Consider the following 49,775-nt stretch of genomic DNA (forward strand, 5'->3'; position numbering starts at 1 on the left):
CAGCCGGCGCGTATCGCTGACCATGCTGCCTGAACGCCGGATGGGCTATAACGGCAGCCGACTGTTTAATATCTTTGAGATGAATATCCCGGAGGGATACGTTCGCTACCATATTGCCGAACGTCTGCGTCGCTACGCGGGAAACGTCTCGGATATGTTGTTTCTGGCACTGCAGCAGGATACCGGTATCGGCGCGCTGTCTTACGTTAGCGATATCGATTTACCTCGTCCTTCACCGGAGAAACTGGATGATCTGCTGAAGTGGGATCACCGGGAGAGCGCGTTTGAATACCTACTTAACAAATACTTGCTGCAGACCACCATCTCCGGTGTGCAGCCAAAAGTGATGATCAGCACCGAGGGCAGGGGGACAGTACTCTATCCTAATCTGATCGCCAAAACCGGTGATGAAGAGTATCCACGGCTGGCTGAAAACGAATTCATCTGCATGTCTCTGGCTAAAGCATGCGGGTTACCGGTGGCTGATTTTTGGCTTTCCGATAACAAAGAGCTGTTTATTACCGAGCGCTTCGATATTGCCGGCAACCGGCGTTTTGCGATGGAAGATTTTTGTGTCCTGGCCGGTAAGACATCCGATCATAAATACAGCGGATCCTATGAAACCGGCGCGAAAATCGTCAGCCTGTTTACGCGCGATCAGTCACAGGTAGAACGCTACTGGCGCTACGTACTGTTCAGCTGCATGATAGGCAACGGAGACGCGCATCTGAAGAATTTCTCCCTACTGTATGACGCTGAGGGAGAACCGACGCCAACATTATCTCCGTTGTACGATGTGGTTAATACCCATATTTATCCCACTACTGACAAACAACTGGCGCTGAAACTGAATAAAAGTAAAACGTTTCCCGATCGGGATGGGCTAATCAAATTTGGCCGCGATCTGAAAATCATTAAACCCGCCAGCGTGCTGGAGGAGTTTGCCGATCTGATCAGCGATCAGCTGGCTAATCCGGCGCTCTTCGCTGACTATCCGCAAATCCATCAGGCCATCAGCGATGCTTTAACCAGAAGCGTTGCGACTAATAATGTGTTTGTAAATACCGACGTTAAACGCCCCAAAAAACGCAAAACCGATTCTTTGTTGTGATTTTTCTCGTGCCTCCGGGTGCATTCCGCGGCATGGGATGGATAGTGCCAAAATATCAGACTAGCTACCCCAGCGACTTCTCAGGTAACTGACCGCTTGCTGGGTCTGCGGCTGATTAAGATAGTTCTCCCTGAACAGAATAGTGCCGTTAATTTGCGGCATCGACTCGTTCAAATCGAGCTGCTTTTTCAGCTCCGGCACGCCACCATTGATCGTCCAGTCTGGTTCATTCTTTGAAGGTTCACCCACTTTGTATAGTGCCACGCCAATATAGAGGCGGGTGTTTGTCGGTTTCACCACATTCGCCCACCATTTTGCCAGCACATCATAACGGGCAGCATCACGGGAGAAAGGCCAGTACAGCTGCGGGGCAATATAATCCAGCAACCCCTGTTGCACCCAGCGACGGGTATCGGCATAAGCTTCATCATATGCCGCCGCGCCGCGCGTATCGGAGCCTGCCGGATCGTGCGACAGATTGCGCCACACGCCAGCAGGACTGACGCCAAATTCAACGTTGGGTTTCAGCTGTTTAATGGTGCGTGACACCTGTTCAATCAGCTGCTGAGTGTTGTGCCGCCGCCAGTCGGCTTTTGACGCAAATCCCTGGCCATATTGCATAAAGGTCTGGCTGTCGTTGAGGCTGGAGCCGGGTGACTCGGTATAGAAGTAGTCATCGAACTGCACACCGTCCACCGGGTAACGCGCAACGACTTCGGCAACGATACTGGTGATCCAGTCCCGCGCCTCCGGAATGCCGGGGTCGAGCACAAAGCGATCGCCGGCGGTGCGGATCCAGTCACGACGCAACACAAATACGCTGGCCGGATGCAACGATAATGTGCGGTTCAGTTCGGCAACGGTTGTGGGTTTGGTGTTGACCGAGACCCGGTAGGGATTAAACCAGGCATGGACTTTCATGCCACGCTTGTGCGCTTCATCCAGCATAAACTGCAGCGGATCGTAGCCAGGATCCTCGCCAATATTGCCCGTCAGCATATCTGACCATGGCAAAATTTTTGATGGCCAGAGAGCGGTACCATCAGGTTTTACCTGGAAGAAGACGGTATTGATACCGAGACTTTTCAGTTTATCCAGCTTGTCGCTCAGCGCTTTTTGCTGCTGGTTAATGCGCATGGCAGTACTGCTGGCATTGACTGATGTCACCGGCGGCCAGTCGAGACGGGAGACGGTCGCCAGCCAGACACCGCGCACCAGTTCCGGCGCTTTTTGCTGAGAAGGCGCCGGCAGGGGCTGTTTAGCCACCGCAGGGAGCGGGGTGATCAGCGACCGCGGCGGCGCAGAGGAGCAACTGGCAAGTAAAAGAGCAGTGGCAAGCAGTACGCCTGGCTTTTTAACGTTAGCTACAGGGAGAAAGCTATGTGAACCGGCGATGATATGCTCCAGTGTTTTCTGGTAGTCGCTGCAAAAGAAACATTCTCGTATTATTCGAATTTAAGTCAATACTTTAGACAGTGCGGCAGGAAATGGCGTTGATTAAGCGCCGGATTCCCGGCAAGTTAAATATTAACGGTAAAGTGATCGGTAACAGGGAGCATGGCGATGCAGGATCGATTTTACTGGATTAATCAACCGCAGCAGTGGAGTCAGAACGCGGGGGAATTGAAGGTGGTGACAGACACCGGAACCGATTTCTGGCTGAAGACCTGGTACGGTTTTGAGCGATTTTCCGGACATGCATTTGTCACCGATGTTGTCGGTGATTTTACTTTTCAGGTTCGTGTGCGCGCGGGTTTCTCTGCGCTGTATGATCAGGCCGGAATTTTTTATCTGGCTGATGAACAGCACTGGCTGAAAGCCGGGATAGAGTTTAATGATGGCGCACCTGCGATCGGCAGCGTGCTCACTCTGGGTCAGTCAGACTGGGCCACGGGTATCTTTTCCGGAGATCCTGCTGATTTCTGGCTTCGCTTGAGTCGCAAGGGAGACGCACTGCGTTTGCAGTATTCAGCAGACGGTCTGACGTGGCCACTGCTAAGGCTCTGCCATTTTCCTGCTGATCAGCGCGGTGCCGTGGGAGTGATGTGTTGTACGCCTGAACGCAGTGGTCTCGAAGTCTGCTTTTCAGATGTTAAATTGCAGCCGCTGTTGGAAAAGAGTTTGCATGATCTGAGCTGATCAGGAGAGCAGCAGAAGATTTTGCCGACAAAGGGATAAAGACCCGGAAAGCGATAATGGTACCGCCCAATATGAATGCTTAAAGAGTAGGGCAATCCCCTTTTTTTTGCCGCTGCAGCGTGAATTCTGGCCCACTGGGATACTGTCAAAATCACAGAATTCACGTAGCGCGATCATTTTGTTTTTATCCTTATTATTCATGTAGATAGATAAATGGAGGCATTTTGACTGATTCAGCACAGCTGTTGTCGTTAATTCAGGCGCTGGAAACCGGTCTGCATCAATATGCGATACGCAGTGATGCCGGGATGGTTAATCAGTTACTGCATAAGGATTTTCTCGAGACTGGCTGCTCGGGTCAGATTTACAACCGGGAGCAAAGTCTGTCGGTGCTGGCGGCAGAAACTTTTCAGTCAGAAATACAGGCCAGCGATTTTGCCTTAGCATTGCTTGCTGATGGCGTTGTATTACTGACGTACAAAAGTTTTCAGCAGGACGCCGCAGGGATAATCAGCAAGCGAGCATTGCGCTCATCAATCTGGATGATGTCGGAAGATGCTAACTGGCAGATGCGTTTCCATCAGGGAACACCGGCAGCAGACTAAATGAAGAAGAGGGGTTACCCTCACTGTAATTGCCAGGAGCGGACGTAGCTAACTAGTCTGAGCTACCACTACAGACAGTGAGTCCAACGGCCCGGATATACCCCTCATATGAATGCATAATTAACTCCTGAAGGTCTGGGAATTTGTCCGCCCCCATTCGGATGTAATACATAATTCGAAAATTCATCTCTGTTAAGCGTAAAACAGCAGTGTAAAACCCGCCGAGAACATGATAGACAGCATCGTGGCCATCAACCCTGGAAGAATAAATGGATGATCGATAATTCGGATGCCTAAACGGGTTGAACCCGTATCATCCAGTGCCACTGCCGCCAGCAACGTCGGGTAGTTCGGCAGAATAAACAGGGACGCAGTCGCGGGAAAACAGGCGACCAGCGTGTCGGGAGTAATTCCTATCCCCAGAGCCAGCGGGAAGAGTATTTTTGTTGATGCGGCCTGCGAATAAAGAAAGCACGATACCAGCATAATAATCAGCGCTAACAACAGCGGCGAGTCTGACAGATAGTCGGACACCTTGTTTTGCATCCAGACTTGATTACTGTCCATAAATGTTGAACCTAGCCAGGCCACACCGAGTATACAGATGCAGGAGGTCATGCCGGTTTTAAAGATGGATGTCGCTGGAATATTATGTACGTTGACACGACAAAAAATAACGATCATCAGCGCGACCGCCATCATGACGGAAATACGGACCTGCCCGCTATTCAACACCGGGTGCGCAATCAACCCCGCTCTTGGGCTGCTGATCATGGCGTATAACAGCACCGCGACCAGGCCTACGATAAAAATCAGCACTGAGCGTTTGGCTCCAGGGGGAATACTACCAACCATGGTCTGCGTAGAGACGCTGGGAGCGTCCGCGCTCAGTTGGTCGGTTTGGCGGATGTTATCCCAGACCAGATAAAAGAGAGATGTACACAGCAGAGCTAAAAAAGTGGCGGGTATCATCACAGAGATAAGCTCCAGATACCCCCATCCCTGATGGCTTTTTTCGAGTATCCCGGCGAAAAAAATCACCGCGGCGGAAATGGGCGAGGCAACAATGCCCAGCAGCGAGGCGACAACCGAAATAGCCAACGCTCGGGTAGGGCGAAGCCGGTTCTCCTTTGCGACCCCCACAATAATCGGCATACAGGCAAATGACACTTGCCCCGTGCTGGCCATCATCGTCAACAACCAGGTGGAAAGCGGCGCCGTGATAACCAGTAAACGCGGCGCCCGCCGCAACACGCGCTCGGTTAACATCACCAGATAGTCGATCCCGCCAGCCTCCTGCATTGCTGCAATGGCGACGATCACCACCATAATAAAGACGATGACCAGCATCGGGAGGTCGCCGGGCGTAGCCCCGATGGTGCAAAGCACGATGACCCCGGCGCCACCCGCAAACCCCACGCCAATACCTCCGACCCGCATCCCCAGATAGAGAAAAAACAGAACAACAATAAATTGCAGCAATATCACGTGAGGCCTCCTCCGCAGGGCATGCGGTTTCCACTAGTCAGGATACGTTGGTGTAGACGGGGTTTGCTGAATATGGGTTATCGTCGACCTCAGCAATAACAGGATTTACCAGGCTACCAATCTGCGATATCTCGACCTCCACCACATCCCCCGGCCACAGGAAAAGAGGCGGATGACGTTTTTTCCCGACGCCGCCTGGCGAGCCGGTCAGAATGACATCACCAGGTGACAGGGCGCTAAATGTACTGATGTAGGCGATCAGTATATCTATCGAGTGGATCATGCTGTGGGTATTGTCGTGTTGCACCTCGCGACCGTTGAGTCGGGTGATGATCTCCAGGTTCTGCGGATCGGAGATCTCATCTGGAGTGACCAGCCAGGGGCCGAACCCACCGGTTGCGGGCCAGTTTTTTCCTGCGGTAAACCAGGTGTGCTGCCAGTCCCTGACCGAACCATCCATATAGCAACTGTATCCGGCGATATAGCCACGCGCCTGGTCCGCGGGAATATGCGAACCGTGCCGGCCAATCACCAGCGCCAGCTCCCCTTCATAGTCGAACTCGTTACTACGGGAGGGCTTGATTAGCCCGCAGCGGTGCCCGGTCTGGGAGTCGGCAAAACGAATGAAGAGCGTCGGGTCGGGATCCTGCTCGTTAAATTCAGCTCTTTTTTCCTGATAGTTCATCCCGGCGCAGATGATTTTATTTGGTCGGGTGATCACCGGTAAAAAGTCTATCTGATCGAGCGAATAGTCCGCCTTCTTCCCCAGTAGCATCCCCTGATTCAGTTGCTGCAGATGGGGCAGGAACGACCGTAGGTCGGGGCACTCCGGGAAGAAAGGGTATAAATCAATAATCCCATCGGGGGCGATCAGACCGTACTTTTCGTGACCATCAACGGAAAAACTCAGTAGTTTCATCGTTCACCTTACCTGAGGTTAGATTGTTTATTTTATGCGGGCCATCTGGCCGGTATGTGTACTGCCGCTATCATCTCTAGGGAGACAGTTCCTCCAGAATGGCTCCTCGGGTTTCGATACCGAAAAGCATCGTGATGACCCCACCGGTAAGGGCGACCGCCGCAAATAAAAAGAAAACGTATTCCACCCCTGGTCCGGCAACAATTAGTCCGACCAGCAGGGTGCCGAGGGTGGATCCTGCCCGCAACCAGGCGCTGCCAAATCCGGTACCAATGGCGCGCAGGCGAGTGGGATACAGTTCGGCGGAGTAGAGGTAGAGCGAAAAAGTGACGGTCTGCATAATGGCGTATGACAGACTGGTGAAAACCAGCACCACAATAGCACTGGACGCACCACTTTCTCCCAGGATCAACAGCGAGAGGGCTGAGAGGAAAAATGCTGTGCTGTACCAGCGTTTACGTCCGGTACGGTCAATCAACAACGCGCAGGCAAACGACGCCGCGACGCCGGCGGACGAGGTTATCCAGCCATAGGCCAGACTGAGCGGGATAGATAAGTGAAATGCGCTACGGTACAGGGTCGGCAGCCAGGTAATCATGCCGTTATTAACAAGATAAGCGCTGACCCATAATCCCCAGAGCATCAGAGTGCGTTTCAGATAGATACCGGAAAAGAGCTCGTGCCATCCCATCGAGGTATCGACTGGTGCCGCAAAGGTCTTCACCACCGGAGCTTCCAGGGTACCACCGCGACGGATCACTTCATCCTCCAGGCTACGGATAATTTGGTCTGCATCGGCTATTCGATTTTGACTGATTAGCCAGCGCGGCGATTCAGGCATCAGCCAACGAAGTGGGGCCGCGATCATCGGCGGGATCAGGCCCACCCAGAACATGGCTTTCCAGCCATATTCTGGCACCAGAAAGTAGCCAATGATCCCGGCGAACATTAGACCGATCGGGAAAATCACTTCATACAGTAAAAAGAAGCGGCCACGTTTTTTGGAACCGATAAATTCATTGATATAGGCGCTGGCGACCGGGACTTCCGCACCGATGCCAATCCCCTGAAGGAAGCGAATAATCAGCAGCGACCAGCCATTCCAGGCCAGCAGGCAGGCAGCACTCATCGTGACAAACATGACAATCGTTATTTTCAGAACGCTCAGGCGTCCTGTTTTCTCTGCCAGCGACCCAAAAAAAATAGCGCCAACAAGCTGGCCTGCGTAGCTGGCGGCGATAATGAGACCCACAAAAAGGGGAGAGAGATGCCATTGGCTGATGAGTTCTGGCATCGCGAAGGCAATCGCCAGCACCGTGTAGGAGTCAAAAAAAGTGGAAATACCGGTAACAAGACGAATAAAAACTAATTTTCGGGTAACAGGAATGCGTTCTATACGGGCAACCAGTTCGGCAGCACCTGTCGCAGTATCGGCGGCAGATCGACTGGCATTCAGGACCAATGTTGACATGGTATACCTTCCTGGATGACCGGGGCAAAGGTGTATAACCGTCGACCCGGATATACAGAGTTGTCGTCTTATGTATTGTTTTAGAAAAGCGGGTCACGCTCATCAGTTTAAGGCGTGGCGGTCTACCGTGTGCAGACAGTAGACCCGTGGTGGTCGGTCCGGATGAGAGAGCAGCATTCACGCTGGAAGGGTGATAACTGAATGCTGCTTTTTCAACGCGTTTCCGGCAATTAGCCTACTCTCGGCAGTTCTGATGCGCGGATAGCAGCATGGATCTCTTCTTCTGCACCCTGTTCCAGTGGGAGCAGTGGCGAACGCACGGTGGCGTGTTCCAGAATCCCACGAGCAACAAGTGCGTGTTTTAAGGCAACGGTGCCTTCCATATGTGAGCCACGGTGGTAAACGCTTTTGGTCACCGGCAGCAGACGATCGTGGACCGCACGTGCTTTCTTATAATCACCGGCTTTCCCTGCATTGATCATTTCGATCAGCGCTTCTGGCGCGATATTTCCGTAACCAACCAGGAAGCCGTCAACATCGAACGCAGTATGCAGCAGGTATTCATCGTGGCAGGTGAGAATCTGCAGATCCGGGCGTTCTCGGCGGATCACAGGAATTTCTGTATCCCAGCGGCGCATGTTGCGGACGCCATTTTTCATCGCGAACACTCCAGGTTGTGCGGAGATATCAAGCAGGGTTTTCAGGTTATAGGTCGCTTTAGTGACGTCCGGATACTGGAACAGGATCAGTGGAAGACCACTCTCTTCGTACACTACACGATAGCGGTCCTGCGGCGCGCCATCCTGATAGCCAAAACGCAGCCAGCCGTGGGATGGGTAGAGCAGACCCGCAGACGCCCCGGCGGCAACGGCACGTTTCGCTTCCAGCGCGGCGACTTCAGTCCCTTCGCCAGTGATACCTGCGATGATTGGCAGTTTACCATCCACGGATTTAACAAATGCGCGGATAACCGCTGCCTGTTCATCCTGAGTCAGGAAGGTACCTTCACCGGCGTGACCCAGCACGACCAGACCTTTGACGCCGTCGATGCTACCCAGCCAGCTGCCCAGGCGCTGAATGGCATCAAAATCGATGCTGCCATCACGATTGAACGGGGTAACCGGTGCTGGAGTCAAACCTCTGAGATCGATATTAATCATGACTATCTCCTTGATGAACATAATTTTTGTGTTTGAGTGATGAGTACTTGAAACGCGTTTGAAATCGTTTCTGCAATCGTTTTCACGTGTTTGAATTTGAACCCCAAAAATCTTTACGTCAATTGTCCGTTGGTTATAAATGCGGCGTGGGTCACAAAATAAAAGGATAAACTCGGGGGCTGAGAAGGCGATCGCAGATTTCAATTCTCAGATTACAGGTTATGGGCAGCTGCATCACAGGGCGTGATGCAGCCAGGTTGTAAGCCGGTTACTTATTTAATGATACTGTTGATTTTCTTGGGATAAGTGTCGGTGCTACCGCACGCAAACGCTGGCGGTTTTCATCGTTAATCAGCATATCGACGGCATTGCTGGCGATATGTTCTAGCGGGGTTCGTACCGACGTCAGTGCCACCGGTAAACGACTCACCAGCGGGATATCATTGTAGCCTACCAGCGACAACTCCTGGCCAATAGTGATACCTCGATGGTGCGCGGCGGCCACCACGCCAATGGCTATTTCGTCATTGACGGCAAAAATGGCACTAGGAGGAGGCGTGGTGCTGAGTATCTGCTCTCCAGCTTCTTCACCCGACTGGATGTTAAAATCGGATGAGTAGCACCATTGCGGCTGGATCTCCAGACCTACCTCGCGCATGGCTTTTTCAAAACCTTTTCTTCGGTTGAGGGCGTTGGAGGCGAAATCAGGCCCTCCAATGAGGCCGATATTTTTATGACCTAAATCAATCAGATGACGGGTCGCCAGATATCCTCCCAGCTCGTCGTCCCCAACGGAAGATAAGCTGATACCGTCGGTTCGCAGCACCAGCACGTGGGGAATATCCCGTTCCCGCAGCGTTTGGGGCAGGGGATCGTCCAGCCGACAGGTCGACAAAATGAGGCCATCGACGCGGCGGTCCAGCAGAGATTCTACGGATTCACGCTCCTGGTCAGGGTCATCTCCACAGGTCGCCACGACCGCAAAATAGCCACGGCGAGCGGCAGCACGGGCGATTTCTTCGAAGAGCATCGCAGTGACCGCATCGGTCAGCCGTGGGACCAGAACCCCAATAGTGCCGGTTCCTCCGCGACGTAAACTGGAGGCGACATAATCCCGCCGGTATCCCAGTTCACGCGCAACCTGGCGAACTTTTTCGGCAGAGGCGCTTCTCGAAGGCGGAAGTCTTTCATCCAGTATACGTGAGACGGTCGACACGCTGACGCCAGCCGCACTGGCAACATCCCGCATGGTTATCAGTCTTTTTTCTGAGTGATCCTGCTCTTCACTGTCCTGGTCCATATCTGACTCCGGAGATTAAATTTGCCCGAAAGGCTCCGCCTTAAACTGGCCACGAGAGAATGAGTAACTTTATAAAATGTTACGGCAATTTTCGATACTGACAAAGAAATGGTTACGTATTCTGCTTTCTCTGTGCAGGGATATCGGGTACGTAATGGTGAATCTGATGACCGCATGCCAATGCCAGGATTGTTTTTTTTCACATTCATATTGGACTTTTGGAGTGCTATCACACTTTTTTTGTCTCATCTGTCGGGAATGTGAACTGGATATCAATTGTTCATTTTGTTGAATTGACATCTCCTCTTAATCCGCTGACGATTATTACACGTGAAAACGATTGCAGAAACGTTTTCATTTATTTTTTTGTGGTGTACAAATTCCCTACAATAACTGCAAGTGAATACCTGCCTGTCTGTGTAACATGGGCATCATTCGTTGTCTTGCATGTATGCCCCGGTAAATCAATCAACAGGGTATCACTATGTCAACTCAGGTTTTTGCTTCTGATAATATTATTACCAGTCACTCTGAGACTAAATCGGCAGAGTTACTGGCCAGACTTGAGCGGTTACCTATCACGCGACGGCTTTTGGCCATCCGTGTGATAGTCGGATTATCAACGTTCTTTGATGCTTACACGATTATTGCTATTGCCTTTGCGTTACCTCAACTCACCCAGGAGTGGGGGCTTACCCCGACGTTTGTTGGCCTTATTATTGCCGCAAGCTATGTCGGACAATTATGCGGGGCGCTTTTTTTTGGCTCACTGGCGGAAAAAATTGGTCGTATTGGCGTGCTACGTATCACCATTATCATGTTTGTGGTGATGGATGCCGCCTGCCTCTTTGCCTGGAACGGCTGGTCAATTCTGGTGATCCGTTTCCTGCAGGGGCTCGGCATTGGAGCTGAAGTCCCGGTCGCCAGCGCTTATATCAATGAGTTTGTCGGGGCAAAAAAACGCGGCCGATTTTTCCTGTTGTATGAAGTTATTTTTCCCATCGGTATGATGTTTGCCGGTCTGGTCGGCTTTTTTCTGGTGCCGATTTATGGCTGGAAAGTCATGTTCCTGATTGGGCTGATCCCCTCTGCTTTAACGGTGCCTCTGCGTTGGCTGATGCCGGAATCACCGCGATGGTTAACGGCCAAAGGTCGTCAGGCGCAGGCCGAGAAAGTTGTCGCTATGTTTGAAGATGAGGCAATTCGTCGCGGCATGGAATTGCCGGAGCCGTTCATTAAACCGGTTGCAGCACAGGCATCGTCAGAGACCGGCGTCAAAGCGCTGTTCTCCGGGATGTATAAGTCGCGGACATTTATGCTATGGGGACTGTGGTTAACGGTCTATACCGTTAATAACGGGATGATTACCTGGTTCCCGACGATGTATAAAACTTTATTCCATCTTCCCCTGGAAACCAGCTTAGCCTACGGCTGGATTACCTCCTCCTGCGGGGTTATTGCGTCGGTGGTGTGTGCCTTCCTGATTGATAAAGTTGGCCGTAAACGCTGGTATTCATGGGCGTTTATGTTAGCGATCATTCCGTTAATTATGCTCTGTGTATTGGGGGCTAAATCGGCCATCGAAATATTGATTCTTGGCAGCATGACCTACGCCATTTTGCAGACGGTCGCCTTTTCGTTGTACCTCTATTCTGCCGAATTGTATCCGACACGTTTGCGAGCTATCGGGACAGCATTCTCCAGCGCCTGGTTGCGCGCCGGTTCCTCGATAGGGCCTCTGCTGGTTGGCTTTATTGTCTCTGGCTTCGGTATACGGTTTGTGTTTATCGCTTTCGCCGTGATTGCCCTAACGGGTGGGCTGGTGACGCTGCTGTTTGCGGTGGAGACTAAAGGTAAATCACTCGAGGAGCTGTCACCGTAGCGTAAGCCCGTATAATTTTGTCAGTCCCGAAGAATAAAGAACCTATCACTACCGTGTTATCAGTCAGCGTACTCATCCACAGATATTTTTGTGGATGAGCCGTCGGCTGCCTACATTCTGAGAAAAAGGTCGAGAAATGATATATTTAAAATTACAATATTATTGTTTTTTTTGTTTCTTATGCTTTTCTGCTTCATTATTTGCCAGTGATTCACCTTTCTCCGCGACCGGTCAACATATGACCGGCGACTGGGGGGGATATCGTGGCGACCTCAAAAATAAAGGCTATGACTTTACGTTAGAATATGGCTCGATGCTGGCCTCAAATATTTCCGGCGGATATAACCGAAATAAAACGGTGCGTTATAGCGACCAATATATTATTGGTGTCGATATGGATCTGCAGAAAATAGCCGGTATAGCCAATGGTCAATTTAAAATGTCGGTCGTCGATCGTAACGGTAGTGATTTAACCAAGGACCGGATTCAGGACCCGCGAGCGCCAGTGATGGGGTCAACGGTCAACAGTAACTATGGTCGTGGCCAGACCTGGCATGCCGCGCAGTTCTGGTATCGCCAGTCGTGGTTCGATAACGCGTTGGATCTTAAAGCCGGCCTGATACCGGTGGGGGAGGATTTTGACAATAACGGCTGTTATTTTCAGAACCTGTCACTGTGTGGATCGCTTGCGGGCCACGGGAATAGCGCGTGGTATAACACCCCTATAGGGCAATGGGGGCTGCGGGTTCGTTACAATATGAGCGCGCAAACGTACCTCCAGACCGGGGCCTTTATGTACAACCCCAACTACGCCACCCGTAGCGGCAGCTTCCAGTTAGATAAAACCGGGCGCACCGGCAATATGTATCTGGTGGAATTGGGATATACCCCGCGGCTGGGTATCGAGCAACTTCCGGGAGCGTTCAAGGTGGGGGCTTGGTATAACACGGCAGATGCCAACGATGTACTGAAAGACAGTCATGGCGATGATTATGTACTTAGCAAACGTGCACCTGCAGTTCGTGACGGTCGCTATGGTGGTTGGGTCTCTTTACAGCAGCAGGTGACCCGAGAGCAGGGCAGCACAAATCGGGGATTATCGTTATTCTGGCACCTGGCAATGAACGATAAAGCGACGGCGACCATGGACTATCAGACGCAGATTGGCGCCGTGTATAAAGGCCTCTTTGACAGCCGTCCTCAGGACTATATCGGTCTTGGGCTCAGCAAAATGCATGCGAACGATCGGGTGGCGGAGCGAGCCCGCTTGCAGAACGAGCTCAAAGGGGCGGAGGATTATGACGATCCGATTTGGACGCCGGTTCGCGGCGCCGAGTACGCGGCGGAACTGCACTACAGCATCGCAGTAACGCCCTGGTTTACCTTACGGCCTAATGTGCAGTTCCTCAGCGGGCCGGGTGGTGTTAAAGAAGTCAAAGACGCGTGGGTTGTGGGCACGCAGATTACCCTCAAATTATAACGTTGAGGGCAAGCGAACAACCATGGCGACCGACGTCGTCATGGTTGTTAAGTCTGTGCCTGACTAACTAACACTGGCGTAATCAGGCTAAAACTGAAGGGAAACCGGTGCCGGGTAACAGTAAATGGATGGAGGACTAAATTTAACATAATATACATTATGCGCACCAAGATATGGTGCCAATTTGATAATGTCACTTTTTAGCGAGTTAATAATGTCACCCGGATACGGCGTTTTCGCCACCTTTTCTGGGAGATCTCTGCTGAAGCTGGTGACCATGTCGAACAAAGAACTTGACCGCCTTCCCGTCATTCAGGCTGTCATCGAAAAACGTCTGCGTCGCCGTGATGCGGCCTCTCAGCTTGATCTTACCGTGCGTCAGGTTCAGCGGCTGATGAACCGCTACCGCGATCTGGTGCAGCCGCTCTTACCAACGCACGACGCGGTAAGCCGGCACGCATCGTATTGACGAGGCTCTGCGTTACCACGTACTGACGCTGCTACGCGAAAATTACGTCGGTTTCGGGCACACTTTGCCGCAGAAAGACTACAGGAGCATCACGGGATTAAGATCTCCACTGAGACGCTGCGATTCTGACGGATCGCATCATGACTGAAACGCAGCCATAGTATGCCTTCCAGAGTCTGCCTAAAAGGCGGGAGCAGATTCAAGCACAGCTCAGGGCAATCAATTCGGTTCTGGCTGAGCCGGCGCTCTTCAAATCCAGCCTGAAAAAATGAGCTCACTGCCCTTTTCTCTTCATCAGAAATCAGCAGAAAGTGACATTTAAAACCAGGAAATCAGGGTGACATTATCAATAAGGAAAGACAAAGATGTGTACAGACCCAATTTCCTGCATATCTATAAACCGTTCGCCTTCAAAAGAGAATTTTACTGTGGCGGTAAAAAACCACCTGATTCAGACTTCTATTTTTTCTTCTTACCAATAAATATAAAAGAAAAAAATCCTGCCAGGAATAAAACCCCAACAATTTTCATTGCATATTCTTCCGGGAAGACGTTGACTACAACCAAAGACAAAATAATAACCATAGTAAGAGGGATAAGGGGTAAGAAAAATTCACAAATCGCCTTAAACACCCATTTAAAAAAATTCTTCATTAGTGCATTAACCCGTAAAGTTTTTTTGCTATCTCAAGCTTTGCGGCTAAGTATCTATTACTGATTTCCATTTTATACACTGTCCCTATTAGATTATGCACGAATGATACAACATCCCACTAAACAGCAACATGATAACTGGTCAGAATATTACCTGAATATCGGTGGATCATAAGCGCCGGAGGATCATTTACCGGCGGAACATGATCTGAACCGAACCACACTGGATTTGCCGGGCAGACCGATCCGCAAATGTAGGCGGGTACACCGGCAAAATTCCCCGCTACCGGCCTGTGGACGTGTCCACAGGCTATTGCAAGTGGCTTATCAGGTATGCACATAATCAGTTCCGCCAGCTCTCCGGCGCCATAAAACAGGGTGTCGTCCAGTGAGGGAATGCCTGATTCAACTACATGATGATGCAGAAATAAAAGTGATGCCGGCATACTGCCGTTCTGGAGTTGTTTTTTCAGCCATGCAAGATGGCTCATTATATTTTCCGAAACAGCGCTGTCGATGGTTGAATCCAGGCCTATCAGGCGCAGGTTGCCGGTATCATAGACAAAATGTAGCGATTCACCGGGAGCGTCATCAGCCCATCTTTGTGCTCCCCATATCGAACGCATCAGGTAGCGGGCATCAAAGTTTCCCGGCAGCACCAGCGATGGCCATGGTTTTTGACTCAGCCGCTCAGAAATCAGCTGATACCCTTCATACCACTGATCGTCAATAAGATCGCCGGTGAGCACAAGAACATCAGGATTAATATGTTCAAGCCACGCAAGCACCCTGTCAAACCGCCGCAAATTGTCGTTATCATGAGAAGCATGAATATCTGTGACCTGTGCTATCAACATTATTACCTCTCCCGCTGATAAAAAATCACCCAATACTTTGCGCCAGCCAGACGGTATGTCCCTGACAGTCGGGATCTTCAGCCACCATTCTGACAACGCTGAACCCATGCTGATGCAAAAGTTGCCGATATTCTTCCGGCGCCAGGCTGGCATGATAAAGGGCTTCCCCCTGAAATGATCCTATCGCCTCGCCGCTGTCAGGACCGCTGGTGAACATCAACGCCGCGTGGCTACTGGCGTGCTGTCGAAATATCGTAAACATCTGGCATTGATCTTCAGGCGTCAGAAAGAAAAAACTGTCCCAGACAATTATTCCGTCAAACTGTTCTGACAGCGCCAATTCTCGCATATCTGCCTGCAGCCAATGATGCTGAGGAAAGCGTTGCCGGCAGCGGTCAAGCATGGGTTTTGAGCTATCCACCCCGGTGACCTGGTATCCCTGCCGGATAAAATAATCAGCTATTGGCACCCCGTTTCCGCAGCCGATATCGAGGATCCGTCCATTGACAGGCACCAGCTTCAGAAAGCTGTCCAGCCAGGGTTGTTCATACAGATTGGTCGACCTTTGCTGCGCAAAAGCCCCGGCATGACGTTCATAGATACCAATGATGTTTTTTGCCAGCGGATTGGCCATCAAATCGTCCTCAGTTGTTTAGCGATTACTGGTGTCCAGCCGGATAAAATCAACTAATGCCCGCATTGCCGCTGACATAAACGTATTGCGCGGGTAATACAGATGAAAGCCGGATACCGGTTTGCGCCAGCCGGCTCGCCACCAGACCACTGCTGTCGGCGAGTTCACCGATGTGAATGACAAGATCAATGCCCTCTTCAATCAGGTCAACAAACCGTTCGCTGAACGTCACTGTCAGCGCCAGCTTCGGATAATTGTGGGTGATTTGCAGCAAAATGGGAAGGATACGCTGCCTGCCGAACGCCGCGGGTAAAATCCACCCGGAGCCTTCCTGCAGGCTGACAGATATGAGAAATCAGCTCGGCTTCTGCCTGCTCAAGAATATCCATTGCATTCTGTCAGCTGGCCAGGAAATGCTCACCATCCGGGGTCAGGCTTAAACGACGAGTGGATCGCTGAAACAGTTTTAGTCCAAGCCGTCCCTCAAGGCGACCGACGCTTTTCCCCACGGCGGATTTAGTCAGGCCTGGTCGCTCTGCTGCCGCAGTAAAGTTGCCGTGCTGCGCGGTAGTGACAAAGGCAGCGATACCGCCGGGATGATCTGTTTTACGCATACTGCGTTTTCCATAATGTGCATCAGACCCAGCCTGGGTGCCGGATTGAAAGATAACCTCCTGCGGGCGCGGTCAGTGCCAGACTGACCTTTCGCATCCCACCGGCGACAGGAAGGGAAGCCAATACTGGTCAGGATACTCTTAACTGCCCTACGAGATTGTAGAATCTATGTCCGCATAGATCGGAGCGAAACCCGATTTATCATGCAATAAAAAACCATCATAGTGGTTCCCGAATTTACTGTTCTGCCGTGAAACGCAAAATCGTCAGGTTAAGGGAAGGTTTATAAAAACACAGCGCTACCTTCCCCTCTTTGTATCAACTATCTGAATAGACAGCCTATTGGAGAATGTTATGACATCAGCTAAAGGTTTTAAACACGTCGGCTTTATTACCCGTAAGAAAGGTCAAAGCTTTGAGGCGTTTGTTAAACACTGGGATGAGATACACAGCGCAATCGCCCTGCGTCTGCCTGGTTTACTGGGATATGTGCTGAATCCTGTCGACCGTGAAAAATACCCCGATTCACCAGTTGATGGTTTTTCAGAGCTCTGGTTCGATTCCATAGAAGATGCTGTCGCCGCCTTTAGTTCACCGACGGGAAAAGAGGCATTTGCAGACGTAGCGAATTTTGCCGAACATGTTGCCGTTACTTACATAACAGAAATTAAAAAGCGTTAAAAAACCTCAGATATAAGCCAGCAAAACTGCTGGCCTGAACAGCAATCATTCATTTCCATAGTCGTTTTGCCGCCGACTCGGCATCGCTTTTAGAACAATCATTGTTACAGTGTCACCTAAAAAGGTATCACAGTACTACCAGCACTGATGCACCCACGGTGCGATTTTTTGCTGATAAATATCCCTGATGGCCGCCATTGTTTCGTTATTTAAAGGCGCAATAGTGCCGGCCCGTGCATTTGCTTCTGCCTGGAACTGATTTTTCGCTCCGGGGATCACCACGCTCACCGCTTCCGCCATTAAAATCCAGCGCAGCGCAAACATGGCCATGGTGATATCAGCGGTGACGTAGCGGCGGATATCTTCCACCGCATCGAGTGCGATCGCATACGGAACGCCCGAGAAGGTTTCTCCCTTATCAAAGGCTTCGCCATTGCGGTTAAATGAGCGGTGATCATCCGCGGCAAATTGCGTCTCTGCATTCATTTTGCCGCTGAGTAAGCCTGATGCCAGCGGCACCCGGGCGATAATCCCGATATTACGCCTGCCTGCCTCACGGAAAAAAAGCTCTGCCGGACGCTGCCGGAAAATGTTGTAAATCAGCTGCACTGAAGAGACATTCGGATACTCAATAGCTTTAAGCCCCTCCTCAACCTTTTCCACTGAAACGCCATAGCTGTGAATTTTTCCTGCGGTCAGCATTTCGTCCATCACCGCAAAAACATCCGGCGTGTAGTAAATTTCGGTTGGCGGACAGTGCAGTTGCACCAGATCCAGGGTTTCACACTGCAGGTTATCGCGTGAACGATCAACGAATTCATTAAGGTTTCGGGCGGTATAGCCTTCCGCCACATGTGGTGACAATCTTCTGCCAATTTTAGTCGCTATATAAGGGCGCTCTCCGTCACGTTCTTTCAGCACCGCCGCAATAATTTTTTCAGAACGACCATCACCATAAACGTCTGCGGTATCGATAAAAGTCATACCGGCGTCCAGAGCGGCATGGACGGCGCTTTTTGCATCCTGCAGGCTGACTTCGCCCCAGGTGCCACCGATAGCCCATGCACCAAAGCCAATCTCTGAAACAGAGCGGCCTGTGCGGCCAAACACGCGCGTTCTCATCCTGTTACTCCTCTTTTAATGACTGATTATTGTCGGGTCAGATTTGCATCTGTAGGGAATACGACGTCATACCTTCATACTGCGGTTTAACCGCATTCGAGCATAACGTTTTACCGCCCAAAGAAGCTCGTGAAAAATCACTGTGATGATAATAAGCGGGCATCCAGGCTTAGGAGAGAGGTATCGATTTTGTCGCGGGAGGATTGCGCGGCAAGGCCTGCGCCAGTTTTTTGCAATGCGGTCTGGCAGCGTCCGGGCCACGGCAAAAGCAATACAGGAACTAAACCGTAGCCCGGAAAGGAATTTTTATCACTCTGGTTTCATTTTATCTATCACAATCACAAAACGCTTAATGCCGGATTCAATATCAGACAAACCCGCCGCTACCTCAGAAACGCTCGCCTTCCCATGTAACGCGATTCTGGTAACGCTACTTAATTGAGAATGAATTGATTCGATTAATAAGGTATTTTGCCTGACCACTTCAGAAATTTTTTCCGTGGAGTTACCGGTGATGGCGGCAAGTTTCCGCACTTCTTCCGCCACCACCGCAAACCCCCGACCTGCTTCGCCCGCTCTTGCCGCTTCAATGGCGGCATTTAACGCCAGAATATTGGTCTGATCGGCGATTCTTTTTATCAGGTTAACAATTTCATTAATGTTTTTTGACTGCAGTATAAGCTCCTGACCGAGGCCGGAGGTCTCCATAATCTGGTTTGCTATGTTATGCGAGGTATCAACCGCCTCATTGAGCACCACTTTGGCTTTATCGGTAATCTCTGAGGTGGTTGTCGATATATCTGCCGCCATATCAACAACATCTTGTGCCATTTTTATTCTGTCAGTAATATAGGTTGCAAACTTAATAACCTTGATAACCTTCCCTTCCTCATCAATAATCGGGTTGTAGGTGGCTTCCAGCCAAAGTTCATTTCCTTGTTTTCCGATGCGTTTAAATCGGCCAGATTTAAACTGGCCCTTTGCTAACTCGCTCCAGAAAGCAGAACTTAATTTGCTGAAAGCGTCATCACAAAATATTTTATGATGTTTCCCGGTGATATCACTGAGTTGATAGCCGACCACGTTTAAAAAGTTTTTGTTAGCATTAATAATTACACCGTTCGGAGAAAATTCAATAACGGCGAGGGATTTATCTAAAGCACTCAGTATGGCATCTTTACCATTCAAAATTTCTTTTATCGTAGTGATATCTTTGGCGACTTTCATCACCTTAGTGATTTTTCCTTTTTTATTGACCACCGGAAAGTAAGACGCTTCCAGGTATATCTTATCACCATTTTTATTGTAACGGGTGAACGTGCCTGATTTAGAATTCCCTGATGATAACGCCTGCCAGAAACCTGAATACTCGCTTGTTTGAGTCTGTTTTTCTGAACAGAAAATCTTATGATGTTTGCCAACAATTTCATTCAGACTGTAACCAATAGCAGATAAAAACAGATCATTGGCGTGAAGCACTACTCCTTCCGGCGAGAAATAAATCACTGCGGTATTATTAATTATTGCATCAAGCTCATTTTTACATGAGTTCTCTAAAAATTGTTTTTTTAGACAATTCATCATGTTACAAAACCCCTGTGTAGAAAAGTCACGTAATAAGCTGACTTAAAGAAAACGCCTGAACAGCTCTCCCGGATAAAGCACGGTACTCTAGTTAACCGTTTATCGGCCATTTCAGGACGTTTCTTTAGCACCGGTTTTGCGTTATGTGTCAGCGCTCACATAGTGCATCAGAGGGAACGAGAAGTTTTAAACCACGGGAAATAAACCAGGGAAGGTATCACGACGTTACCCGCGCGCGTAACAAATGCTGCGATTTAAACAGGACTAAAAGGCACAGAGATGCTCTCCCTGTGCCAGTTGTTGCTGATTACAGTGCCAGGTCGACGACTACGCGCCCTTCAATTTTCCCGGCGAGCATCCGGGCTAAAATATCATTAATATTGCTGAGCGGCTCAACGGAGATATTTGCCGCCACTTTATGGCGTCCGGCAAAATCGAGCGCTTCCTGCAGATCCTTACGCGTACCAACAATCGAACCGCGCACGGTAATGCCGTTCAGCACCATATCAAAGATGGAAAGGTCGAATTTGCCCGGCGGCAGACCATTCAGCACCATGGTGCCGCCACGACGCATGGTACCAATCGCCTGTTCAAAGGCTTTTGGCGACACTGCGGTTACCAGCACGCCATGAGCGCCGCCAAAAGTTTCATGGAACACTTTTGCCGGGTCGACATTTCTGGCGTTCGCCACCACGCTGGCTCCCAGACGTTTGGCGAAGGCCAGTTTTTCATCATCGATGTCGACCGCCGCAACATTCAGCCCCATCGCCACTGCATACTGAATCGCCAGATGACCGAGCCCGCCAATGCCGGAAACCACCACCCAGTCACCCGCTTTGGTATGGGTCATTTTCAGCCCTTTATACACCGTCACGCCGGCGCAAAGGATCGGCGCAATTTCGTTATATTCAACATTATCCGGCAGGATCCCGACATAGTTGGCATCTGCCAGGCAGTATTCGGCGAAGCTGCCGTTAACCGAGTAACCGGAGTTTTTTTGCGAATGGCACAGGGTTTCCCAGCGGTCCAGACAGTGTTCGCAGTGGCCACAGGCGGAATGCAGCCAGGGAACGCCGACGCGGTCCCCCTCCTTTATATGCTTTACGCCTTCACCTACCGCGACGACGTAACCGACACCTTCATGGCCGGGAATAAACGGCAGTTGCGGTTTTACTGGCCAGTCGCCTTCAGCCGCGTGCAAATCAGTGTGGCAGACGCCGGTCGCCACAATTTTCACTAACAGCTGACCGGTTCCCACCTGCGGGATCGGCACCTGTTCAATCACTAAGGGTTCACCAAAAGCTTTGACTACAGCGGCTTTCATCGTTTTCATCTTGCGTCTCCTCAAAGTGAAATGGGCTCAGAACAGCCCCAACGGCGCCGTGTCATAGCTGACCAGCAGGTTCTTCGTTTGTTGATACTGGTTTAATGCCATTTTGTGCGTTTCACGCCCGACGCCAGACTGCTTATAACCGCCAAATGCCGCATGCGCCGGATAGATATGGTAGCAGTTGGTCCAGACACGACCCGCTTTGATGCCACGCCCCATGCGATAAGCCAGATGACTGTCACGCGTCCAGACACCCGCGCCCAGACCAAACTGGGTCTGATTGGCAATCGCCAGCGCTTCAGCCTCATCTTTAAAGGTGGTGACGCCGATTACCGGTCCAAAAATCTCTTCCTGGAAGCAGCGCATCTGGTTATCACCCTTGATCAGCGTTGGCTGGATGTAGAAACCATTATCCAGCGCTGGCGTAATCGCGGCGCGGGCGCCCCCGGTCAGGATCTGCCCCCCTTCCTGACGGGCAATATCGATATAGGCGAGGATTTTGTCGAACTGCTGACGGGAGGCCTGGGCGCCGATCATGGTATCGGTATCCAGCGGATCGCCACGGCGAATAGTGGCGACTTTTGCCATTACCCGTTCCATAAAGGGGGCGTAAATAGATTCATGGATCAGTGCGCGTGAAGGACAGGTACAGACCTCGCCCTGGTTAAAGAAGCCGAGCACCAGCCCTTCAACCGCTTTCTCAATAAATTCCGGCTCGGCGTCCATCACATCAGCAAAATAGATATTGGGCGACTTACCGCCCAGCTCGACGGTGCAGGGAATAATGCTCTCGGCGGCACAGGCCATAATATGGCGGCCAACCGGTGTGGAGCCGGTGAATGCAATCTTGTCGATACGTTTACTGGTCGCCAGCGCCTCTCCGGCTTCACGGCCAAAGCCCTGCACCACATTGAGAACCCCCGCCGGGAAGATATCACCGATCAGCTCCAGCAATAGCGTGATCCCCAGTGGCGTCTGCTCTGCCGGTTTCAGTACCACACAGTTACCTGCCGCCAGCGCAGGCGCCAGTTTCCATGCCGCCATCAGCAGTGGAAAGTTCCAGGGGATAATCTGCCCGACCACCCCCAGCGGTTCATGGAAATGATAGGCCACGGTTTTCTCATCGATCTCTGCCGCTCCCCCCTCCTGTGCCCGCAGACAACCGGCAAAATAACGGAAGTGATCGACCGCCAGCGGCAGATCGGCGTTCATGGTTTCACGAATCGGTTTACCATTATCCCAACTTTCCGCTACCGCAAGATATTCAAGGTTGGCTTCGATGCGATCGGCAACCTGTAGCAGCAGATTGGAACGGTATTGAACACTGGTTTTCCCCCAGGCGTCAGCAGCCCGATGGGCAGCATCCAGCGCTGCGTCGATATCCCGGGCGTCAGAGCGCGGGAACTGCGCGATATCACTGCCATTCACTGGCGAAGTATTCTTAAAGTATTGACCGCTGAGCGGTTCTGAGAATTTGCCATCAATATAGTTACCATAGGCCGCTTTGAAAGAGACTAAAGCGCCCGGTGTTCCGGGATGTGCATAACGCATCGCAAACTCCTTATGTAGGGTAGACAGACAACCGCCACAGCAAACTCGTCATGGGCGGTGTTACGGTTGCACTGTTGCTGTTGCAGCCGGCGTGCCAGTTTTTTACGTCGCGTCAGTTTTTATAAATAATGATAAATATCAATATGTTAAATTTTTAACTGCGATGCATTTTAGCGACACTATCAGAATGATTTGATATTTGTGTTGCAAATCGCAACAACCATGACGCCGAATAGCTACAATATTGCAACATTTTCGGCACAACCATGAGGTCTTCAATGCGGGGAAATTCATCTGTCGCCAGCACTTCCAGCAATGCGCCTAATCCGCTGCTCAATGACTCCTGGTTTCGCAGCCAGCTGTATGGTCTGGACCGCATGGCCGATGATTTTCCGCGCATTCGCCAGGGTGAACTGGCGGATCTGCTGGCCAGTAACGCCGCATTACAGCAATTTGCTCAGCCCACGGTGAAAGCGCTGGCGGAAAAAATTGCCGATAAGCAGTCGGTAGTGATCCTCTCCGATGCCAGCGGACTGGTGCTGAATACCTTTGGCGATATGCATGCGATGCAAAAAGCGCAGCGTTTCGCGCTCGCCCCCGGTAATTTATGGAGCGAATGCGGCCGGGGCACCAATGCGATTGGCACTGCGCTGGCGATTGATGACAGCTGCGAGATTTTCGGGCATCAGCACTATCTCACCAGTAATCAGGGGCTGTATTGCGCTGCCATCCCGCTGCAGGCGCCGAATGGCCAGATTGCCGGCGTACTGGATATTTCCGGTCCCGCCCACTACTCCCATCCCCACACGCTGGCATGGATAAAGGATGCGGCGAAACAGATTGAATATCTGTGGGTAAAGCAGAGTCTGCATCCGGAACAGTGGCTGATGAGCCTGCATCCGCAACTGCAGGGCGTGGATAAAGTTGGCGAGCTGTTGCTGATATTTTCAGATAACGTGCTGATGGCGGCTAACCGTCTGGCGATGCGTGAACTGGCGCTCAATGCCGGGCAGTTTGGTTCCCTAACCTTTCAGCAGCTGTTCCCGCAAAGCGAACAGCTCGCTAACAGCGTACCGCAGCCGTTGCTGACCGGCAGTCAGCAACACTATTTTTCCCGCCTGCGGGCGCCGACGCGGACTCACTTCCCGGCGGCGCCGGTCCACTCACCCGATCTCTCCTGCGCCCTGCGCGGCGACAGCGAAAAAATGGTGCGATTGCTGAATGCCGGCGTCTCACTCTGTATTCATGGTGAAACCGGCAGTGGTAAAGAGTATGTCAGCCGTGCTCTCCATCAGCAGAGCCGATGGCGGCAGGGAAAGTTTGTCGCCATCAACTGCGCGGCTATTCCCGAATCGCTGATTGAGTCGGAACTTTTCGGCTACCAGCCCGGGGCGTTTACCGGCGCCAGCAAAAATGGCTATATTGGTAAAATTCGTGAGGCGGACGGCGGCGTACTGTTTCTCGATGAAATTGGTGATATGCCGTTATCATTGCAGACGCGTTTACTGCGGGTATTACAGGAGAAAGAGGTCGCGCCGCTCGGTTCCAGTCGCAGCTGGCCGGTCAACTTTGCGGTGGTCTGCGCCACCCATCGAAACCTGCCTCAGCTGGTCGCTGCCGGGGAATTCCGTGAAGACCTGCTCTACCGGCTGCAGGAGTTTTCACTGACCATTCCACCGCTGCGCGAGTGGCCAGCGCTGTCAGGTTTTATCTTACGACTATGGCAGGAACTGGGGGGGGAGCAACGTGGTATTCGCCTGACGCCAGCGCTGCTTGCGACGCTGGAGAAACATCCGTGGCCCGGCAATGTGCGTCAACTGCGCAGTTTACTGAAGGTATTGCTGGCACTGGCGGATGATGGCGAGTTGCTTGACTGCGATACCCTGCCGGAAAAATATCGCCCTGAAGCAGGTGAAACGCTGCCGGCGTTGCAACAGCACGACGAACGGCTGATTACGCAAACCTTGCAGCGCTTTAATGGCAATATCAGTAAGGCTGCTCAGGCACTGGGCGTGGCGCGCAGTACGCTTTATCGCCGCGCCGCACGCGAAAAACAGGCCTGATTCTGCGCCCGGTTAGCGCCCTTCTCTTAACATTTCCAGAAAGGCTGGCAGGATCGGTGACGGGTTGGCTGGCGACCAGGCGATGGCGATGCCAATCGAAAAGCGGCTGAACTCATCTTTTAACGCACGAAAGACCACTCCCTGACGCCTGACGTTTTGCAATGATTTCGCCACAAGCGCAAAGCCAGCCCCTTCGGCAATCAGTCCGAGCATAATATGATGATCCGGCGGTTCCGGGATCACCCGCGGCTTAAAACCAATTTGCCGGAAAAATGTCTGACAATAATCGTAAAATCCGGGATTGAGCCGGCGCTCAAACCAGAACATCGGTTCTTCGGCAAGTTCATTGAAGCTAAGCTTGCGCTTGCTGGCCAGCGGGTGGCTGGCAGGTAAGGCGACGACGAACGGCTCCTGATGAATGACTTCCAGCGCCAGCCCCTGAGTTTCGGTGTGCAAACCGATAAAAGCGGCATCCACCACGCCGTTTTTAATCTCCCGCACCAGCGTGATGGAATGCTTTCCCGTGGTGATAAGCCGCCAGTCCGGAAAGCGGAGACGAAAATGCGCGGATACGTCGGGGATCACGCTATGGTCAAATACCGTGGTATAGCCGATAACAAACTGCCCGCTTTCCACCTCTCTTGCCGCCCGGGCCACGGCAATGGCCTTTTCCGCCTGAGCCAGGGTTAACCTCACTTCCGGCAGAAAGGCTTGCGCGGCGTTGGTCAGCTCCACCCCACGTTGAGTGCGCAGGAAGAGTTGCACACCCAGTTGCTCCTCCAGCTGATGGATCTGTCTGCTCAGCGGGGGTTGCGAGATGTGTAATCGTTTGGCCGCGCGGCCGAAATTGAGTTCTTCGCTGACCGCCAGAAAATAGCGCAGCTGTCGCAGGTCAATGGCTGTATTCATACCTAAAAGGTATCACAAAAAGGGTATTGGAGATACGCGCTGAAAACCGCCAGGCTGGGTTTTATCACCTCAGCCACGGAGTAACAGCCATGAAAACCACCGAATCCTCTCATTATCAGACCGGCATCAGTCTGCTCAGGCAAGTAGGCGGCAGCGGCTACGATATCCCGATCAACCAGCTTAAGGAGATTGCCCCTGACCTTGCACGTTTGACCGTTGAATTTTGCTATGGCGAAATCATGTCGCGTAAGCAACTTGACCTGCCCACCCGCCAGCTTTGCACCGTCGCCGCTTTAGCCGCGATGGGCAATGCCGCGCCGCAGCTTCGCTACCATATTGAGGGGGCGATTAATGTCGGCTGCGCGCCGGAGGCGATTATTGAAATTCTGCTGCTGTGTGCGGTATTTGCCGGCTTTCCTGCGGCGATAAACGGCGTTACGGCAGCAACAGCGGTATTTCAGCATCGTGGGTTACTGTTTCAGCCCAAAGCGCATTCCGCGGCCAGCGACCGTTTCCGCCACGGTCTGGCGGCACTTGAGCAAATCAGCGCCGGTTCAGGAAAAGCCGTCACCGGCAGCCTGATGGAGACGGCACCAGACTTATCACGCTTTATTGTCGAGTTCTGTTACGGGGATATCTTGTCGCGTAGCGGCATTGATAACCGCACCAAAGAGCTGGCGATCATTGCATTACTCACGGCAAAAACCGGGGCCGCGCCGCAGTTAAAAGTCCATATCAGCGCCGCGCTGAATGTTGGCGTTGCCGCCAGCGAGATTATTGAAGTCATTCAGCAAATGGCAATTTATGCCGGTTTTCCGGCGGCGCTTAACGGCATTTTTAGCGCGCAAGCGGTGCTGGCGGAGCAGACCACAGCGCCATAAAACGCCGCGCTATTTTCTGCCCTGCCAGTTAGCCCACGGGCTCTCTGCCGGCAACGCTGTGGTTTTGGTTTCCGGCGCAGTTAATGAGTCGATATACAGTAACTCGACTTCCTTACGGGCCCATGGCGTACGGCGGAGAAACTTCAGGCTCGATTTCACGCTGGGGTCGCTTTTAAAGCAGTTGATGTTAATGCGTTTTGCCAGCTCAGCCCAGCCATAATGAGCCACCAGGGCATTGACTATTGCTTCAAGCGTTACGCCGTGCAGAGGGTCTTTTGGGGTATGAACGGTCATAATAAGTCCGCGAGATACTGAGAATTGCACACACCATACTGACTGGAAAGGGGTTGTGCAATTCATTCTGCCATTATCCGGGCGACGGAATGCGGGTCACTCCCCGCCCCAGTCTGCAGGCGCAGATTATTTACGCAATATGCGCTGCAGCCGGTTGTTCTGCCATTTCCCGATAACCCCGCGCAACACAAAAATACGCAATCCGCGCACCAGTAATAACGCCCCCCAGATAATGGCTACCCAGGCAGACCAGTGGCTTTCCGCCGAGGTCTGCCGGTTGAGCAGATACAGGATGGCACAGACCACCACCGCAGTAACCAGCGCTTTATAAAAATGCGTCTCCTCACTAAGCTGCTTTCTGGCATCAACAATCACCTGATCCAGCGCCTGCTCTCCGGCGCTGACGCTGGCGGTTAAGTCGGAGACCCGGATTTCAAATACCGCAGCCAGCGCACTGAGGGTTTCAAGGCTGGGTTGTTCGCCGTTTTCAATACGCTGCACCGTGCGCACACTCAGGGAGGCCATCTCAGCAAGCTGCTCCTGGGACCAGGCTTTGGCCAGCCGCAGCTCCCGTACTCTGTTACTACTGTTCATGATTATCACTCCATCGCTGCATGTTAAATACCTGTCGACGAGTATCGGAACAACCGCGGATATGCGCCATGCCACTCACCTGACAGCAACCCGACAGCGGGATGACAGCGCAATGACGCCCCGCCGGTTAGCCTTGCGCAATCTGATAATAGATAAAATGCATCGGCAGATCGCCATCGGGCAGCACCTGCTGCTGGTATTGCTGCCGGGTCATCGAGCCGATGGCGGAACGCCAGAAGTGAAGCGCCGGAAGATTTTCCAGTAATACCCGGGTCTGCCACAGACCGGGCATCGTTCGCACCGCCAGCTGGAATGCACGTTTGCCGATCCCCTGGCCGGTAAATTTGCGCAGGATAAAAAACTGATCGATATCATAACGCTGCGGATTGGCCGGATAACGCCGTAGCAGGCAAAAACCGGCCAGCTCGTCCCGGCAGTAAATCAGCCACGGCCAGTGGTCATCACGCTGCCAGTGCGCATCAAGCAGTGCCGGGTTATAAGCGTAGCGACCATCGGCGCCGCACGGCCACTGGCCCGACTGCGCCAGGTCATAAACATAATAAGTAAACAGGTTCTCAATAATATCCCGGTGATTTCTGGCTGATTTAAGCTGTATCTGTTCCATGTCTGCCGCGCGACCCTCAGTAATACATTGTCATCAGCATCATAAACACCGGTGTAGTGATGGCGGATAACAGCGTGGAAAATAGCAGGCTGGTCGCCGATGCCCCTTGCAGCACGCGAAATTTCTGCGACATCAGATAGACATTCACCCCGACGGCCATTGAGCCTAACAGTACCACCACTTTACTTTCATTAAGCGGCAGATTGATTGACCAGGCCAGCAGCCAGATAACCAGCGGCTGGACGATCAGTTTCAAAATACAGATGGCGTAACTTTCGCGCAGCCCTTCGCTGATTTTATAACCTGCCAGGCTCATACCCAGCGTAACCAGCGATAATGGCGCGGCGATCTGCGCCAGCATATTAACCGGTGAGCTGATGATATAAGGCAGCGGCTGGTGCAGCGCACTCCAGGCAAAGCCCAGCATAATGCCGATAATAATGGGATTACGCAGCACGCTGATTAGCGTTCTGCCGATACCGGGCAGGGAAAAATTGCCGGTGCGCGCCCATTCAACCGAAATGGTCACCAGCGTCCAGAGGATCAGACCATTAAATACCAGCACCAGCGCCACGGCTGGCAGCGACTGCTGGCCAAGCAATATGGTCGCCACCGGGATACCGAGCATCACGTTATTGGAAAAAACGCCCCCGAGGGCAAACACCGATCCGCAGACGCCATCAAGGGCTAACACTCTGGCGGCGATAATCCGTCCGAGGGCATAAACCAGCAGGCAACTGCCAAAGAAAGCGAATAACAGTCGGGTATCAACCGGCGGATTTTTATAGAACTCGCTCATCACCTTAAACAGCATGCATGGCAGCGCCACGTTAAAGCAGAAGCGGTTAAGCGCCTCGGTGACCGTTTCCGGCCAGCGGGCAAACTTGCTTAAGCCGTAGCCGGTGATAATCAGAATAAAAAGCGGCACAGAGAGATAGATCTGGTGAGACAGTTGCTCAGTCAGGTTGGCGATAACCGACATCGGTATTAGTCCTTTCCCTTAATTATTCGTCGCTTAAGTAAAGATACCACGCCCGGCGCGAATTATGCTGCTGATTATCATTGCTCTGCGGATACCGGCTAAGCGCCGCTTTCGCTATGATAACCCGACGTTTATCGCAACCATGGATACCTAATGCGTAGATCAGACTATGTCAGACTGCTTCTGCTGGCCGCCATCTGGGGCGCCAGCTTTCTGTTTATGCGCATCGCCGCGCCGGCCTTTGGCGCGATTAACACTGCTTTTTTACGCGTATTATTGGGTTGTAGCGGTCTTGGCGTGATTCTGCTGCTGCTGCGCTCCAGCCTGCAATTCCATGGCAAACTCAGATCAGCGCTGTTACTGGGGATCATTAACTCCGGTCTGCCCTTTCTGATGTATTGCCTGGCGGCAAAGTGGTTGCCCGCAGGTTATTCGGCCATTCTCAATGCCACCACGCCATTAATGGGGGCGGTAATTGGCTTCAGCTTTTTTGCTGAGAAATTAAGCGTTAAGAAATGGCTGGGGGTGTTTATCGGCTTATGCGGCATTATGCTGATCACCACTACCGGTGAGATCCATTCCACTACGGATATTATCGCCGGGGTCGTGGCCTGTCTGATCGCTACCGGCTGCTACGGTGTGGCCGGTTACCTGACCAGACGCTGGATTTCACAGCGTGGTGGTCTCGATCCCACGCTGGTCGCCTTCGGCAGCCAACTGGGGGCATCACTGTTCCTGCTGCCCTTTTTTGTGTTCTCTGTCGCCACCCGGCAGCCGGTAAACTGGGCACAGCCGCTGGTCTGGCTGAGTATTCTGGCGGTGGGATTGGTATGTACCGCCGTTGCCTACATTATCTATTTCCGTCTGATCGCTGATATCGGCCCGTTGCGCACCCTGACGGTCACTTTTCTGATCCCACCGTTTGGCGTGTTATGGGGTTATCTGGCGCTGGGGGAGACCATCAATCAGGGCTTTATTATTGGTGCGGTGATTATCTGTCTGGCGGTATGGCTGGTGGTTAGCCCCGGCAGAGCGGCACCGGTAGCATAGCGCCAGCAGTGACACTGTCACTTTCATTAACTAATAAAAAAGCGGGTAACCTGACGTTACCCGCTTCTGCTGTCGTTACTGCGATTTACGCGCGGCAATAATGGTATCTGCTACATTGCGCGGCGCTTCAGCGTAGTGGTGGAACTCCATACTGTAAGTGGCGCGTCCCTGGGTCATTGAGCGCAGTGCGGTCGAATAGCCAAACATCTCGGAAAGCGGCACTTCGGCGCGGATCACCCGGCCTGCCAGTAGTTCATCCATCCCCTGCACCGTGCCGCGCCGCGAGGAGAGATCGCCCATGATACTGCCGGCATACTCTTCCGGCGTTTCCGCCTCGACACGCATGATCGGTTCCAGAATGACCGGACTGGCCTGGCGTGCGGCTTCTTTAAAACCGAAGATCGCGGCCATTTTAAATGCCAGCTCCGATGAGTCGACCTCGTGGTATGAGCCGAAGGTTAACGTCACTTTGATATCCACAACCGGATATCCCGCGACCACGCCGCTGTTCAGCGCCTCGCGGATGCCTTTTTCCACGGAAGGAATATACTCGCGCGGCACCACGCCCCCTTTGGTCGCATCTTCAAAGATAAAACCTTTGCCTGCTTCCAGCGGTTCCAGCGTCAGCACCACATGACCATACTGGCCTTTACCCCCCGACTGGCGGACAAATTTCCCTTCGACATCTTTTACCGTTTTACGCACGGTTTCGCGATAGGTCACCTGCGGACGACCAATATTGGCTTCAACACCAAACTCGCGTTTCATACGGTCAACAATAATCTCCAGATGCAGCTCACCCATGCCGGAAATAATACTCTGGCCGGACTCTTCATCAGTATGCAGATGAAACGACGGGTCTTCCGCCGCCAGCCGTTGCAGCGCGATGCCCATTTTCTCCTGGTCGGCCTTGGTTTTCGGTTCGATCGCCAGCGAAATCACCGGATCCGGAAACTCCATCCGTTCCAGCGTCAGCACCGCCGTCGGGTCGCACAGGGTTTCGCCAGTGGTGACCTCTTTCAGACCCACACAGGCGGCGATATCGCCCGCACGGATCTCATCCACTTCATGACGCGCATTGGCATGCATCTGCACAATACGCCCGATACGCTCTTTCTTGCCTTTTACCGGGTTATATACGCTGTCGCCTTTATGCAGCACGCCGGAGTAGACACGCACAAAAGTCAGCTGGCCAACCCAGGGATCGGTCATCAGTTTAAACGCCAGCGCCGAAAATTTTTCATTATCATCGGCATGGCGCAGCACTTCAGCGCCGTGCTCATCAATCCCTTTTATCGCCGGAATATCCAGCGGCGAGGGCATCAGCTCCACGACCGCATCAAGCATGCGCTGTACGCCTTTATTCTTAAAAGCGCTGCCGCACAGCACCGGCTGGATTTCACCCGCCACGGTACGCAGACGCAGACCCTGCGTCACTTCCTCTTCGCTCAGATCGCCCTGTTCCAGATACTTATCCATTAGCGTGTCGCTGGCTTCCGCCGCCGCCGCCACCATCTTTTCGCGCCACAGCTGGGCGCTGGATAAGAGTGCTTCCGGGATTGGCCCATAGTTAAATGTCATCCCCTGCGTCGCCTCATCCCAGTAGATGGCGCGCATTTTGTTCAGGTCAACCACGCCGGAAAAGTGCTCTTCACTGCCAATCGGAATCACAATCGGTACCGGGTTAGCTTTGAGTCGATCGATCATCATTTGTACCACGCGGAAGAAATCCGCGCCGGCACGGTCCATTTTGTTCACAAACGCCAGCCGCGGCACATGGTATTTATTGGCCTGACGCCAGACGGTTTCCGACTGTGGCTGCACGCCGCCAACCGAGTCATACACCATTACCGCGCCATCCAGCACGCGCATCGATCGTTCCACCTCAATGGTGAAATCGACGTGGCCGGGAGTATCGATAATATTGATGCGATGCGGGGTAAAACCTTTATCCATACCCGGCCAGAAGCAGCTTACCGCCGCTGAAGTAATAGTGATCCCGCGCTCCTGCTCCTGCGCCATCCAGTCGGTTGTCGCAGCGCCATCATGAACTTCTCCCATTTTATGGCTCATGCCGGTGTAAAACAGGATACGTTCAGTGGTAGTGGTCTTACCGGCATCAATATGGGCGGAAATACCAATGTTGCGATAACGTTCGATGGGGATGGTTCGGGGCATGATGCGTCCTTAGTCACTATGACTGGTAACGGCCAGATACTGCTGTTGATGGCCGGATTGGGTTGTTGTTGGCCAGTATTATAGTACAATAGTACGAGTATATACGAACTATTTTAGTCATCGCTGTTACCGATGGAGGAATCTGCTGTCAGCTGTGGCATTGCCGCCACACTTTGTTATATTAGCGCTCCGCAGCCCTGCCGCTGCGTATCAGACCGTCATCGTTACAGGAATATTATGATCGCCAATCACCCCGAACGTGAACAACTTCGCCTGGAAAATGTGCTTTTTGCTCTCGGCAATCCATTGCGGCTGGAGATTGTGCAAACGCTGGCGAGCCAGGGGGAACAGGCCTGTGGCCTGCTGCGCCGCGATGTGGCGAAGTCCACTATGACCCATCACTGGCGGGTATTACGTGACAGCGGCGTGATCTGGCAACGGCCGCAGGGGCGGGAGAATTTAATTTCACTGCGCCGCGAAGACCTGGATGCCCGCTTTCCTGGCCTACTGGATACGTTACTGCAGGTGATGGAGAACCGTTAAATACCCCCCGCAGGCAGTCGTAATATGGAAGCGACGGCGTAATGGTTATGAAAAGATTGTTATCTTATTGTTTGCCGATGGCAGTCAGATATTTATAACCAGGATGGGATTTATACTATGTCAGAAATAACGCCATTCACTGTTCCTGCGCACTCTGCGACAGCAGCAGACCCTCTTTTGCCCCCTGCTGGTCAACCTCTCGCTCTGGCCGTTAACGTTAGCAGTATCAAAAATACTCCTGCCCCGCCTGCTGCGCTGCAGAAATATAAAGCACGCGTTGATGATTTTTATACTGAAAGAAAGCACCCGGAACTTGTTATCGCCAGGCTGGATGAACAACACCTGCCACAATTTATTGCGACAGAAAATACCCGTAATGAACATCTGAAGTTGTCATGGTTGCCCTCTGCAAAGAGTCTGGTTAATGAGATCAAGGCGGGTTTACCGTTTGATCTGCAAAGGTTTATGATTAAAATTTCAGATACGCCGCACTTTGTTACCTTCGAAGTAAAGAAAAACAGCGACGGGAAAATTTCAGTCATTGCCCTTGATCCGGCCTGCATTAGCGAACAGCACTACGAGCTGAAAGAGATTATTGCATTAATCAATACTCTACCGGGGGTATCCTGTATAGCGTTGGTGGTTGATGCGCAACAATATACTGTTGATGCGGTGATATTTGCCCTGCACTACGCGCTTAAAATGGCCAAAAATGTGGCTGAATTCGATCATATTCACCAGTTAAATCTGGCAGGTAAGATTAGCGGCCTGACTGAGGGATACCTGGAAGACGATGCAGTCGATCGTCTCCTGCCTCCCGATTTTATGAAGCATGCACATTTCCGTTCCAGCATCAGAAGATACCTGGAGAATCATCCCGGCGCGGCAACATATCGTGATGGCAACCAGAAGACGCTGATGGAGCGCTATGTGGAGAATAAAATAATTATCAGGTCGGACGGTACTGAAGCGACAAAATATGCCGCACCGGAAGATAGCGAGGTTTACAGCAGATCGATTCAGCATAAAAGACAGAAATTAATTGATCGGGCAATTCAGCAGCAGAATGGCAGCCGCTCTGAGAAGGACGCTTAGCCCCTTTTTTATGTCGGCCTGATGCTGGCGGCGCCGCTAATTAACGCCACCGCTGCCTGTAAGCCAGCGGCCGGTGCGCTAAGTATCCTTATCCCGGATGTCATTAAACTGGCGGCGGCGCTCATTGAGGATTGCGCCAGCACCAGACAATCGATGCCGGGATGCCGGCGCAGATAATCATTAGCATACTCTGCGATACAGCGCTGATAAGCCGCCATTTCCCCGGCTTTAAACCGCGCCCAGGCAGCAGGTACCCACTCTACCGTGACCCGCTGCGCCGCACTCTGTCGCTGTAAAAACAGGGCGCGGGTTGATGCAACGGTGACAGGCGCCGCGCAGAGAACCAGTATATTGCTACTGCCAGTGAAAGCCTGCTGCACTAATGCCGCATCCAGCCGCACCACCGGTTTACTAAACTGACTGGCATCCGCCGCCGCTGCGCCGAGAGTGGTGCAGCTGACGATCACCGCCTCTGCCTGCTGACAGAGTTGCGTAATCGCCGCGCGGGTTTGATCGATGATCGCCGTCGTTAGGCACCCCGCCTGCTCAGCATCCGCCAGTAATTGCGCTTCCACCTGATGCATCAGAGCAACATGCGTCAGATCCAGTTGCTGCAAACTGTGCCGGAAGACCGCAATATTGCTGTCGGCGGCATGTAAACAGGCAATTTTCATTATTAAGTCTCGCTAACTCACGGATGGTTTTTACTATCACCGCTGATGCCGGCGATGACCAGTGATTATTGTGGCGCACCTTGCCCTGCTGTTGCACCACTATCGCTCATTGTGCCAGCGTAACGCCCCATTGTCGCCCCGCAAACGGTTGCTTTACCGGCTTAAAATTGTATACAAGCCGGTTTGCGCTGTTGCGCAAACTGGTACAAAAATTGCTTTTTCCTGATAAGACTGACAGGAGAATAAAATGAAAGCGATAGTGATTGGTGGCGGTATTGGCGGGATCTGTGCAGCGATTGCGCTGCGACGTGTTGGTATTGAAACGGCTGTATACGAAGCGGTAACAGAGATTAAACCGGTCGGCGCCGCAATATCAATCTGGCCAAATGGCGTGAAATGCCTGAATTACCTTGGCATGAAAGAATCGCTGCGCGCCCTCGGCGGTCCGATGCACTATATGGCTTATAACGAGTACCGGCAGGGTCAGACCCTGACGCGCTTTAGTATGAATCCGCTGATCGAAAGCGTTGGTGAACGCCCCTACCCGGTGGCGCGTGCCGAACTACAGGCCATGCTGCTGGATACCTATGGTCGCGACGCGGTGCAGTTTGGTAAACGAGTTTCCCGGGTCGAACAGTCCGCCAGTGGCGTGACGGCTTTTTTTGCCGATGGCAGTGAAGCCAGTGGCGACCTGTTGATAGCCGCCGATGGTACCCACTCGGTGATCCGTCAGCATGTTTTAGGTTATAACACCGACCGGCGCTACGCCGGTTATGTTAACTGGAATGGTCTGGTGGAGATTGATAACAGCATTGCCCCGGCCGATCAATGGACCACCTTTGTCGGCGAAGGCAAACGTGTCTCGCTGATGCCGGTGAGTAACAACCGCTTCTACTTTTTCTTTGATGTACCCCTGCCGCAGGGACTGACGGAAGATCGCAGCACGGTACGCGCCGATCTGCTGCGCTATTTTGCCGGCTGGGCAGCGCCGGTACAGCAACTGATTGCCAGTATCGATCCGCAAACCACCAACCGTATCGAAATTCACGATATCGAACCCTTTATGCAGCTGGTCAAAGGGCGCGTGGCGCTGCTGGGTGATGCCGGACACAGCACCACGCCGGATATTGGCCAGGGTGGCTGCGCGGCGATGGAAGATGCGATAGTGCTGGCTACCGCGCTGCAAACTAATTCGCTGGGAATTGAAGATGCCCTGCTGCGTTATCAGCAGAAACGCGCCTGGCGGGTGAAAGATCTGGTGCTGAAAGCACGCAAACGCTGCGATGTCACCCACGGTAAAGAGATGGCGGTAACCGAGCAGTGGTACCAGGAACTGAAACAGGAAACCGGTGAGCGTATCCTTGCCGGTATGTGCGAAACCATTCTGGGCGGCCCGCTGCAGTAACCGCTGCCGCGGCGGGTCAGCCGCAGCTGACCCGCGATTGTTGCGATAGTATTAGCGGCGGCCGTCAGGCAGGCGCGCAATAAAACCACTGTCGACGGTATTATCCACTGATAGCTGCAGTTGCTGTTGTTGTGCAATATTATACTTTACTCCCTCCAGCTGCTGTGTCAGCGCCAGATGGTGTTTTAATTGATTCTCAGCATCAGTCAGTCTGTTATTCCGATCAATATCGGTCCTTTGAAAATAGTTAATGTCCATTTTATTTTGTAATGACCTGGCGCTAACCAGACCCGTTAAGAACATGGCTTTCTGCATTTCCTCCTGCTGGCCATTTTTGCTTTTAAACTGAACATCCGCGACACCAAGATGACTGGCAATGTTGTCCAGCACACGATTTATTTGTTCAGACACATTCCCGGTGAAGTTAATATGATTGAAAACGGTATGTTGAGTATCCAAATTATTAACAGGTAAATTAAACGCATTGGTGACCGGATAAGAACTTCCGCCACCGACAGAGAGATCGCTCATTTATTCGCTTCCTGATGGTTGAAATAATCTCGCTATGCTAAAACTGCGGTTCGCTGTTTACTTCCATATTTCGCTAATATACATATGGCTACCGGCTAAGTTTTGCGGCGGCCGGCGGTAGCGGCGCGGGGGCTTTTACCCGATGCGCGGACAGGCCGTTAGCTTGCTGGTGAAAATAATTGTTCGCTGACAACAGTTTTTTTTCATGAGCCTGATACGCATTGATTTTTTGGTCCAGAGTATGGATTTTCTGTTGTTGGCTGGCAATCTGACGGTCAAGATTATCGATTTTCACATGCATTCTTTGCAGGATGGTATGGCGTGATCTTGTCTCAAACTGTTCATCTACCCGTTTAATCGAGGCCTGATATTCACTATTGAAAAGCCGTGCGATTAAACCGGATAAATTATTGTTGATGGCGGTAAAACTACCCTTAAAATTAATTCTGACATAACGGGACTGCAGAGTGCTGAGCTCACTGATATAACGTTTATGGGTAGCAACCTGCTGATTATCGCGTTCAATTTCCATCTGACAAACTTGCTTGTCAGCCTCAAGGCTATTCACTTTACTTTTTATAATCGCAATAAGCGCCTCGGTTTTGCTGCTGGCTTTGACAAAATTAATGCTATTATCTTCCAGAATCTTATCACCAATATGCCCGATGACACGTGCAATGTCATTTACCTCGGTTCTTTGCGTAAAATACTTTTCACTCCCCGGCGTTTTAACGCTATTTTGTACACCTTTCAGCGTCTGCGTCAGCGCACTATTATTATTAACTGCTGGCTCCTGGATTTTTGTATACTGGCCAGCCGGCGTTGTGTGATAATCATGGCCTATATTCATTCCTGGCACAACGAATCTCCCCAATATATTAAGATCAACGCGCGCATGCTAAAGGGGAAGATCGCATCCGGCTTCCACAATTCGCTAATTTAGTGATGGCCGCCGGGGCAATATCATGCCCCGTGATCAATTTAACCTTTTTCCCATGCCGCCAGCACCAGCCGGGTGGCACTGGCCAGCACATCGCGCCGCGCTGCGGCATGCTGACTTTTTTGGGTAAAGTAGATGGCCAGTACCAGCGGTTTACCCCGCGGTGGCCAGAGGATCGCCAGATCATTGGTGGTGCCATACTCTCCGGCGCCGGTTTTATCCCCTGCCTGCCAGCCGGCAGGCAGACCGGCACGAATGCTCTGCGCCCCGGTTTGGCTCTGCTTTAGCCACTGAATCAGCAATTTTTGTTGCGCGCCAGGCAAGGCCTTACCCAGCGCCAGCTGCAGCAGATTCCCGGCCATGGCGCGCGGCGTGGTGGTGTCGCGTGCATCGCCGGGAATCGCGCTGTTTAACGCGGTTTCCCGGCGGTCAAGACGGGTCTTCTCATCACCTAAGGCGCGCGCCAGTTTTGTTACCCCCTGCGGGCCGCCAATCTCGCGTAACAGTAAATTGGCGGCGGAGTTATCGCTTAGCTCAATTGCCGCCGCACAAAGTTCTGCCACCGTCATTCCCTGTGACAGATTTTTCCCGGTCAGCGGGGAGTAAGTCACCAGTTCACTCTGCTTATAACGGATGCGTTTATTCAGCAGATCGGGTTGCTGCACACTGCGTTGTAATATCGCCGCCACTGCCAGTACCTTAAAAGTACTGGTCATGGCAAAGCGCTGATCGCCGCGATAGTGCAACTGACGCAGTGAACCGCTATCAAACAGCGCCACGCCAATACGGCCATTCGCCGCAAGCTCCAGCGCGCGTAATTGCTCCGCCAGCGTTGGCGGTTGCGCCAGCACGGCTTGCGGCGCCAGCAGTAAGGCGGCGGCACAACCGGCGCACGCCAGCAGGCCGCGCCGGCGGGAAAGATTAAACCCCGGCATATTAGCTCCTTGCTATGGGGCGGCTTCCTGCGCCCCGTCCACGATTAACGTTATTTCAGCCCGCGATTCAGTAGCATCGGCGCAATATCCGGTTCGCGACCACGCCACTGATGATACAGCGCCTGCAGATCGCTACTGTTACCGCGCGACAGGATCATATCGCGAAAGCGCTGCCCGTTTTCGCGCGTCAAACCGCCGTGTTCGCGGAACCACTGAAAACCATCATCTGCCAGCATTTCGGTCCATAAATAGGCATAGTAGCCGGCAGCATAACCATTGCCCCAGATATGCTGGAAGTAGCTGGAGCGATAACGTGGCGGCACTTCCGCCAGATTAATATTGTCCTGCTGCAATGCGCTCTGCTCAAAGCGATCGACATCCTGCAGCGGCTGGTCGGCGGTCAGGCTGTGCCAGTGCAAATCCAGCAGCGCGGCAGACAGCAGTTCCGTCATATCGTAACCTTTGTTAAATTTATCGGCTTTAATAATTTTATCATGTAACGCCTGCGGCATCGGTTCATCCGTCTGGTAATGGCGGGCAAAATGTTTAAATACTTCACTGTCGCTGGCCCAGTGCTCGTTAAACTGTGACGGGAACTCGACAAAGTCGCGCGGGGTTTCGGTACCGGAAATACTCGGGTATTGCTGATCGGCAAATATCCCGTGTAGCGCATGGCCAAACTCATGAAACAGAGTAATCACCTCGTCCCAGGAGAGTAACGCCGGTTGTCCGGCCAGCGGCTTAGCATAGTTGCAGACGTTATATACTACCGGCTTTGTGCCGAGCAGCTTCGATTGCTCAACAAAGTTGCCCATCCAGGCGCCGCCGCCTTTGCTGTCACGCTTAAAGAAATCGGTATACAACAGCGCCAGCGAACTGCCGTCATGATCAAAAACCTCATACACCTTCACATCCGGATGATAAACCGGCAGATCGGTGCGCTGTTTAAAGGTAATGCCGTACAGCCGGTTGGCGGCATAAAACGCCCCTTTTTCCAGCACATTATTTAACTCAAAATAAGGCTTAATTTGCGCTTCATCGAGGTCATAGCGCGCACGCCGCACCTGCTCAGCATAGAAAAACCAGTCCCAGGGAGCCAGTTTAAAACCACCCTGCTGTTGATCGATCACCGCCTGAATATCCGCCGCTTCGCGTCTGGCGCGCGCCGTGGCGGCGGGAACGATTTCTCGCATAAAGCTCAGCGCCGCCTGCGGCGTTTTCGCCATCTGGTCCTGTAATTTCCACTGCGCATAACTGCTAAAGCCGAGCAACTTCGCCTGACTGGCGCGCACCTGCGCCAGCCGCGCAATAATCTGCCGGGTATCGTTATCGTCGCCCTTTTGCGCCCGCTGCCAGGCAGCATTAAATAGCGCTTCGCGGCTGTCGCGCTGGCTGAGGGCTTGTAATGCCGGTTGCTGGGTGGTGTTTTGCAGCGTTAGTAGCCAGCGATGCTGCAAGCCGCGCTGACTGGCGGCATCGGCGGCGGCGGCAATCTCCGTCGCGCTCAGCCCTGCCAGCTGGCTTTTATCGCTCACTACCAGTGCGCCGGCTTTGCTGGCGGCCAACAGACGGTTGGTAAAGCGGGTGCTGAGGGTCGCCGCCTCCTGATTCAGCGCTTTCAGCTGTTGTTTGTCGCCATCAGAGAGGGTGGCGCCCGCCAGCTTAAAGGCCTGCCAGGTAACCTCAATTAAACGGCGGGACTCCGGCGTCAGCTGACTGCTGTCGCGCTGCTGATAAACGGCATCAAGGCGGGCAAAGAGTTTACTGTTAAGCTTAATTTCATCCTCAAGACCTGCCAGTTTCGGGGCGGTCTGTTCATCAATTTCCTGCAAGCGATCGTTGGTATTCGCCGAGGTCATGGCGCTGAATACCGTGGTAGCGCGTTTTAACAGCTGACCACTGCGCTCCAGCGCGACATAGGTATTATCGAAGTCAGGCGCGGCAGGATTGTCGGCGATGCGCTGTACCTCGCTGCGTTTCTGCTGTATCCCGGCCTCTATCGCCGGCAGGTAATCGCTGTCGTGGATCTGATCAAAGGCGGGAGTCTGGAACGGTAAACGGCTCGGCTGACTGAATGGATTCGGTAGATCGGCTGACATGGCGGGTTTCTCCTGATGACTCTCCACTGCCGCCGCGCTGACGCTGACAGCCAGCGCGGCGGCAAGCAACAATATCGGTAAGCGCATATCCTTACATTCCTTTCCCTGTCCGTGAAGTTAAAAGCATAGCCCGGAAGCAGAATGTCGTCAGCCGCGAAATCAGCGGTTATGCCGCGCGTTGATACACGGCAATAACTTCAGCGGCGATTGCCACCGCAATTTCTGCCGGCAATTTTCCTTTGACGTCAGGTAAACCAATAGGACAACGCATGGTTGCCAGTTGCTCACGGCTGAATCCTTTGCCCTCCAGCCGGTAATCAAAGCGCTGCCGCTTGGTTGCCGAGCCAATAACGCCAAAATAGCGATAATCGCCACGACGCAGAATCGCTTCGCACAGCTCCAGATCGCGCGGATGGTGGTGAGTCATCACAATAAAGTAGCTGCCAGCAGGCATCGCGGCTACCTGCTCCAGCGGATCTTCGGCCTGACAAACGCTAACTCCGGCCGGTACCTGGGTGAACTGCCCTTCGCGCTCATCCACCCAGTTTACGTGACAGGGTAACGTAGACAGCAGATTCACCAGCGCCTGACCGACATGGCCGGCGCCAAACACGGCGATTTGCGGCTGCAATTGCATCAGTGGTTCAAACAGAATGGTAGTCATGCCGCCGCAGCACTGCCCGAGACGCGCTCCCAGAGAGAAATGCTCGCTGTGCGGCGCCTGCTGGCCGTTTTGCAACATCGCCCGCGCCTGCGCGATGCACTGATATTCCAGATGGCCACCGCCAATGGTGAGAAAACTGTGGTCGCCGGTGACCACCATTTTACTGCCGCTGTCGCGCGGCACCGATCCTTTCTCCTCCAGTACCGTGACTAATACGCAGGGTTCGCGTTTCGCGCGTAGCTCCGCAAGGATGCTGATCCAGTCATGATAAATCATTGTTACCTCCCGCCAGCCTGCTGGCGCCCCAGAATACGCGCTCCGGCGTGGCGGGCGCATCAAGCAGCGGATGGGTTTGATAGTCAGCCACGCTGGCGACCGCATCCTGCAATGCGCACCACACCGAAATCCCCAGCATAAACGGCGGTTCTCCCACCGCTTTTGAGTGAAACACGGTATCCTGCGGATTGCGCCGGTTCTCGACCAGCGTCACGCGCATATCCGCCGGCACATCGGCAATTGCCGGAATTTTGTAGCTGGCCGGGCCATCGGTCATTAGCCGGCCGCGATCATTCCATACCAGCTCTTCGCTGGTCAGCCAGCCCATACCCTGCACAAAGCCGCCTTCCACCTGGCCGATATCGATTGCCGGATTCAGTGAAGCGCCGACGTCATGTAAAATATCGGCGCGCAGTAGACGATATTCGCCGGTCAGGGTATCGATCACCACCTCGGCACAGGCTACGCCATAAGCAAAGTAGTAAAACGGCGTGCCGCGCCCGGCCTGACGATCGTAATGAATCCCCGGCACCTTATAGAAACCGGTGGCTGACAACGGTACCTGATTCAGCCAGGCCATCTGCGCCACATCAGCGAAGGTGAAATGTTTGTCGCCGACTCTGACAATGCCATTGCTGAAACTGACCGCCTGCGGCAGACAGTGATGTAACTTACACAGCATTGCCACCAGGCGTTCCCGCAGAATTTCCGCGGCGTTTTGCGCCGCCTTACCGTTCAGGTCGGTACCACTGGAGGCCGCGGTCGGCGAGGTGTTTGGTACCTTGCCGGTATCGGTGGCGGTGATCTGAATCTGATCCACCTCGATCTGCAATACCTCGGCGACGATCTGCGCCACTTTGGTGTTCAGCCCCTGTCCCATTTCCGTGCCGCCGTGATTCAGTTGCACCGTACCGTCGGTGTAGATCAGCAGCAGCGCGCCGGCCTGGTTAAGAAAGCTGGAAGTAAACGAGATACCGAACTTCACCGGGGTTAACGCCAGACCGCGGCGGATAAAGCGGCTGGCGGCGTTAAAAGCGCTGATTTCGCGCCGACGCGCCTGGTAATCTGCACTCTGCTCCAGCTGGGCGGTCATCTCCTCCAGCAGATTATCTTCCACCTGCTGGTGATAATGGGTGATATTGCGATCGTGCTTGCCGTAGTAGTTACGTTTGCGCACTTCCAGTGGGTCGAGGCGCAGCGCCCGCGCAATATGATCCATAATCTGCTCAATCGCCACCATCCCCTGCGGACCGCCAAAACCGCGATAGGCGGTGTTCGAGGCGGTATTGGTGCGGCAGCGGTAGCCGGTAATGCGCGCATCGCCAAGGTAATAGGCGTTATCAGCATGAAACATGGCGCGATCGACAATCGAACCGGAAAGATCGAGCGAGTAGCCACAGTTGCCGGCCAGATCAATTTTTACGCCGCAAAAGCGCCCGTCATCATCGTAGCCAACCTCGTAACGAACATAAAACGGATGGCGTTTACCGGTAATCTGCATATCGTCACGCCGCGCCAGACGCATCTTTACCGGGCGCCCGCTGCGCCGCGCCGCGATGGCGCACAAACAGGCAACGCCGGCGGCCTGGGTCTCTTTGCCGCCAAAGCCACCGCCCATGCGCCGCATATCGATGGTCACTTTATTCATACTGATGCCCATCACCGAGGCGACCAGCTTCTGTACTTCGGTCGGATTTTGGGTTGAGGAGAACACCTGCAGAGTATGATCTTCCCCGGGGATAACCATCGCGACCTGGGTTTCCAGATAGAAATGCTCCTGGCCGCCAATATGAAATTCGCCGCTAACCCGATGCGGCGCGCGCGCCAGCGCGGCATCCGCATCGCCACGCTGGTGGATATGCGGCTCCTGCACAAAACTGCGCTGTTCCAGCGCCTGCTTCACATCCAGCAGCGGGGTCAGCGGCTTATATTCAATAATCGCCGCCTGCGCCGCTGCCCGTGCCGCCTGCGGTGTTTCCGCCGCGACCGCCAGAATCACCTGACCGGCATACTCCACCCGATCTTTCGCCATAAGCGGATCGCCCGGCTCCAGCGGACCGATATCACCATCGCCCGGCACATCCTGCCAGGTTAATACCTGCACCACGCCGGGAATGGCGTAACAGGGGCTGGTATCGATGCGGGTGATTAACGCATGGGCGTGTTCACTCAAACGCGGGCAGAGATGCAGCTGACCGGGGAATTCCAGCCGGTCATCAATATAGATCGCTTCGCCGGTAACATGTTTCTCCGCGCTTTCATGCTTATTGCTGCGGCCGACGCCAGTCTGGATCCCGGCCAGATACTGCCGCTCAATCACTGCTTCGGCTACCGCCGGACGATTACGAGACATAGCCTGCTACCTCCGTAATCGTCAGTTCGCCGCATTGCTGATGGTAGTAACGGCGCAACAGATTTTTTGCCACCTGCAGCCGGTAACCGGCGCTGGCACGGAAATCGCTTAACGGCTGGAAATCCTGCTCCAGCGCCCGACAGGCTTTTTCGATGGTCGCGCTGCTAAAAGGTTGTCCGCACAGCTGCTGCTCACAGGCCGCGGCACGTTTGGCGATCGCCGCCATACCGCCAAAGGCCACGCGGGCATCGCGGATCACCCCCTGCTCAATCTGCAGATTAAAGGCGGCGAATACCGCTGAAATATCGTCATCGAGGCGTTTGGACACTTTCCATGCCTGAAAATTATGTGACGCTGTCACTTTAGGTATCACGATGGCACGAATAAACTCGCCAGGTTGCAGCACGGTCTGGCGGTAAGAGAGGAAAAATTGCTCCAGCGGCAAGCGTCGCTGCTGCGATCCCTGTTGCAGAATCAGGGAGGCATTCAGCGCCAGCAGCATCGGCGGCGTATCGCCGATCGGTGATGCATTGGCGATATTGCCTGCCAGCGTACCCTGATTACGCACCTGCAACGAAGCAAAGCGCTGCAGGATCTGCGCAAAACCAGGTATCTGTGTTTTCAACAGCTGGTAGCAGTGGGTCAGCGACGCCCCGGCGCCCAGCACTATCTCCTGCTCATCCAGCCGGCACTGTTTCAGCTCTTCAATCTGTTCCAGGGCAATCAGCAGCGGCAGCGTCTGATACTGCTGAGTAATCTGCAGCGATAAGTCGGTACCGCCCGCCAGTAATCTGGCCTGTGGATGCAACAGGTAGAGTTCCGCCAGCTGCGCCACAGTTTTCGGCAACAGGCAGCGATTACCCTTTAACGCAATCTCCTGCAGCTGATCGGAGCGTAATGCCGTGAGCCGTTGCGCCACCTGCTGCTGCTGGCGATCGAAGCTGTCATCCGCGCCATTTTCACCCGCCTGGCGCGCGGCATCGACTATCGGGCGGTAACCGGTGCAGCGGCACAGATTGCCGGCGAGCGCCTCTTCAGTCTGATGACGATCCCAGTGCCGGCTGTTTTTCTGTAGGGTAAACAGCGACATCACAAAACCCGGCGTACAGAAACCACACTGCGAAGCATGGCAGTCCACCATTGCCTGCTGTACCGGATGGAGCTGGTTACCCTGTTTCAGATCTTCCACCGTAATCAGCTGTTTACCCTGTAAGGTGCTGACCAGCGTCAGGCAGCTGTTGATGGTTTCATAGCGCATCTCGCCGTTAACTGCTTTTCCCAGCGTAACGGTGCAGGCGCCGCAGTCACCGGAAGCACAGCCCTCTTTGCTGCCGCAACGCTGTTTATGGTTACGCAGATAGTTCAGCACGGTGAGGTTGGGGTCAATATCCTGTTCGCTGACCAGCGTCTGATTAAGTAAAAATTGGATCATGCGGCTTTCTCCATGCTGTCGCGCTGCCAGACGCACTCGCCATTTACCCAGGTGGCGGCAATATTACGGTCATCACCCAGCGTCATCAGCACAAATAGCTGTTCCCAGATATCCCGACTGTTGCCATGACGCAGCTGCTGTAGCGGAGAAACTGCCGGATCGAGCACCACAAAGTCGGCCTCTTTACCGGGATTAAAGTTGCCAATTTTGTCATCCAGATCGAGCGCCTGCGCCCCGCCCAGCGTGGCGTGATAGAAAGCTTCACAGGCCGACAGCTTATAGCGCTGCAGCTGCGCCACTTTGTAGGCTTCACCGAGGGTTTGCAGCATATTAAAGGTGGTGCCGGCGCCGACATCGGTGCCAATGCCGCTATAGACCTGCTTATGCCAGCGTTTTTGCAGATCAAACAGGCCACTGCCGAGAAACAGATTAGAGGTCGGACAAAAAGCGATCGATGATGCGGTCTGGTGCAGGCAATCCCACTCCTGCTCTTCAAGATGCAAACAGTGGGCAAATACGCTGCGGCGCCCGGTCAGCTGATACTGGTGATAGACGTCAAGATAGCTGCTGTGCTCGGGAAACAGTGATTTTACCCACGCCACTTCCTGCGGATTTTCACTTAAATGGGTGTGTACCCAGGTATCAGGAAACTCGTGGCGCAGCCGACGGACATTGGCCAGCAGTTCGGGTGATGAGGTAGGAGCAAAACGCGGCGTTAAGGCGTAGCTCAGCCGGCCACGATTATGCCAGCGTTCGATCAGCGCACGTGTCTGCTGATAACTGTCATCGGCGCTCTCGGTGAGATACTCCGGCGCATTACGGTCCATCATCACCTTACCGGCGATCAGGCGCATTCCAAGCTGTTCAGCCGCTGTAAACAACGCATCGACGGATTGCGGATGCACGGTGCCAAATACCAGCGCGGTGGTGGTGCCATTGCTCAGTAACTGATGCAGGAAAAACGCCGACATTCTGGCGGCATGCTGCGGACAGTGGTACTGGCTTTCCACCGGAAAGGTGTACTGCTGCAACCACTCCAGCAACTGCTCGCCAAAGGCGCCGATCATTTCGGTCTGTGGGTAGTGAATATGCGTATCGACAAAGCCTGGCACCATCAGCCGGTCACGATAATCCAGCAGCTGGCGCTGATCGTTCAGTAAACCACACCCCTGCTGCCAGCTTTGCAGACTGACAATGCGTCCTTCATTGATCAGCAATAGCCCATCTTCGAGGTAGCGCGCATGGTCAGCCAGTTGTTCTGGCTGGTTAACCGTGGCGGTAATATCGAAAAATCGCCCACGAATAGCTTGAGTATAGTTAACTGACATAGCAATTCCTTTATAGAGAAAGAGCGTCTCTTTCTCGCTGAGTAATAGCAGATAAGATGCTGGTTAAATGAAATGCAAAAGTGATGCCAGTGTTAATAAGTTAATTAAATCCATAATTAACAATGAGATAGATTTATCATTCGACAAATTCAGGCGATAAATAAAATAAATAGCACGCAAACGGTTGCCTGCAGTTGCAAACGTTTGCTTTGCTGTTTTCAGCGCCATCTGGCGCACGGTTTCTTATCATGCTGTGATGGAGTGCACCATTCGGACGCATCAGCGCCCGATTGCGCCCTATTGCTGTGCAGACTTTCCTGCCGGCGGGCAGATTCAGTTCTTAACGCCCCTGCGGTGAAGTGATAAGGTGTTAATTACCCGAAACACGTTGAGGAACAGTGAGATGATTATTTTTGTTACTGGCGCTACCGCCGGTTTTGGTCAAAGTATCACCCGCCGGTTTATCGCTAATGGTCACAAAGTGATTGCCACCGGCCGCCGCGTCGAGCGTCTGCAGGCGCTGAAAGAGGAACTTGGCGAGAATCTCTATACTCTGCAACTTGATGTGCGTAATCGCGCAGGGATTGAAGCGGCGCTGGCTACTCTGCCGGCAGAATGGCGTGATATAGATGTGCTGGTGAATAACGCCGGCCTGGCGCTGGGTATCGAACCGGCACATAAAGCCAATGTCGATGACTGGGACGATATGGTCGACACCAATAATAAGGGGCTGATGTATATGACCCGCGCGGTACTGCCGGCGATGGTGGAACGCAATGTCGGTCATATTATTAATATCGGCTCCATTGCCGGCAGCTGGCCGTATGCCGGCGGCAATGTGTACGGCGCCACCAAAGCCTTTGTACGGCAGTTCAGCCTGAATCTGCGTACCGATCTGCACGGCACCGCGCTGCGCGTCACCGATATTGAGCCCGGCCTGGTCGGCGGTACCGAGTTCTCAAATGTGCGCTTTAAAGGCGATGATGATAAAGCCGGTAAAGTCTATGACGGCACCACCGCACTGACGCCGGAAGATGTGACCGAAGCGGTTTACTGGGTCGCTACCTTGCCGAAACATGTCAATATTAACAGCCTGGAGATGATGCCGGTCAGCCAGACACTGGCAGGGCTGAAGGTGCATAAAGACTGATGCTTTCCCCGGGTATCTGCAGAATGGGATACCCGGGCTCTGTTTACCCTCACGGCAGGGTAGTTACAGGGTGAACGCTTTGCCTTGTTAAGCTGGCCTTTTCGGGTCAAATGATTTATTCGGTTTAAAGGCCCCGCCGCGGCAAAATGCGGCGACAATATTAGTATATTTAATATTGTTTGCTTCCAGCGCGTCAAAAATCTCCTGTAACGTTGGATTAATAAAAATCCCGCGGATATCCATGCGCCCGCGGATAAGCAGAAAGTCCGATTTAAGCGCAATCCCCCGACTGGCATAATTGCGGCTGGCATGCAGCGCTTCGGCCACCATACCAATCGTATCCATCCTGAATTTAGCCAGCCGATAATTTCTTACCTTTCCCGGCGTAGCGCTACCGGTTAATGGCAATAATCCACCTTCTGCTAATAAAGCATGTGCCTCGCGCGTTGCAGGCTCCGCCCCCGCGCTGCTGACTGAAACAAAGGTTTTATCTGCGCCTAACACCACATCACGAATATCAATATCAGTCAGGTAGCTATTATGCGGGTTGAGAAATTTGACTGTCACTCCGGGGGGTATTGTCACATCTCCACTCCAGGGAGCGTAATCAGCGTGAGCGGTAATAATCAGTTGCTCCCCCTGAGCAACCACATCGGTGACTAATTTAAATCTGGCGCTTAACTGATGAATCGCGTAGTGGAATTCCCGATTCATAATATTTTCTGTCTGCACCACGCTGGTTAACCGGGGAAAGATTGTTTGCCTGCCGGCGCCTGCGACACCACCTTCAGGCTGCTGAGCCATACTGGCGGATGTTGAAACAACCTCCGTTGGCTTCTCTTCTGCGCTGGCAGGGTACACCGGTGCCTTACCGTTGTTATCAGTCAGGGTCAGAGGATTATTCCTCACCATGCGAAACAGATTTAACCCATCGACGGTTCCCGCCGGATCCGCACTTAGCCAGCGCCCCGCCCATGGCTGATAATAGCGGTAACCATAGTAGTAGAGCCCGCTGGCATCACGTTCTTTGCCGGCGTAGCGGATGGCTTTATAGTCAGCCTCCGGCTGGCTGCGTGCGTTCCACACCGCGGTGCCGCCATACGGATAGTACTCTTCCTGGCTGATAATATTGCCGTCAGCATCCAGTTCCAGTTCGCTGCTGTGGACAAGATTATCGTAGCTGTAGCGCAGCTGATTATTACTGATGCCGTCCGGTTTGCCGGTTAGCCAGTGCAGCACCCGCACCTGTGCGCGTCCCGCTTCGCCAACGCTGATCACCTGCAACGCCTCACTTAAACTCTCCCCGCTGTAGCGGCTGCGTAATTCGATCCGCGGCAGCCAGAGCGCGCGCCGCGTCTGCGTGCTGTTGCCGGTTTTCTGCACGCTGGTTTTAATGATGCGCTGGCTGTCACTGTTATAGCGGTAGCTTTCGTGGTCTGCGGGCTGACCGTCGCGCACCACCGGCGTCACCTGCAGCAATTCGCCGCGCGCTGTCCAGTTCAGACTCTGGCCTGGCTGCAGCCGGGTTTGCTGACCGCCGGCGGTAAAAAACGCTTCCACCTGCGCCGGCTCTGCCGTCAGGTTGCTGATCAGCGCCCGGTTGCTGCGGGTGGATACCGTGATATCAGTGGTATAGTTGTTGCCGCTGGCGGGTGCGCTATGGCGTATCCGCGTCAGATTACCGCCGCGATCATAAAGGTAGCTGCGGGTGTAAGCGGCAAA

At 53.0% G+C, this 49,775-nt stretch carries 41 protein-coding genes and 3 pseudogenes (1 of these 44 running past the window's edge); 15 read left to right on the plus strand and 29 right to left on the minus strand.

The window, feature by feature from the left end:
• On the plus strand, positions 1–1,111 hold the 3' portion of the coding sequence (locus JWF83_RS26515) for a type II toxin-antitoxin system HipA family toxin (RefSeq protein ID WP_413653497.1). Its footprint begins 125 nt before the window's first position; only the last 1,111 of its 1,236 coding nucleotides appear in the window; its start codon lies off the left edge, out of view; the stop codon is at positions 1,109–1,111.
• A gap of 60 nt (positions 1,112–1,171) precedes the next feature.
• On the opposite strand, the gene JWF83_RS26520 is transcribed toward JWF83_RS26515, so the two are convergent.
• Positions 1,172–2,518: a glycoside hydrolase family 10 protein gene (locus tag JWF83_RS26520; RefSeq protein WP_413653555.1), complete on the minus strand. Its 1,347-nt coding sequence runs from the start codon at positions 2,516–2,518 to the stop codon at positions 1,172–1,174.
• Positions 2,519–2,674: 156 nt separating this feature from the next.
• Between JWF83_RS26520 and JWF83_RS26525 the strand changes: the two genes are divergently transcribed.
• Together JWF83_RS26525 and JWF83_RS26530 are read left to right on the plus strand one after the other, a co-directional pair.
• Positions 2,675–3,250: a DUF1349 domain-containing protein gene (locus tag JWF83_RS26525; protein ID WP_413653556.1), complete on the plus strand. Its 576-nt coding sequence runs from the start codon at positions 2,675–2,677 to the stop codon at positions 3,248–3,250.
• Positions 3,251–3,474: 224 nt separating this feature from the next.
• Positions 3,475–3,855 carry a DUF4440 domain-containing protein gene (locus JWF83_RS26530; protein ID WP_413653498.1) on the plus strand — a complete coding sequence of 127 codons (381 nt, stop codon included), beginning with the start codon at positions 3,475–3,477 and terminating at the stop codon, positions 3,853–3,855.
• Positions 3,856–4,047: 192 nt separating this feature from the next.
• Here JWF83_RS26530 and JWF83_RS26535 read toward each other — a convergent pair whose 3' ends face one another.
• The 5 genes from JWF83_RS26535 to JWF83_RS26555 form a co-directional block, all read right to left on the minus strand.
• A complete protein-coding gene (locus JWF83_RS26535) occupies positions 4,048–5,343 on the minus strand; it encodes an anaerobic C4-dicarboxylate transporter family protein (RefSeq protein WP_413653499.1) in 1,296 nt (431 codons plus the stop codon).
• 37 nt (positions 5,344–5,380) lie between these two features.
• Positions 5,381–6,262 (minus strand): fumarylacetoacetate hydrolase family protein, encoded by an 882-nt coding sequence (locus JWF83_RS26540; RefSeq protein ID WP_413653500.1) that lies wholly within the window; start codon positions 6,260–6,262, stop codon positions 5,381–5,383.
• Between the two features lie 76 nt (positions 6,263–6,338).
• Positions 6,339–7,733 (minus strand): MFS transporter, encoded by a 1,395-nt coding sequence (locus tag JWF83_RS26545; protein WP_413653501.1) that lies wholly within the window; start codon positions 7,731–7,733, stop codon positions 6,339–6,341.
• A gap of 230 nt (positions 7,734–7,963) precedes the next feature.
• Positions 7,964–8,893: a dihydrodipicolinate synthase family protein gene (locus JWF83_RS26550; protein WP_413653502.1), complete on the minus strand. Its 930-nt coding sequence runs from the start codon at positions 8,891–8,893 to the stop codon at positions 7,964–7,966.
• A 268-nt stretch (positions 8,894–9,161) separates the two neighbouring features.
• A complete protein-coding gene (locus tag JWF83_RS26555) occupies positions 9,162–10,193 on the minus strand; it encodes a LacI family DNA-binding transcriptional regulator (protein WP_413653503.1) in 1,032 nt (343 codons plus the stop codon).
• A gap of 484 nt (positions 10,194–10,677) precedes the next feature.
• On the opposite strand from JWF83_RS26555, the gene JWF83_RS26560 reads away from it, so the two are divergent.
• The 3 genes and pseudogenes from JWF83_RS26560 to JWF83_RS26570 all read left to right on the plus strand — a co-directional run.
• On the plus strand, positions 10,678–12,075 hold the full coding sequence (locus JWF83_RS26560) for an MFS transporter (RefSeq protein WP_413653504.1): 1,398 nt from the start codon (positions 10,678–10,680) through the stop codon (positions 12,073–12,075).
• Between the two features lie 238 nt (positions 12,076–12,313).
• On the plus strand, positions 12,314–13,555 hold the full coding sequence (locus JWF83_RS26565; protein WP_413653557.1) for a carbohydrate porin: 1,242 nt from the start codon (positions 12,314–12,316) through the stop codon (positions 13,553–13,555).
• Between the two features lie 277 nt (positions 13,556–13,832).
• Positions 13,833–14,147: pseudogene (locus tag JWF83_RS26570) on the plus strand (helix-turn-helix domain-containing protein); the annotation flags it as partial.
• Between the two features lie 650 nt (positions 14,148–14,797).
• On the opposite strand, the gene JWF83_RS26575 reads toward JWF83_RS26570, so the two are convergent.
• From JWF83_RS26575 to JWF83_RS26585, 3 genes and pseudogenes are all read right to left on the minus strand, one after another.
• Positions 14,798–15,535, minus strand: coding sequence for a metallophosphoesterase (locus tag JWF83_RS26575; RefSeq protein WP_413653505.1), 738 nt, complete (start codon positions 15,533–15,535; stop codon positions 14,798–14,800).
• 25 nt (positions 15,536–15,560) lie between these two features.
• Positions 15,561–16,169, minus strand: coding sequence for a class I SAM-dependent DNA methyltransferase (locus JWF83_RS26580; protein ID WP_413653506.1), 609 nt, complete (start codon positions 16,167–16,169; stop codon positions 15,561–15,563).
• Between the two features lie 127 nt (positions 16,170–16,296).
• Positions 16,297–16,783, minus strand: a pseudogene (locus JWF83_RS26585) (LysR family transcriptional regulator); the annotation flags it as partial.
• A gap of 355 nt (positions 16,784–17,138) precedes the next feature.
• Between JWF83_RS26585 and JWF83_RS26590 the strand changes: the two are divergent.
• Positions 17,139–17,465, plus strand: a complete 327-nt coding sequence (locus JWF83_RS26590) for an EthD family reductase (RefSeq protein WP_413653507.1) — start codon at positions 17,139–17,141, stop codon at positions 17,463–17,465.
• Between the two features lie 135 nt (positions 17,466–17,600).
• On the opposite strand, the gene JWF83_RS26595 is transcribed toward JWF83_RS26590, so the two are convergent.
• The 4 genes from JWF83_RS26595 to JWF83_RS26610 all read right to left on the minus strand — a co-directional run bounded on the left by JWF83_RS26595 (position 17,601) and on the right by JWF83_RS26610 (position 23,052).
• Entirely contained in the window at positions 17,601–18,587 is a 987-nt protein-coding gene (locus JWF83_RS26595) for an aldo/keto reductase (protein ID WP_413653508.1), read from the minus strand.
• Positions 18,588–18,896: 309 nt separating this feature from the next.
• The gene (locus tag JWF83_RS26600; protein WP_413653509.1) at positions 18,897–20,171 is read right to left on the minus strand and encodes a methyl-accepting chemotaxis protein; all 1,275 of its coding nucleotides are present in this window, start codon (positions 20,169–20,171) and stop codon (positions 18,897–18,899) included.
• Between the two features lie 307 nt (positions 20,172–20,478).
• A complete protein-coding gene (adhP, locus tag JWF83_RS26605) occupies positions 20,479–21,504 on the minus strand; it encodes an alcohol dehydrogenase AdhP (RefSeq protein ID WP_413653510.1) in 1,026 nt (341 codons plus the stop codon).
• 27 nt (positions 21,505–21,531) lie between these two features.
• The gene (locus tag JWF83_RS26610; protein WP_413653511.1) at positions 21,532–23,052 is read right to left on the minus strand and encodes an aldehyde dehydrogenase family protein; all 1,521 of its coding nucleotides are present in this window, start codon (positions 23,050–23,052) and stop codon (positions 21,532–21,534) included.
• 278 nt (positions 23,053–23,330) lie between these two features.
• Between JWF83_RS26610 and JWF83_RS26615 the strand changes: the two genes are divergently transcribed.
• Entirely contained in the window at positions 23,331–25,115 is a 1,785-nt protein-coding gene (locus JWF83_RS26615; RefSeq protein ID WP_413653512.1) for a sigma-54-dependent Fis family transcriptional regulator, read from the plus strand.
• Between the two features lie 12 nt (positions 25,116–25,127).
• Here the strand turns inward: JWF83_RS26615 and JWF83_RS26620 are convergent, their stop codons facing one another.
• Positions 25,128–26,024, minus strand: a complete 897-nt coding sequence (locus JWF83_RS26620) for a LysR family transcriptional regulator (protein WP_413653513.1) — start codon at positions 26,022–26,024, stop codon at positions 25,128–25,130.
• An 89-nt stretch (positions 26,025–26,113) separates the two neighbouring features.
• Here JWF83_RS26620 and JWF83_RS26625 point away from each other — a divergent pair.
• Together JWF83_RS26625 and JWF83_RS26630 are read left to right on the plus strand one after the other, a co-directional pair.
• Positions 26,114–26,461, plus strand: a pseudogene (locus JWF83_RS26625) (carboxymuconolactone decarboxylase family protein); the annotation flags it as partial.
• 36 nt (positions 26,462–26,497) lie between these two features.
• Positions 26,498–26,905: a carboxymuconolactone decarboxylase family protein gene (locus JWF83_RS26630; protein ID WP_413653558.1), complete on the plus strand. Its 408-nt coding sequence runs from the start codon at positions 26,498–26,500 to the stop codon at positions 26,903–26,905.
• Positions 26,906–26,914: 9 nt separating this feature from the next.
• Here the strand turns inward: JWF83_RS26630 and JWF83_RS26635 are convergent, their stop codons facing one another.
• From JWF83_RS26635 to JWF83_RS26650, 4 genes are all read right to left on the minus strand, one after another.
• Complete coding sequence (locus tag JWF83_RS26635) at positions 26,915–27,199, minus strand: VF530 family DNA-binding protein (RefSeq protein WP_413653514.1); 285 nt, start codon at positions 27,197–27,199, stop codon at positions 26,915–26,917.
• 126 nt (positions 27,200–27,325) lie between these two features.
• Entirely contained in the window at positions 27,326–27,793 is a 468-nt protein-coding gene (locus JWF83_RS26640; protein WP_413653515.1) for a helix-turn-helix domain-containing protein, read from the minus strand.
• Between the two features lie 127 nt (positions 27,794–27,920).
• Positions 27,921–28,418 (minus strand): GNAT family N-acetyltransferase, encoded by a 498-nt coding sequence (locus tag JWF83_RS26645; protein ID WP_413653516.1) that lies wholly within the window; start codon positions 28,416–28,418, stop codon positions 27,921–27,923.
• Between the two features lie 16 nt (positions 28,419–28,434).
• The gene (locus JWF83_RS26650; RefSeq protein WP_413653517.1) at positions 28,435–29,400 is read right to left on the minus strand and encodes an AEC family transporter; all 966 of its coding nucleotides are present in this window, start codon (positions 29,398–29,400) and stop codon (positions 28,435–28,437) included.
• A gap of 153 nt (positions 29,401–29,553) precedes the next feature.
• Here JWF83_RS26650 and JWF83_RS26655 point away from each other — a divergent pair, with 153 nt between their 5' ends.
• Positions 29,554–30,450: a DMT family transporter gene (locus JWF83_RS26655; protein ID WP_413653518.1), complete on the plus strand. Its 897-nt coding sequence runs from the start codon at positions 29,554–29,556 to the stop codon at positions 30,448–30,450.
• A gap of 75 nt (positions 30,451–30,525) precedes the next feature.
• Here the strand turns inward: JWF83_RS26655 and fusA are convergent, their stop codons facing one another.
• Positions 30,526–32,628, minus strand: coding sequence for an elongation factor G (gene fusA, locus JWF83_RS26660; protein WP_413653519.1), 2,103 nt, complete (start codon positions 32,626–32,628; stop codon positions 30,526–30,528).
• 237 nt (positions 32,629–32,865) lie between these two features.
• Here fusA and JWF83_RS26665 point away from each other — a divergent pair, with 237 nt between their 5' ends.
• Complete coding sequence (locus JWF83_RS26665) at positions 32,866–33,171, plus strand: ArsR/SmtB family transcription factor (RefSeq protein WP_413653520.1); 306 nt, start codon at positions 32,866–32,868, stop codon at positions 33,169–33,171.
• A gap of 117 nt (positions 33,172–33,288) precedes the next feature.
• Positions 33,289–34,266, plus strand: a complete 978-nt coding sequence (locus tag JWF83_RS26670) for a YopJ family acetyltransferase (RefSeq protein WP_413653521.1) — start codon at positions 33,289–33,291, stop codon at positions 34,264–34,266.
• A gap of 8 nt (positions 34,267–34,274) precedes the next feature.
• Here JWF83_RS26670 and JWF83_RS26675 read toward each other — a convergent pair whose 3' ends face one another.
• The gene (locus JWF83_RS26675; RefSeq protein ID WP_413653522.1) at positions 34,275–34,940 is read right to left on the minus strand and encodes a hypothetical protein; all 666 of its coding nucleotides are present in this window, start codon (positions 34,938–34,940) and stop codon (positions 34,275–34,277) included.
• 247 nt (positions 34,941–35,187) lie between these two features.
• On the opposite strand from JWF83_RS26675, the gene hpxO reads away from it, so the two are divergent.
• Positions 35,188–36,345: an FAD-dependent urate hydroxylase HpxO gene (gene hpxO / locus JWF83_RS26680; RefSeq protein ID WP_413653523.1), complete on the plus strand. Its 1,158-nt coding sequence runs from the start codon at positions 35,188–35,190 to the stop codon at positions 36,343–36,345.
• A gap of 51 nt (positions 36,346–36,396) precedes the next feature.
• Here hpxO and JWF83_RS26685 read toward each other — a convergent pair whose 3' ends face one another.
• The 8 genes from JWF83_RS26685 to guaD all read right to left on the minus strand — a co-directional run bounded on the left by JWF83_RS26685 (position 36,397) and on the right by guaD (position 46,903).
• Entirely contained in the window at positions 36,397–36,876 is a 480-nt protein-coding gene (locus JWF83_RS26685; RefSeq protein ID WP_413653524.1) for a hypothetical protein, read from the minus strand.
• 88 nt (positions 36,877–36,964) lie between these two features.
• Positions 36,965–37,735 carry a hypothetical protein gene (locus tag JWF83_RS26690; protein ID WP_413653525.1) on the minus strand — a complete coding sequence of 257 codons (771 nt, stop codon included), beginning with the start codon at positions 37,733–37,735 and terminating at the stop codon, positions 36,965–36,967.
• Between the two features lie 122 nt (positions 37,736–37,857).
• A complete protein-coding gene (gene bla / locus JWF83_RS26695; RefSeq protein ID WP_413653526.1) occupies positions 37,858–38,751 on the minus strand; it encodes a class A beta-lactamase in 894 nt (297 codons plus the stop codon).
• 50 nt (positions 38,752–38,801) lie between these two features.
• Entirely contained in the window at positions 38,802–40,937 is a 2,136-nt protein-coding gene (gene dcp / locus JWF83_RS26700; RefSeq protein WP_413653527.1) for a peptidyl-dipeptidase Dcp, read from the minus strand.
• Positions 40,938–41,016: 79 nt separating this feature from the next.
• The gene (gene xdhC / locus JWF83_RS26705; RefSeq protein WP_413653528.1) at positions 41,017–41,790 is read right to left on the minus strand and encodes a xanthine dehydrogenase accessory protein XdhC; all 774 of its coding nucleotides are present in this window, start codon (positions 41,788–41,790) and stop codon (positions 41,017–41,019) included.
• On the minus strand, positions 41,777–44,143 hold the full coding sequence (gene xdhB, locus JWF83_RS26710) for a xanthine dehydrogenase molybdopterin binding subunit (protein WP_413653529.1): 2,367 nt from the start codon (positions 44,141–44,143) through the stop codon (positions 41,777–41,779). Before xdhB ends, xdhC begins: the two co-directional genes overlap by 14 nt.
• Positions 44,133–45,575 (minus strand): xanthine dehydrogenase small subunit, encoded by a 1,443-nt coding sequence (xdhA, locus tag JWF83_RS26715; RefSeq protein WP_413653530.1) that lies wholly within the window; start codon positions 45,573–45,575, stop codon positions 44,133–44,135. The genes xdhB and xdhA overlap by 11 nt, the downstream gene beginning before the upstream one ends.
• On the minus strand, positions 45,572–46,903 hold the full coding sequence (gene guaD / locus JWF83_RS26720) for a guanine deaminase (protein ID WP_413653531.1): 1,332 nt from the start codon (positions 46,901–46,903) through the stop codon (positions 45,572–45,574). The genes xdhA and guaD overlap by 4 nt, the downstream gene beginning before the upstream one ends.
• A gap of 403 nt (positions 46,904–47,306) precedes the next feature.
• On the opposite strand from guaD, the gene ydfG reads away from it, so the two are divergent.
• Positions 47,307–48,053 carry a bifunctional NADP-dependent 3-hydroxy acid dehydrogenase/3-hydroxypropionate dehydrogenase YdfG gene (gene ydfG / locus JWF83_RS26725; protein ID WP_413653532.1) on the plus strand — a complete coding sequence of 249 codons (747 nt, stop codon included), beginning with the start codon at positions 47,307–47,309 and terminating at the stop codon, positions 48,051–48,053.
• 87 nt (positions 48,054–48,140) lie between these two features.
• Here ydfG and JWF83_RS26730 read toward each other — a convergent pair.
• On the minus strand, positions 48,141–49,775 hold a 1,635-nt coding region (locus JWF83_RS26730; protein ID WP_413653533.1), incomplete at its 5' end, for an RHS repeat-associated core domain-containing protein.

The organism is Pantoea sp. B65 (assembly GCF_047308185.1).
GTDB lineage: Bacteria > Pseudomonadota > Gammaproteobacteria > Enterobacterales > Enterobacteriaceae > Erwinia.

Coding starts and splice junctions, on each gene's coding strand:
- fusA (WP_413653519.1), bottom strand. CDS start 32,628: ATGCCCCGAACCATCCCCATCGAACGTTATCGCAACATTGGTATTTCC.
- JWF83_RS26685 (WP_413653524.1), bottom strand. CDS start 36,876: ATGAGCGATCTCTCTGTCGGTGGCGGAAGTTCTTATCCGGTCACCAAT.
- JWF83_RS26590 (WP_413653507.1), top strand. CDS start 17,139: ATGACATCAGCTAAAGGTTTTAAACACGTCGGCTTTATTACCCGTAAG.
- JWF83_RS26615 (WP_413653512.1), top strand. CDS start 23,331: ATGCGGGGAAATTCATCTGTCGCCAGCACTTCCAGCAATGCGCCTAAT.
- bla (WP_413653526.1), bottom strand. CDS start 38,751: ATGCCGGGGTTTAATCTTTCCCGCCGGCGCGGCCTGCTGGCGTGCGCC.
- JWF83_RS26555 (WP_413653503.1), bottom strand. CDS start 10,193: ATGGACCAGGACAGTGAAGAGCAGGATCACTCAGAAAAAAGACTGATA.
- JWF83_RS26600 (WP_413653509.1), bottom strand. CDS start 20,171: ATGATGAATTGTCTAAAAAAACAATTTTTAGAGAACTCATGTAAAAAT.
- adhP (WP_413653510.1), bottom strand. CDS start 21,504: ATGAAAACGATGAAAGCCGCTGTAGTCAAAGCTTTTGGTGAACCCTTA.
- xdhC (WP_413653528.1), bottom strand. CDS start 41,790: ATGATTTATCATGACTGGATCAGCATCCTTGCGGAGCTACGCGCGAAA.
- JWF83_RS26665 (WP_413653520.1), top strand. CDS start 32,866: ATGATCGCCAATCACCCCGAACGTGAACAACTTCGCCTGGAAAATGTG.
- JWF83_RS26545 (WP_413653501.1), bottom strand. CDS start 7,733: ATGTCAACATTGGTCCTGAATGCCAGTCGATCTGCCGCCGATACTGCG.
- JWF83_RS26595 (WP_413653508.1), bottom strand. CDS start 18,587: ATGAGAACGCGCGTGTTTGGCCGCACAGGCCGCTCTGTTTCAGAGATT.
- xdhB (WP_413653529.1), bottom strand. CDS start 44,143: ATGTCTCGTAATCGTCCGGCGGTAGCCGAAGCAGTGATTGAGCGGCAG.
- JWF83_RS26525 (WP_413653556.1), top strand. CDS start 2,675: ATGCAGGATCGATTTTACTGGATTAATCAACCGCAGCAGTGGAGTCAG.
- JWF83_RS26640 (WP_413653515.1), bottom strand. CDS start 27,793: ATGAACAGTAGTAACAGAGTACGGGAGCTGCGGCTGGCCAAAGCCTGG.
- JWF83_RS26620 (WP_413653513.1), bottom strand. CDS start 26,024: ATGAATACAGCCATTGACCTGCGACAGCTGCGCTATTTTCTGGCGGTC.
- JWF83_RS26540 (WP_413653500.1), bottom strand. CDS start 6,262: ATGAAACTACTGAGTTTTTCCGTTGATGGTCACGAAAAGTACGGTCTG.
- JWF83_RS26550 (WP_413653502.1), bottom strand. CDS start 8,893: ATGATTAATATCGATCTCAGAGGTTTGACTCCAGCACCGGTTACCCCG.
- xdhA (WP_413653530.1), bottom strand. CDS start 45,575: ATGATCCAATTTTTACTTAATCAGACGCTGGTCAGCGAACAGGATATT.
- JWF83_RS26675 (WP_413653522.1), bottom strand. CDS start 34,940: ATGAAAATTGCCTGTTTACATGCCGCCGACAGCAATATTGCGGTCTTC.
- JWF83_RS26565 (WP_413653557.1), top strand. CDS start 12,314: ATGACCGGCGACTGGGGGGGATATCGTGGCGACCTCAAAAATAAAGGC.
- dcp (WP_413653527.1), bottom strand. CDS start 40,937: ATGCGCTTACCGATATTGTTGCTTGCCGCCGCGCTGGCTGTCAGCGTC.
- JWF83_RS26635 (WP_413653514.1), bottom strand. CDS start 27,199: ATGACCGTTCATACCCCAAAAGACCCTCTGCACGGCGTAACGCTTGAA.
- JWF83_RS26650 (WP_413653517.1), bottom strand. CDS start 29,400: ATGTCGGTTATCGCCAACCTGACTGAGCAACTGTCTCACCAGATCTAT.
- JWF83_RS26655 (WP_413653518.1), top strand. CDS start 29,554: ATGCGTAGATCAGACTATGTCAGACTGCTTCTGCTGGCCGCCATCTGG.
- JWF83_RS26670 (WP_413653521.1), top strand. CDS start 33,289: ATGTCAGAAATAACGCCATTCACTGTTCCTGCGCACTCTGCGACAGCA.
- JWF83_RS26560 (WP_413653504.1), top strand. CDS start 10,678: ATGTCAACTCAGGTTTTTGCTTCTGATAATATTATTACCAGTCACTCT.
- JWF83_RS26580 (WP_413653506.1), bottom strand. CDS start 16,169: ATGGCCAATCCGCTGGCAAAAAACATCATTGGTATCTATGAACGTCAT.
- guaD (WP_413653531.1), bottom strand. CDS start 46,903: ATGTCAGTTAACTATACTCAAGCTATTCGTGGGCGATTTTTCGATATT.
- ydfG (WP_413653532.1), top strand. CDS start 47,307: ATGATTATTTTTGTTACTGGCGCTACCGCCGGTTTTGGTCAAAGTATC.
- JWF83_RS26610 (WP_413653511.1), bottom strand. CDS start 23,052: ATGCGTTATGCACATCCCGGAACACCGGGCGCTTTAGTCTCTTTCAAA.
- JWF83_RS26575 (WP_413653505.1), bottom strand. CDS start 15,535: ATGTTGATAGCACAGGTCACAGATATTCATGCTTCTCATGATAACGAC.
- JWF83_RS26645 (WP_413653516.1), bottom strand. CDS start 28,418: ATGGAACAGATACAGCTTAAATCAGCCAGAAATCACCGGGATATTATT.
- hpxO (WP_413653523.1), top strand. CDS start 35,188: ATGAAAGCGATAGTGATTGGTGGCGGTATTGGCGGGATCTGTGCAGCG.